Below are 56,709 nucleotides of genomic sequence, written 5' to 3' on the forward strand. Positions count from 1 at the left end.
CCTGACCAGAAGACCAGACACCCGGCGGCCCACAGCCACCGGGCACCCAGCCCTGCCCAAACACCACCTGACCTGCACCTATTTACGCGTCAGAGCGGCTCGAACTGACCCCGACGGCAACACTGTTGAACTCACGAGCAGCGGATTCAGTCCCTTTCGCCAAAGCCCTGAATCCACACTTCAGATGAGACATTTCCACAGGTCACAGACCTGCACAGTGGGGCGGGTGGGACTCGAACCCACGGCCGACGGATTATGAGTCCGCTGCTCTAACCGGCTGAGCTACCGCCCCACGGCGGCGTGTCGCGTACAAGTGTGCGCGCCGTCTGCCGCAGCATAGCCGCTCATACGATCTCCTGCTTCGGATGGTCGGCTTCTGCGGTCGTTCCCGACCTTGAGGACATCGTCGCAGGCCCAGCGGTTCCCGCGGACATGAAAAAGGACCCCGCAAGGGGCCCTCGTTCAGCATGCTCCCCCGACTGGACTCGAACCAGTAACCTGCCGGTTAACAGCCGGCTGCTCTGCCAATTGAGCTACGGAGGACCGAGCTCCCCCGACTGGACTCGAACCAGTAACCTGCCGGTTAACAGCCGGCTGCTCTGCCAATTGAGCTACGGAGGAATGCCTCGTTGCATCGAACGTACCTACCTGGGTATTCGCCAGGGGGCGCTCGCTCGCTGCGACACATACATTAGCGCAAGCAGGGGGGTGCTCCGCCAATCGGTACTCCTCCACGAGACTCCCCATGAGGGAAGGGTGGCCGTCATGCGCTACAAGCTCACGTTCGTCGTCGGGCTCGCTCTGGGTTACGTGCTCGGGACCAGGGCCGGACGCGAGCGCTACGAGCAGCTGAAGAAGTCCGCCCGCCAGGTCGCCCAGAACCCCGCGGTCCGCAACACCGCGGAGACCGCCGCCCAGCAGAGCCGCGAGATCGCCGGCAAGGCCTTCCACTCGGTCAGCGCAAAGGTCGGCGACCGTATGCCCGACTCGGTGGCGTCCCGGGTCCGCTCCCTGCGCGAGCGCAGCCAGGCCGACGGAGCCGACGACTGGGGCACCAGCAACACGTAGCGTCCACTTCTCGACGCGGCCGGCCCCAACCCCCCAGGGGCGCGGGGCCGTATCGATTTGCGGCTCCGCCGCACGGGCGCGACCAGCCCCCACGCACCCGCACCCGACACCCGGCCCTCCCCCGAACGGCTCCCGTCGGCCAAACCACAGCGGAGCGTGCGGCAGAATTTCGGGCATGGGGATAGTCGCCGGGTTGGACAGCTCACCCGATTTCACTCGCATCGTGGTCTGCGACGCGGACACCGGTGCGGTGCTCCGCCAGGGATACGCACCGCACCCGGTCGAGACGCCGGACGGCGCGGCGCGCCCCAGTGACGTCGACCCGCAGGCCTGGCTGCTCTCCCTCGGCGAGGCGGCCGGCGGCGGGCTCCTGGAGGGCGTGCAGGCCATCGGCGTGTCCGCGCAGCAGAACGCGGTGGTCCCGCTGGACGCCCAGGGCAACACCGTCCGCCCGGCCATGGTCGGCGGCGACAAGCGCGCCCAGGTCGCGGCGGCCGATCTCATCGACGCGCTCGGTGGGCGCGAGGCCTGGGCGCAGGCGGTGGGGACCGTCCCACAGGCCGGGCATCCGGTCACCAAGCTGCGCTGGCTGGCGAGGACCGAGCCGGAGAACGCCCGGCGGACCGCCGTACTGCTGCAGGCCCATGACTGGCTGGTGTGGCAGTTGCTGGGGCGGCCGGTCAGGAGGACCACCGATCGTGGGGGCGCCTCCGGGACCGGGTACTGGTCGGCGGCCACCGGCGGGTACCGGCCGGACCTGGTCGAACTCGCCCTGGGGCATCAGGTGATGCTGCCCGAGGTGATCGGGCCGTCCGACGCGGCCGGTACGACCCCGGAGGGGCTGCTGATCTCCGCGGGGACCGGCGAGACGATGGCCGCCGCCTTCGGGCTGGGGATCGGGTTCGGGGACGCCGTGGTGTCGTTGGGCGCCTCGGGGTCGGTCATGGCCGTGCACCCGGAGGCGCTCTCCGACAGCTCCGGCATGATCACCTCGCTGGCCGACGCGACCGGCATGCATCTGCCGGTCGTCACCACGCTCAACGCCGTACGGACCCTGCGCGGCACCTCCGAGCTGCTCGGGCTGCCCGATCTGGAGAGCCTGTCCGACCTGGCGATGAAGTCGACGCCCGGCTCGCACGGGCTGGTCATGCTGCCCTACCTGGAGGGCGAGCGGACGCCGAACCTGCCGCACACCGCCGGGACGCTGGCCGGGCTGCGGCGGGAGTCGATGAAGGCCGAGCATCTCGCGCGGGCCTCCTTCGAGGGGATGCTGTGCGGGCTCGCCGACGCGCTGGACGTGCTGCGCGGGCGCGGGGTGGAGGTACGGCGGGTCTTCCTGCTCGGCGGGGCCGCCGAGCTGCCGGCCGTACAGGCGGCGGCGCCGATGCTGTTCGGCGCGCAGGTCGTCGTACCGCAGCCGGCGGACTACGCGGCGATCGGGGCGGCCCGGCAGGCGGCCTGGGCGCTGGGTGTGTCGCAGGGCACACTGGACCCGCGCAACCCGCCGATGTGGCAGGGTCCGGCGGCGCAGGTGCTGGAGCCCGGGGACGAGCTGGCGGTCGGACAGGCGGTGCGGCAGCAGTACGTGTCGGTGCGGGAGCAGACCCATCCGGGGGCGTTCCGGTCGTAATGCCGCGAAGCACATCTGCGCTGCCGGGTTAATTCGGTTGAGGTAACGCGGGTGGAGTGTCGGACGATAGGGGCCTAGGGCAAGCGATCCCGCCCGTTCGGGCAAGCGACCCCGCCCCCACCGCCGACTCCGAGAGACGTAGCGTGCTCATACGACTTCTGCGGACCTATCTCAGGCCCTACAGGAAACCCATCTCCATCCTGGTGCTGCTGCAGTTCCTGCAGACCTGCGCCACTCTCTACCTGCCCACGCTCAACGCACACATCATCGACAACGGCGTCGTGAAGGGTGACACGGATTACATCCTGTCCTTCGGCGCCCTGATGATCGGCATCTCGCTCGCTCAGGTGGTGTGCAACATCGGTGCCGTGTACTACGGCGCCAAGACCGCGTCGGCGCTCGGCCGCGATGTGCGTGCCGCCGTCTTCGACCGGGTGCAGTCCTTCTCCTCGCGTGAGGTCGGTCACTTCGGGGCGCCCTCGCTCATCACCCGTACGACGAACGACGTACAGCAGGTCCAGATGCTGGTCCTGATGGCGTTCACCCTGATGGCGTCGGCGCCCATCATGTGTGTCGGCGGGATCGTGCTCGCCCTCGGCCTGGACGTTCCGCTGTCCGGGGTGCTGGTCGCCGTCGTACCGGTGCTGGGTATCTCGGTGACCCTGATCGTGCGCCGGCTGCGGCCGCTGTTCCGGGCCATGCAGGTGCGGCTGGACACGGTGAACCGGGTGCTGCGCGAGCAGATCACCGGCAACCGGGTGATCCGCGCCTTCGTTCGCGACGAGTACGAGCAGGGCCGGTTCGGGAAGGCCAACGGCGACCTGACCGAGATGCAGCTCGCCACCGGCAACATGCTGGCGCTGATGTTCCCGATCGTCATGACGACGGTGAACGTGTCGTCGATCGCCGTGGTCTGGTTCGGCGCCCATCGCATCAACAGCGGCCAGATGGCGATCGGTGACCTGACCGCGTTCCTCGCCTACCTGATGCAGATCGTGATGTCCGTGATGATGGCCACCTTCATGTTCATGATGGTGCCGCGCGCGGAGGTCTGCGCCGAGCGCATCGAGGAGGTCCTGGACACCGAGTCCAGCGTCGTCCCGCCGCTCGCCCCGGTCACCGAGCTGCGCCGGCACGGCCATCTGGAGATCCGCGGCGTGGGCTTCTGCTATCCGGGTGCCGAGGAGCCGGTCCTCAAGGCCGTCGACCTGGTCGCCCGGCCCGGCGAGGTGACCGCCGTGATCGGCTCCACCGGCAGCGGCAAGTCCACCCTGCTCGGTCTTGTGTCCCGGCTCTTCGACGCCACGGACGGCCAGGTCCTCGTGGACGGTGAGAGCGTCTCGGAGCTCGACCCGAAGCTGCTCGCGAAGACGGTCGGCCTGGTCCCGCAGAAGCCGTACCTGTTCGCGGGCACCGTGGCCACCAACCTGCGCTACGGCAACCCGGACGCCACCGACGAGGAGCTCTGGCACGCGCTGGAGGTGGCGCAGGCCAAGGGCTTCGTCGAGAAGCTGGAGGGCGGGCTGAACGCGCCCATCGCGCAGGGCGGTACGAATGTCTCGGGCGGCCAGCGGCAGCGGCTCGCCATCGCCCGTACGCTCGTGCAGCGCCCGGAGATCTACCTCTTCGACGACTCCTTCTCCGCCCTCGACTACGCGACCGACGCGGCCCTGCGCGCCGCGCTCGGCCGGGAGACCGCCGAGGCGACCGTCGTCATCGTCGCCCAGCGGGTGGCGACCATCAGGGACGCCGACCGGATCGTCGTCCTCGACGAGGGACGGGTCGTCGGCACCGGCCGCCACCGTGAACTCATGGCCGACAACGAGACCTACCGGGAGATCGTGCTCTCCCAGCTGACGGAAGCGGAGGCTGCCTGATGGCCGGGCCCATGGGACGCATGATGGCCGGGGGCGGCCCCGACACGCGCTCGATGGACTTCAAGAACTCGGGCAAACGACTGGTCGCCCGGTTCAAACCCGAACGCGTCACGATCTACGTGCTGCTGGTCTGCGTGGTCGCGAGCGTCACCCTCAACGTGATCGGCCCCAAGATCCTCGGCAAGGCCACCGACCTGGTCTTCGCCGGTGTCATCGGCAAGCAGATGCCGGCCGGCGCCACCAAGGACCAGGTGCTGGCGGGCATGCGCGAGCGGGGCCGGGGCACCGTCGCCGACATGCTCAAGAGCACCGACTTCACCCCGGGCAAGGGCATCGACTTCGGTCAGGTCGGCAACGTCCTGCTCATCGCGCTCTGTACGTACCTGGTCGCCGGCCTGCTGATGGCGGTGGCGACCCGGCTCGTCAACCGGTCCGTCAACCGCACGATGTACCGGATGCGCGAGGAGGTCCAGGCGAAGCTGTCCCGGCTCCCCCTGTCCTACTTCGACAAGCGCCAGCGCGGCGAGGTCCTCTCCCGCGCCACCAACGACATCGACAACATCGGCCAGACGCTCCAGCAGTCGATGGGCCAGCTCATCAACTCGGTGCTGACCATCATCGGTGTGCTCGCGGTGATGTTCTGGGTGTCCTGGCTGCTGGCTCTGGTAGCGCTGGCGACGGTGCCGCTGTCCTTCGTGGTCGCCACCCGCATCGGCAAGCGCTCCCAGCCGCACTTCGTGCAGCAGTGGCGTTCCACCGGCAAGCTGAACGCCCACGTCGAGGAGATGTACACCGGGCACACCCTGGTGAAGGTGTTCGGCCGCCAGGACGAGTCGGCGCAGCAGTTCGCCGAGCAGAACGACGCACTGTACGAGGCCGGGTTCAAGGCGCAGTTCAACAGCGGTGTGATGCAGCCGCTGATGATGTTCGTGTCGAACCTGAACTACGTGCTGGTGGCGGTCGTCGGCGGTCTCCGGGTCGCGTCGGGCGCGCTCTCCATCGGTGACGTCCAGGCGTTCATCCAGTACTCCCGGCAGTTCTCGATGCCGCTGACCCAGGTCGCCTCCATGGCCAACCTGGTGCAGTCGGGTGTCGCGTCGGCCGAGCGGATCTTCGAACTCCTCGACGCGGAGGAGCAGGAGGCCGACCCGGTGCCGGGCGAGCGCCCCGCCGAACTGCGCGGCCGGGTGGACCTGGAGCACGTCTCCTTCCGCTACGACCCCGAGAAGCCGCTCATCGAGGACCTGTCCCTGACGGTCGAACCCGGTCACACGGTCGCGATCGTCGGCCCGACCGGCGCCGGCAAGACCACGCTGGTGAACCTGCTGATGCGGTTCTACGAGGTCTCCGGCGGCCGGATCACCCTGGACGGCGTCGACGTCACCCACATGTCCCGGGACGAACTCCGCGCCGGGATCGGCATGGTGCTCCAGGACACCTGGCTGTTCGGCGGCACCATCGCGGAGAACATCGCGTACGGCGCCTCCCGCGAGGTCACGCGGGGCGAGATCGAGGAGGCGGCGCGGGCGGCCCACGCGGACCGGTTCGTCCGCACCCTGCCCGAGGGCTACGACACCGTGATCGACGACGAGGGCACGGGCGTCAGCGCCGGTGAGAAGCAGCTCATCACCATCGCGCGGGCGTTCCTGTCCGACCCGACGATCCTGGTCCTCGACGAGGCGACGTCCTCGGTCGACACCCGCACCGAGGTCCTGATCCAGAAGGCGATGGCCAAACTGGCGGACGGCCGCACGTCGTTCGTCATCGCCCACCGCCTGTCGACGATCCGGGACGCGGACACGATCCTGGTGATGGAGAACGGTTCGATCGTCGAACAGGGCGCACACGCGGACCTGCTGGCGGCCGACGGCGCGTACGCCCGGCTGTACAAGGCGCAGTTCGCGCAGGCGGTGGCCGAGGTGGACTGAGGTGGCCGGGCGCGGGTGGGTGAACTTCTCACCCACCCGCGCTGAAGCGCCCCTTCAGGGGTGCTGGGGGTACCCCCGGCCGAAGGCTGGGGGAGGAACTGCGCGGCCGGCCCCCACGCACCCGCACCCGGCGTCAGTCCAGATAGCCCCTCAGCTGGTCCGCAAAAGCATGGTCCCGGAGCTTGTTGAGCGTCTTCGACTCGATCTGCCGGATCCGCTCCCGCGTGACGCCGAAGATCCGCCCGATCTCCTCCAGGGTCCGAGGACGCCCGTCGGCCAGCCCGTACCGCAGCTGTACGACCTTCCGCTCCCGCTCCCCCAGCGTCGACAGCACCGCCTCCAGGTGCTCCCGCAGGAGCAGGAACGCGGCCGACTCCACCGGGCTCGCCGCATCCCCGTCCTCGATCAGGTCACCGAGGGCGACATCGTCCTCCTCGCCGACCGGCGCATGCAGCGACACCGGTTCCTGGGCGAGGCGGAGTACCTCGCCCACCCTCTCCGGCGCCAGATCCAGGTGCGCGGCCACCTCGTCCGGTGTCGGCTCGTAGCCCCGCTCCTGGAGCATCCGGCGCTGCACCCGCACCACCCGGTTGATGAGCTCCACCACGTGCACCGGGACGCGGATCGTGCGGGCCTGGTCGGCCAGCGCACGCGACATCGCCTGGCGGATCCACCAGGTCGCGTACGTCGAGAACTTGTAGCCGCGGGCGTAGTCGAACTTCTCGACGGCGCGGATCAGGCCGAGGTTGCCCTCCTGGACCAGGTCGAGCATGGTCAGGCCCCGGCCGACGTACCGCTTCGCCACCGACACCACCAGCCGCAGGTTCGCCTCGATGAGGCGGCGTTTGGCCATGCGGCCCATCACGACCAGCCGGTCGAGGTCGAGGGCGAGTTCGCCGTCCAGGCCGGGGTCGGCGACCAGCTTCTCCTCGGCGAACAGGCCGGCCTCGACCCGGCGGGCGAGTTCGACCTCCTCGGCGGCGGTGAGCAGCGGGATACGGCCGATCTCGCGCAGGTACTGGCGGAACAGGTCCGAGGAAGGGCCGCCGGTGTCGGCGCGGGCGGCGGCGCGCGGTTCGGCGGGCTCCGGCTCCGGCTCCGCCGCGTCGGCCGTGAGCTCCTCCGGCGGCGGGCCCTCCGGCTCGGCCGAGGGCTCCCGCTCCGTCTCCGTCTCGGGGTGCAGCGCCACCCGGCTCTGCGGTGGCACACCGGCGTAGACGTCGGTCTCGGCTTCCGGCTCGTCCGTGAGCGTGCTGCTGTCTGTCTGGGTCAGGGTCTGGGTCTGCACGGGGGCGACCTCCAGGATGATCGCTGCCAGGGGGTGCGGCAGCGGTACTTCGGGAGCGGAGACGACGGCCTCGCCGCTGTCCGTCCCGTACGCGATGAGTGGAACGGCGGGGGTGTGGGACCCGTCCGGGACGGGCCGGCCGCGCTCCGAGGACTCAGGCACCGCAACCCAGTGTGGGGTAAGACACATCGCCGCCACGAGGGGCGTGCGGTGACTTTTTGCGTCCGGCTCGTGACCGCCTGCTCAGAGAGCGGCGGCGCCGTGTGCCCGCAGGGCCTGGTCGTACTGCTGGAGCACCCACAACTCGTTCTGTACGGCCGCGAGTTGTGCCGGGTCGGCGTTGCTGCCCAGCCGGGTGAGGGTGATCTGGATCTCGTGGATACGGCGTTCCACGGCCCGGCGGCGGACGGTCACGAGTTGCTCGCCCGCGTAGTTCTCGTCGACGGTGCGCCGCATGATCGCCTCGACGGCGAGTTCCGTGACCATGGCGCGGACGGTGTCGTCGGGTGCCGTATCGCGGACCCGGACCAGGTACTCCTGCGAGTCCTGGACGCCGTACTCGGCGCCGCCCGCCTCCATGATGGCCAGGCGTACGGCCGCGTAGGGCTCGGCGGTGAACTCGTCGATGCCGTAGGCGTCGAAGGCCGGGGAGACCAGCTCCGGGCGCTGCAGGGCGAGTTTCAGCAGCTCGCGCTCGGTGGCGAAGACGGCGTTGCGCAGGTTGAGGGCGGGGCCGGAGACGGCCGGGCGCGAGGCGCCGTTGTCGTACGACGGCTGCTGCGGGCCGCGTCCCGGGGCGGAGTTCCTGCCGCCGCCGGCGCCGCCCTTCTCGCGGGCCCAACGGGCCAGCTGGGCCACCCGCTTGACCACGAACTGGGTGTCGAGGATGCCGAGCATGCCGGCGAGCTGGACGGCGACCTCGTGCTGGGCGCCGCTGTTCTTGATCCGGGCGACGATCGGCGCGGCCTCGTCCAGGGCGGCCGCGCGGCCCGCCGGGGTGTCCAGGTCGTAGCGGGCGACCATCTGACGGAGCGCGAACTCGAAGAGCGGGGTGCGGGGTTCGGCCAGGTCGGCGACCGCCTCGTCGCCCTTGGCGAGGCGCAGCTCGCAGGGGTCCATGCCGTCGGGGGCGATGGCGATGTAAGTCTCTGCGGCGAACTTCTGGTCGTCCTCGAAGGCGCGCAGGGCCGCCTTCTGGCCGGCCGCGTCGCCGTCGAAGGTGAAGATCACGCGGGCCGAGCCGTTGTCCATCAGCAGCCGGCGGAGGATCTTGATGTGCTCGCCGCCGAAGGCCGTACCGCAGGTGGCGATGGCCGTCGTCACGCCGGCCAGATGGCAGGCCATGACGTCGGTGTAGCCCTCGACCACGACCGCGCGGCTGGACTTCGCGATGTGCTGCTTGGCGAGGTCGATGCCGTACAGGACCTGGGACTTCTTGTAGATCGCGGTCTCGGGCGTGTTGAGGTACTTGGGCCCGTTGTCGGCCTCGTACAGCTTGCGGGCGCCGAAGCCGACGACCTCGCCGCCGATGTCCCGGATCGGCCACATGAGGCGGCCCCGGAACCGGTCGATGGGCCCGCGCCGGCCCTCCTGCGACAGCCCCGACAGCAGCAGCTCCTTGTCGGTGAAGCCCTGGCCGCGCAGATAGCGGGTGAGGTGGTCCCAGCCCTGGGGGCTGTAGCCGACGCCGAAGTGGACGGCGGCGGCCTGGTCGAAGCCGCGCTCGGCGAGGAAGAGGCGGCCGGTCTCGGCCTCGGGGCTGGTGGCGAGCTGCTCCGCGTACCAGACGGCGGCGGTCTTGTGCGCCTCGACCAGCCGGATCCGCTCGCCGCGCTGGTGGGCCGGGTTGTACCCGCCCTCCTCGTAGCGCAGGGTGATGCCGGCCAGGCCGGCCAGTCGCTCCACCGCCTCCGAGAAGGAGAGGTGGTCCACCTTCATCACGAAGGTGAGGGTGTCGCCGCCCTCCTGGCAGCCGAAGCAGTGGAAGAGCCCCTTGCTCGGGCTGACCTGGAAGGACGGCGACTTCTCGTCGTGGAACGGGCACAGTCCCTTGAGGTTCCCGCCGCCCGCGTTGCGCAGCTGGAGGTACTCGGACACGACGGCGTCGATCGGGACCGCGTCCCGTACCGCCTTCACATCCTCGTCATTGATCCGTCCAGCCACGGGTGAATTCTACGGGGGCGGACCGACAGTCCCGTCGTCCGGAGAGAGCCCTGGGCCGTCAGGGCAGCAGGCTGTCGAGGGGGGTCTTCGGGTCTGCGAGGGCCTCGGTGTTCACCGGTTCCGCGCTGCGGACGAGCTTCTGGATGTCCTCTGTGACATCCCACACGTTCACGTTCATCCCGGCCAGCACCCTGCCCTCCTTCAGCCAGAAGGCGATGAACTCGCGCTTGCCCGCGTCGCCCCGGATGACCACCTCGTCGTACGACCCGGGCGGCGCCCAGCCGCTGTACTCCACGCCCAGGTCGTACTGGTCGGTGAAGAAGTAGGGCATGCGGTCGTACGTCACGTCCTGGCCGAGCATCGAGCGGGCCGCCGCCGGACCGCCGTTCAGCGCGTTGGCCCAGTGCTCCACCCGGAGCCGGGTGTCGAACAGGGCGTGCGGGAAGGAGGCCACGTCACCGGCGACGAAGATGTCCGGGTCGGACGTCCGCAGCCGTTCGTCGGCGACGACGCCTCCGCCGTACGCCCGGTCGGCGATCTCCAGCCCGGCCGCCTCCGCGAGGCCGATGCGCGGCGCCGCGCCGATCGCCGCGAGGACGTCGTGCGCCGGGTGCTCCTCGCCGTCGTCGGTGCGGGCGGCGAGGACCATGCCGTCCTGGCCGACGATCTCGGTGAGCTGCACCCCGAAGTGGAAGCGGACCCCGTGCTCCCGGTGCAGCTGGGCGAAGACGTTGCCCAGCTCGGGCCCGAGCACGCCGTGCAGCGGGGTCGGCCCGTGGTCGATGACGGTGACCTCGGCGCCGTACGTCCGCGCCGCGGCCGCGACCTCCAGGCCGATCCAGCCGGCGCCCGCGATGACGAGGTGCCCGTTGTCCCGGCCGAGGGCGGCGAGAACCCCCTTGAGGCGCTCGGCGTGGGCGAGGCGGCGCAGATGGTGGACGCCGGCCAGGTCGGTGCCGGGGATGTCGAGGCGGCGGGGTTCGGCACCGGTGGCGAGCAGCAGCTTGTCGTAGTGGACGAGCGTGCCGTCGTCACCGAACCGGACGGTCTTCGCGGCCCGGTCGATCCGGTCGACGGTCTGCCCGAGGTGCAGTTCGACGTCGTTCTGCGCGTACCAGGCGGGCTCGTGCACGAAGACGGTGTCGCGTTCCTCCTTGCCGAGCAGGTAGCCCTTGGAGAGCGGCGGCCGCTCGTAGGGGTGGTCGCGTTCGTCGCAGATCAGTATCACCCGGCCGCTGAAACCCTCGGCCCGGAGCGTCTCGGCCGCCTTCGCGCCGGCGAGTCCGCCACCGACGATGACGAATGTCTGGTCCGCGTCGACCACTTGAAGCCTCCTCGTAAGGGTGCTGCCACATATGCCGCCCACATGCGCCGCACTGTGAGCCTCCCGCACGCAGCGTGATGCGGGAAGAGGGAGTGACCTCCACTGGCACGATCATGACCCGATCAGGCCACGGAGGGTCACCATTTGTTCACATACGCCCCGTCAGCCTCGCATGCAATGACCGCGCGGAGGCGTCGGTGAGCGAGGCGATCTGATCGACGATCACGCGCTTACGGGCCCGGTCGTCGCCCGCCGCGTCGAACAGGGCCCGGAACTGCGGGTCGAGCCCGTCCGGCGCCCGGGCGGTGAGCGCGTGCGCGAGTTCGGCCACGACGACGCGCTGATCGGCCCGGAGTCTCTCCTGCTCGGCGCGCTGCATGACATACCGGTGGGCGATCGCCTTGAGCACCGCACACTCCGTCCGGGCCTCGCGCGGTACGACGAGTTCGGCGCCGTAGCGGGTGAGCCGGCCGCCGCCGTACGCCTCGCGGGTCGCGCCCTCCGCGGCCAGGCAGAAGCGGCCGATGAGCTGGCTGGTGGCGTCCTTGAGGCGGGCCTGGGCGACCGCGGTGCCGTCGTAGGAGTCCGGCCACCACTCCTCGCCCTGGAGCCGGTCGAGGGCGGCGGCGAGTTCGGCGGGGTCGGTGCCGGCGGGCACGTACCGGCCGATGGCCACGGCGAACACCTCCTGCCGTTCGGCCTCCGCGTACAGGCAGTTGGGGTCGATATGACCGGCGTGCAGGCCGTCCTCTACGTCGTGCACGGAGTAGGCGACGTCGTCGGACCAGTCCATGACCTGGGCCTCGAAGCAGGTGCGGGTGCCGGGGGCCTCCTTGCGGACCCAGTCGAAGACCGGCCGGTCGTCCTCGTACACACCGAACTTGGGGGACGCCGGGTCGGTGGGGTGCGCGCCGCGCTGCCACGGGTACTTGGTGGCGGCGTCGAGGGCGGCGCGGGTGAGGTTGAGGCCGACGGAGCCCTCCGGGGTGAACCGCTTGGGCTCGATACGGCTGAGGAGCCTCAGTGACTGGGCGTTGCCCTCGAAACCGCCGCAGTCGTCGGCGAACTCGTTGAGCGCCTGTTCGCCGTTGTGGCCGAAGGGCGGGTGACCGAGGTCGTGCGAGAGGCAGGCGGCCTCCACCAGGTCCGGGTCGCAGCCGAGGGCCGCGCCCAGCTCACGGCCGACCTGGGCGCATTCGAGGGAGTGGGTGAGACGGGTGCGGGGGCTGGCGTCCCAGAGCTGGGTGGCGGTGCCGGGGGTGACGACCTGGGTCTTGCCGGCGAGCCTGCGGAGCGCCGCGCTGTGCAGGATGCGGGCGCGGTCGCGTTGGAAGGCGGTGCGGCCGGGGCGTTTGTCGGGTTCGGGGGCCCAGCGGTCGGCTGACGCCGGGTCGTAGGCCGAAGGTGCGGGTGCGGGGACTGCCATGGTTCGACAGTACGGGGCGGTAGTGACAAATGGGTGTTTGGTGCGCCTGCTGATCTGCCGGGTTGGGTTGTCGGGCGGGTGCGGGTGCGTTGTGGCTTGTCGCGCCCACGCGGCGGAGCCGCACATTGCTGCAGCCCCGCGCCCCCGAAGGGGCGCGTTGCCGTGCCGTGTCTGCCCGGTGAGCCGCTTCTAGGCGGCTGCGCCGAGGGTCTGTGCGACGGACCGGCGGGCCGCGATGCGGGCGGGCACGGCGGTGAGGGCGGCTGTGACCAGCACGGTCGCGAGTGCGGCGCCGAACAGCCACCACGCCGGGGGGTACACCGTGTTCGCGGCGCTGAAGGGCCAGCAGAAGGCGATGCCCAGGGGGATGCCGACGACGGCGCCGGGCACGGCGGGCAGGAGTTGTGCGGCGGACAGCCCGGCCGTGACCTGTCCGGGGGTGGCGCCGAGTGCGCGTGCGACGGCCATGGTGTGCCGGGCCTCCCATGCCGTGGTCCACGTGGTCGTGAGGGTGTTCACGGCGGCGAGGACTACCAGCGCGGCGGCGACGGCGACGATCATGTGCCGGCTCTGCGCGTCCTTCAGGCTGCCCAGGTGGGGCGAGTCGATCCCGTAGCTCACCCGGCGCTGAACGAAGATCACCAGGAGTGCTGTGATCGTGATGACGGTGGCCGTGACGCTGCACGCCTGCAGGAACGCGCGGCCGGGCCGGCGGGCGATCAGGCGCAACCCGAGCAGGACCGGGACCGGCAGCACCGCGGCCAGTGGGGTCAGCCGGGCCCGCTGATCGGGGCGGCGTGGTGTGTCCGACAGGGCGGCGACGGTCTCGGTGCGCATGGCCCGCAGGGTCGGGCCGAGGGTGGTCAGGAGGGCCACGGCCAGGGCGACGACGGTGGTGACGGTGATGACGCCGCCGCTCGGCCCGGCGGAAGTGGTCAGCAGGCTTGCTGTGGGGTTGACGACGACGGGCTGGGTGAACCGCGCGGCCAGCAGACCGAGTGCGTCGGCGATCAGGGCCAGGGTCACGTATTCGGTGAGCAGGACGGCGGCGATGAGCCCGGGCGTGGCGCCGACCGCCTTGAGGAGTCCCACGCGGCGGGTCTGCCGGGCGGCGCGACCCGCGGCAAGGGTGGCCACGCCGGCGATCGCGAGGAAGCTCAGCAGCCAGCTGCCGACGACCAGGATGGGCTGGCTGCCCTCGATGATCGTGGCGTCCTGACCGATCATGAACTGCCAGCTCTGGAAGGTCGCGTGGACCGAGGGGCCGCGGTGCGCGTTCACGAACGCCTGGGTCGCGTCCGGGTCGCGCAGCTTCAGGTAGAGGAGAGAGGCCACCGGCAGATCCTCGGCGGCCAGCGCCCGGGTGTCCCGTTGGCTCATCCAGACCAGACCGCTGTAGTCGCTCGGCCCGCCCTCGGGACCGGTCAGCTGAGCGAACGGATAGACGGTCGTGGCAGCGCTCACGGCTGTCCCGACGACCGGCACCGAGCGGCCGGCGACGGTGACGCGGTCGCCGACCTGGACGCCCAGCGCGGCGGCGAAGCCGCGTTCGACCACGACGCCTCCGGGGCGTACCCAGGTACCGGAGGTCACCAGCGGGCGGTCCACCGGGCCCGGTTTCGCGGCGGCGGCCGTCACCACCACGTACGAGGTGGAGCCCTTCGCCGTGAGCTTCGAGTAGTAGTGGAGGTAGGGACCGCTGTGGGCGGCGACCGCGGGGTCGCCGGTCAGCGAGGCCTGGGTCGCGGTCGTGGCTGAGGAGTCGTCGGGGGAGACCGCCACCACGTCCGGCCCTGCCGTGACGGCGCGGGTGTGGCGGTAGAGCGTCTCGGTCGCACCGCCCAGCGCCCCGCCCAGGGCCAGCATGCCGGTGGCCACCGTGAGGGAGAGGAGAAGCATCGCGGCCTGGCCGGGATGGCGGCGTACGTCGGACCGGACGAGGCGGAGGACGAGCAGGATGCGGCCCATGACGGTCAGCCCTCCCACTCGAGGATGCCGTCCATCGGCTGTCCACGGTCAGCCGTCCGGGAGTCGTCGACGAGTCTGCCGTCGCGCATCGACACGAGCCGGTCCGCGGTGGCCGCGACCCGCTCGTCGTGCGTGACGATCACCAGCGTCTGCCCCGCCGCACGCAGGTCGTCGAAGAGCCGCAGCACGTCGAGGGTGGCCGCGGTGTCCAGGTTCCCGGTCGGCTCGTCGGCCAGCAGCACCAGCGGCTCGTTGGCCAGGGCGCGGGCGATGGCCGCCCGCTGGCGCTGCCCGCCCGACAGCTGCCAGGGCAGATGCCGGGCACGGTCGGCCAGCCCGACCTGCTCCAGCAACTGGTCCGCGCGACGCCGGGCCGCGCGCAGCGAGCCTCCGGCCAGCAGCACGGGCAGTTCCACGTTCTCCGCCGCCGACAGTTCCTCGACCAGGTGAAAGGCCTGGAAGACGAAGCCCACCGACCGGCGCCGCAGTTGGGCCAGGGCCCGTTCGCCGAGGGTGTCGATGCGCCGGCCGTCCAGCCACACCTCTCCGTCGGTGGGCCGCTCCAGGCCGCCCAGCAGGTGCAGCAATGTGGACTTACCGCATCCGCTGGGCCCCATGACGGCCAGCAGCTGTCCGGCCCGTACGTCCAGGTCGACACCGTCCACCGCGTGCACCAGGCTCTCCCCCTGGCCATGGGTCCTCGACAGGTCGCGGGCCCGCAGCACCGCGTCCAACTGGTTCATGCACCCTCGCTTTTGCTCTCGGCGTTCTCGGTCTTCGCCCAAAAGTGCTCGCAGGCCTGCAACCAGCGCAGGTCGGCCTGCAATCGCAGAGCGACGCCCTCCAGCAGCACACCGGCCGTCGAGCCGTCCGGCTCGGCCAGCAGCGCGCGTTGCGTCTGCCGCAGGCGTCCCATCAACTCGCGGCGATGCAGGTCCACCAACTCCACCGGATCGGCCAGCCGGGCCGCTCGCGCCACCGCGAGCTTCAGGTGCAGCTCGGTCAGGTCCTGCTTCGGCCAGTGCACCTCGGTCAGCCAGGCGGCCACCCGCTGCTGTCCCGCCGGGGTCAGCGCGTACACCTTCCGGTCCTGCGGCCCTTCCGCCGGTTCACGGACGACCAGTCCCGCCCGCTCCAGCCGGGCCAACGTCACATAGATCTGGCCCGCGTTCATCGACTCACCGAGCGGACCGAGTGCCCGCCGCAGCCACTCGCGCAGGTGGTAGCCGTGCGATGGCTCCTTCGCAAGCATCGCCAGCACCACGTCCTGCATACGTCCCCCTAACGGCTGGCCCATAGATAGCGGTTAGCCGTCAGAGGAGTCAACCGAGGCCCGGAGCAACGGCACGCCGGCGCCCCGGGACGGACACCCCAGGGCCTGCCCGACAACGCCCAGGACCGTAGCGACGACGCCTGTCGGGGGCGGTGCGGGACACGGTCCAGGACGCGCCGTCGGTGGCGGATGCTGCCGCCGGGCACGAGGATGGCGCTCTGGGCGGCGCGGCGACCCTCGGCGGTCAGCCCGATCCCCGCGCGGCGACCATCGGCCCCGTACCGGGTGCGTTCGACGAAGCCGCGTTTTCCCGTGCGGGTGACCAGCACCACCACACCCGCGCCCGGGGCGCACTCATCGACGGCTTCGACGGCTACAACCGCGCCTACCCCAAAGCCGTGAAGAACGCCCCGGCCTTCGTCTACCGGGAGTGGAACTGACAAGGCCGCCGGGATCATCAGTCACGGCGGCTGGGTCGCCGGAGCCCGGGCCGCCGAGGCGCTGCGGCTCGCGCCGAACTCCAGGTGGCCACGGTCCGCGCCCGGCCCACCATCTCGACACGCCCCTCGTTCCACACCGCGGCGCCTTCGTCCCCCAGGAGGGCCTCGACACCGCAGTGGGCGGCATGCTCGACCAGGTGATCGCCTGGTCCGGCGCGTCGCAACTGCCGGACACGGCCTAGGCGACTGCCGGCAGCTCGGCTCCCAGTGCTTGCTCGTAGCGGTGCAGGATCAGAGCCGCCATCGCGTCGTGGGCTCCGAGCGGTGCCGCCGCCATCCATGGGGCGTGGGCCGCGCACTCCGTCGCGAAGCGGCCGGGGGCCGTGAAGTAGGAGGCGATGGCGATGCGGTGGCGGCCCCTTGCCCTCAGGGCGGTGAGCGCCTCCTCGACCGTCGGGGTCGCCGCCGACGCGTAGGCCGGGACGACCGGGACGCCCAGGCGTTCCGAGAGGAGCTGGGCCGTGTGGTGGGTGTCGAGCCTGGACTCGGGGTCGCGGGAGCCCGCCGCCGCCAGGACCACGGCACTGGCGGGCCGGTGGCGCCAGCCCGCCTCCAGCAGGCGGGCGTGCAGGGTGTCGACCAGGAGGGGGTGCGGGCCCAGCGGGGCGGCGACGCGGGTCCGGGCCGGGGAGGCCGCCGCCATCTCCGGGATGTCCTGCTTGACGTGGTAGCCGCGGCTCAGCAGCAGCGGGACCAGTACGGCGGGGGTGTCCCCGAGGGCGGCGAGGGTGTCCGGGAGCAGCGGCTCGTTCAGCTCGATGTGACCGAGGTGCACGGGCAGACCGGGGCGCAGCTCGCGCACCCGGTCCATGAGCGCCCGCACGGTGCTGAGCGCCCGCGGGTCGCGGCTGCCGTGGGCCACGAGGACCAGGGCGGGCGGGCCGGGGCGCGGGGAAAGGTCGGTCACCGTCATGCGAGGATCCTCGCCGGACGAGATTGCACACCCGTTGCCTGACCGTCACGACTGTTTTCCGGCGCTTCACGTCACGAACCCGCACGGTGTGAGCGAACCGGAACATCCCGCGCTGCGTCCTCCAAGGTCGAAGCCCACAGGGGGGAACCACCGTATGAAGATCCGCCGACCGCGTCTGCCGCGCACCCTCACGGGCCGACGGCGCCTGATACAGGGCGTGATGGCCGGATGCGTACTGGCGCTGCTGCCGGTCACCTGGCTGTATGTGTCGACGGCCGGCCGGCTGCACACGGTGGCGGACGTGCCACGCACCGGCGTGGCGGTGGTCTTCGGCGCTGGCCTGTGGGACGGCGAGCCGTCGCCGTACCTCGCGCACCGCCTGGACGCGGCGGCGAAGCTGTACCGGGCGGGCCGGATCAAGGTCGTCCTGGTCACCGGCGACAACAGCAGGAAGGACTACGACGAGCCGGACGCCATGCGCACGTACCTCACGAAGCACGGGGTGCCGGCCGGGCGCATCGTCAGCGACTACGCCGGCTTCGACACCTGGGACTCCTGCGTCCGGGCGAAGAAGATCTTCGGCGTGGACAGGGCCGTACTGATCAGCCAGGGGTTCCACATCCGGCGGGCGGTGGCGTTGTGCGAGGCGGCGGGGGTGACGTCGTACGGGGTCGGGGTCGACGACAAGCACGACGTGACGTGGTACTACGGCGGGACACGCGAGGTCTTCGCGGCGGGGAAGGCGGCCCTGGACGTCGCCTTCGAGCCGGACCCCCAGTTCCTGGGGAAGAAGGAATCAGGGGTTGCGAACGCCCTGGCTGCAGCGCGCCGTTAGGGCGCGGGGAATCGCGGTACGACCGAGCGGCCCATGACCTGCTTGCCCTTGGCGTCCGGCTTCGGACTGCCATCCAGCTCGAACTCCGGGACACGGCCGGTACCGATGCCACTGAAGCCCTCGTGCACGTGCTTCCTGCGCCAGGCCGGCTCGTCAGACCCCGAGGTGAAGCGGGCGTTCCTGGCTGCGGCGAAGTCCCTCAGGGCCTGCTGCTGCACGTCCGCGTTCCCAGCTGCCGGCCACTCGTTCTGAGCGCGGGCTTCGGTGAGCCGGCGGCACTGCTCCGCAAAGCCGGGCGCGGACCTACGGCCGGGCCGCGAATGCGCGTGCTGCTCCATCGCCAGGTTCCACACGTACCGGGCGTGCGTGCAGTGCAGGAGCAGCTGCTCCGCCTGCCCGGACGTCGGGTACAGCCGGAAACGTGACATGCCATGAACCCAGCCACCCCGTTCCCCTCCCGCGTGTGTCTTCGATCAACACCACCCGTGAGAGTGACCGACACGCCATCCCCCTGCAAGGAACCCCCGGCCACAGGGCCCTCACCCCGCCGCCACCGACCGCCCGAGGCCACCCTCAGGTCCTTGGCCGGAGACGACGAACCGCCCTGACGGCAACTCGCCCATCCCCACTCCATTCCGCGGGAGCACGTATGTGCCCCGGCTCTGAAGGACCGAGCACCCTGCGCGGAAGACAGGTGACGTCCTCTGCCGCAGAGACCCCGTCAGACCCGGCCGTATCGGTCCTCACGATGGCTGGGACACGGCAGGGAGGTCGCCGTCCCGGCCGTGTAACACGGGTTCGTCACGTGCCGTAACACGCCGGAAGCACGCTGGCCGCATGGAGACCGCCTCGACGCCCACCCATTGCCCGTACTGCGCCCTGCAGTGCGGGATGGCCCTGTCGCCCCTGCCATCGGGGGGCGTCGAGGTCTCCGAGCGCACGGACTTCCCGGTGAACCGGGGAGCGCTGTGCGGCAAGGGACGTACGGCACCCGAGGTGCTGTCGGCGGCGGTGCGGCTGACCTCGCCGTTGGTGCGCGAGGGCGGCACGCTGGTACCGGCCTCCTGGGAGGAGGCCCTGGACCGGGTCGCCGCCGGGATGGCGTCGGTGCGCACGGCGTACGGCCCCGACGCGCTCGGCGTGTTCGGCGGCGGCGGGCTCACGAACGAGAAGGCGTACGCACTCGGCAAGTTCGCGCGGGTGGTGCTGGGCACCTCGCAGATCGACTACAACGGCCGCTTCTGCATGTCGTCGGCCGCGGCCGCCGGCACGAAGGCCTTCGGGCTGGACCGGGGGCTGCCCTTCCCGCTGGAGGACATCCCGAGGACCGGGTGTGTGATCCTGGTCGGCTCCAACCTCGCCGAGACCATGCCGCCGGCGCTCCACTACTTCGCCGAACTGCGGGAGAACGGCGGCACGTTGATCGTCGTCGATCCGCGCCGGACGAAGACCGCCGAACAGGCCGACCTGCATCTCGCGCCGCGTCCGGGCACCGATCTCGCCCTCGCGCTCGGCCTGTTGCACCTGGTGGTGGCCGAGGGCCGGACCGACGAGGCGTACATCGCCGAGCGCACGGCCGGCTGGGAGGAGGCGCGGGCGGCGGCGATGGCGCACTGGCCGGAGTACGTGGAACGGATCACGGGGGTGTCCGTTCCCGAACTCCGTGAGGCGGTACGGCTGTTCTGTGAGCCCGAGGCGGCGATGGTGCTCACCGCGCGCGGGCCCGAGCAGCAGTCCAAGGGGACCGACACGGTCGGCGCGTGGATCAACCTGTGCCTGGCGACCGGGCGGGCGGGCCGTCCGCTGTCCGGCTACGGCTGCCTCACCGGGCAGGGCAACGGACAGGGTGGCCGCGAACACGGCCAGAAGGCCGACCAGTTGCCCGGCTACCGCAAGCTCACCGACCCCGAGGCGCGCCGGCATGTGGCCGGGGTGTGGGGGGTGGACCCGGACAGCCTGCCGGGGCCGGGGCGGAGCGCCTACGAGTTGCTGGACGCGCTGGGGACGGACATCAGGTCGCTGTTGCTGATGGGGTCGAACCCGGTGGTGTCGGCGCCGCGGGCCGGGCATGTGGAGGAGCGGGTCAGGTCGCTCGACTTCCTGGTGGTGTGTGACGTCGTACTGTCCGAGACCGCCGCCCTCGCCGACGTCGTCCTCCCGGTCACCCAGTGGGCCGAGGAGACCGGCACCACCACCAGCCTGGAGGGCCGCGTCCTGCTGCGCCGCCGGGCGGTCGCCCCGCCCGCCGGGATCCGCAGCGACCTGGAGGTCCTGCACGGGCTCGCCGCCCGCCTCGGTGTGGAGAAGGGCTTCCCTACCGACCCCGAGGAGGTCTTCGAGGAGCTCCGCCGGGCCAGCGCGGGCGGGCCGGCCGACTACTCCGGCATCAGCTACCGGCGCCTGATGGAGGAGCAGGGGGTGTTCTGGCCCTGCCCGGCGGACGAGCCGGAGACCGGCGCCGTACACCCCGGCTCGCCCCGCCTGTTCCTCGACCGCTTCGCCACCGAGGACGGCCGGGCCCGCTTCGCCCCCGTCACGCATCGCGCCCTCGCCGAGGAACCGGACGACGAGTACCCCCTCCTCCTGACCACCGGCCGGGTGGTCGCCCAGTACCAGTCGGGCGCCCAGACCCGCCGGGTCGCCGAACTGAACGCGGCCGCGCCCGGCCCGTTCGTCGAACTGCACCCTCGGCTCGCGGCGCGCCTCGGGGCGGCCGACGGCGACCCGGTCGCCGTCGTCTCCCGCCGCGGCCGTGCCGTCGCCCCGGCCCGGGTCACCGCCTCGATCCGCCCGGACACCGTCTTCATGCCGTTCCACTGGCCGGGCGAGGGACGCGCCAACACCCTCACCAACCCCGCCCTGGACCCGACCTCGCGCATGCCGGAGTTCAAGGCGTGCGCGGTACGGGTGGAGGCGGTACGGCCGTAGGGCCTGTCCGGCTCAGCGGGCCAGCCAGTCGCCGCCGGTGATGCGCCGGCCGTCCGCGCGCAGTTTCCCGGCGACCACGGGCCCGGCGACGTACACCCAGGCCCGGACGGCGGCACCGTCCCGCAGCCGTACGACGTCCCGCTCGACACGCACGTACAGGCTCGCCGGGTCGCCCGGCACGCACTCCTCCAGCTCGTCGAGTTCCAGGAGCAGCCGGTCGTACGACTCCGGTCGCGCGGTGACCAGTTCGCCGCGCACCTCTCCCCCGGGCGCCTCGACGGCGTAGGGATAGCCGGGTCCGTCGTAGAGCACCGCGCCGGCGAGCAGGCCGGGTTCCTCCGCCTCCGTCCGGCCCCGCAGGAACGCGTCGTGGTTGATCTCACCGGGGCGGAGCGTGCCGTAGACGAAGAACGGGAGGTGGTGGGGGTTCCGGGTGGTCACAGAAAGGATTCTCCTCCCACTCCACCCCCACACACATCTCCATGGAGGCGCTATGGACATGACATGTCAGGGGCCCTTAAATCTCTGGAAGTCATCAGCGCCACCCCCACGCCTTCGAGGCATCTCTCCGAGGAGACTGATGAGCCGGACCCGGAACACCCGCGTTTCCCGTCTCGCCACGGCCGGTGTCGCCGCCACCACCGCGACCCTGCTGACCGCCGCACTCTCCCCCGCCGCCCACGCCGACGCCAGACCGACCCGGGCCACCGCGATCGCCAACGCGGCACAGGCGCTTCTCCAGCACGCCGCCGGGCTGGGACTCACGTCCGCCGAAGGCACCTCGGTCCGTGACGTGATCGTCGACAAGAGCGGCACCCAGCACGTCCGCTACGACCGCACGTACCGCCAGCTCCCGGTGCTGGGCGGTGACTTCGTGGTCCACCTCAAGTCGGACGGCGCGTACCGCAGTGCCGACCGGGCGACCCGGAGCACGATATCCCTCGCCTCGATCGTGCCGAGGATATCCGCCCCGAAGGCCGCCGACCTCGCGGTGAACGCGCTGCGCGCGGTGAACCTCGGCGACGCGCTGAAGCAGGTGCAGGCCAAGCCGCAGCTGGTCGTCGACGCGCTGCACGGCACCCCGAAGCTGGCCTGGCGCACCAACGCCGTCGGCAAGGACTCGCTCGGCAACCCGGTCGCCCGCACGGTGCTGACGGACGCCCGCAGCGGCGCCCAGATCGACGCCTGGGACAGCATCGAGACGGCGACCGGCGACGGCAAGTCGCTGTACAGCGGCACGGTCCCGCTGGAGACGACGCAGTCCGGATCGACGTACAACCTCACCGACGCCACCCGTGGCAACACGTTCACCGGGGACGCGGCCAACAAGACCGACCTGTGCATCTTCGGCATCTGCATCAGCCGGGCGCCGAACACGGTGTTCACGGACGCCGACAACCACTGGGGCACGGGGGCGACTTCGGACCGCTCCTCGGCGGCCGTCGACGCGCAGTACGGCACCAACGAGACCTGGGACTACTACAAGAACGTCCACGGCCGCAACGGCATCGCGGGCGACGGCAAGGGCTCGTACAACCGCGTCCACTACGGCAACAGCTACAACAACGCCTTCTGGGACGACAGTTGCTTCTGCATGACGTACGGCGACGGTGACGGGACGACCTTCGGCCCGCTGGTGGCGCTGGACGTGGCGGGCCACGAGATGACGCACGGGGTCACCTCCAAGACGGCGGCGCTGACCTACACGGGCGAGTCCGGTGGCCTGAACGAGGCCACCTCCGACATCCTCGGCACGCTGGTGGAGTGGTACGCGAACAACCCCTCCGACCCGGGCGATTACCTGATCGGCGAGAAGATCGTCCGCTCGGGCTTCGGCAAGACGGCGCTCCGCTACATGGACCAGCCGTCGAAGGACGGGAATTCGGCGGACTACTGGAGTTCGTCGGTCGGGAACCTGGACGTGCACTACTCCTCCGGCGTCGCGAACCACTTCGCGTACCTCCTCGCGGAGGGCAGCGGCGCGAAGACCATCAACGGCGTGAGCTACAACTCGCCGACGTACAACGGCTCGACGGTCACGGGTATCGGCCGCGACAAGCTCGGCGCGATCTGGTACCGCGCGCTGACGGTCTACATGACGTCCTCGACGAACTACGCGGGCGCGCGGACGGCGACCCTCAACGCGGCGAAGGACCTGTACGGCGCGGGGAGCACCGAGTACAACGCGGTGGCCGCGGCGTGGAGCGCGGTGAACGTGAACTGAGCGGCGGCTCGGACACATGAGGGCGGCCGCCCCGGGCGAACGGACCGGGGCGGCCGTCGCCCGATTCGGGAAAATCCCAGAATTCGGGAATACCGGAATGAGTCCCGACTGGAATCCGAGTGGAATCCGAGTGGATTCCTGAGCGGAAACCATGGCGAAGTTGTGCAGTTTCCGTGACGGCGCACGGAATTCCCGAACTCCCCGGACCCGCCCGCCACTTGCGGCATTTACTCGTGTGCACTAACTAGATAATTCATGAACTTGTTCAGCCGCCCCCACGCGTCCCGCCGCACCCCCACCGCCGCGCCGCGCCCCACGGTCGCCCCGGCTGCCACCCCCACCTCCGCCCCTGTTCTCCTGGACCCCGCCCTCGCCGCCCTCACCGGTGAGTGGATCATCGACCCGGCCCACAGCAGAATCGGTTTCTCGGTCCGGCACGCGATGGTGACGACGGTCCGCGGCTCCTTCGCCGAGTACCAGAGCCGTCTCTACTTCGACGGCCGTGACCCGTCCCGCTCCCGGGCGGAGATCGTCCTGTCCACGGGCAGCGTCGACACGGGTGTGGAGCAGCGGGACGCCCACCTGGTCGGCCGCGACTTCCTGGACGCCGCGACCTACCCGCGGATGCGCTTCCAGAGCTCGGCGGTACGCCTGAAATCCCCCGACGTCTACGTCATGACCGGCGACCTCACCATCAAGAACACGACCCGTCCGGTCGACCTCGAACTCACCTACATAGGGAAGGTCACGGACCCCTTCGGCTACGAACGGGTCGGCTTCGACGGCACCACCACCATCAACCGCATGGACTGGGGCCTGTCCTACAACTCCCGGCTGGCGGAGGGCGGCGCGATGGTCAGCGAGACGGTCCGACTGCAGTTCGACATCGCGGCGATCCGTGCGACTCCGAACGGGAGTTGACCGGGTCACAGACCGCCGCACTCCAGTTCCCCGCGGAGCCGGGCGAGCGCCCGGTGCAGGGTGCTCCTGACCGTCCCCGCCGGCACGCCGAGGGCGGCGGCCGCCTCCTCGGCGGTCAGCCGCGCCCAGTGCCGCAACGCGACGACACTGCGCCGCCTCTGCGAGAGGACCCGCATACCGTCGGCCGGCCGGGCGCGGTCGGCGAACCGCCCGGCGAAGTCCGCGACCGCCGCGCCGGGCAGCTGCCCGACCGGCACGACCCGCGCCTCGCCGGCCGCCTTTCGCGTGCATCGCCCGGTGGGGCCCTGCCGGCACCCACCCCCGCCGGGCACCGGCAGACCGGCCGTCCCGGCCGCCGTGTCCATGAGGGGGCACCCATTCGTGTGTTCTTCATACTTTCCCTTGCTCGGCCCCCTTGACCTGCCAGAACGCCCCCGCAACACCCCCGGCGGACCCCCTCCGTGACACCCGTTCATCCCACACCTGACGGAATCTCAGGAAGCGGGCCCGGCCGGTTGGCTTTTACCTCGGTAGAGCAAGGAAGTGGGACGAGCTCGACGAGGGAGCACCATGCGACGCACCGTCCGTCTGCTGACCGGGACCGCGCTCGCCGCGGCCGCGGCCGGTCTCGCCGCCGCGCCGGCGTACGGCGGCGGCACCAGCGGCCTGGACGTCTACCCGTCGACCGCGGCGCCGGGTGGACAGGTCTCGGTGAACACGGCGGCGTGCGGCGAGAAGGGGTCGGCGGTCGGCGACGCGGGCTCGGTCGGCGCCGGCACGTTCACGCTGGCGCCCAGTGCCCACGAGGGCGAGGCGATCGGTCAGTTCCGGGTGCCGGCCGGCGCGCAGCCGGGGACGTACGAGATCGTCGCGACGTGCGCCGAGGGGAACCTGCGGGTGACCGGTGACCTGACGGTCGCGATGACGCCGGCCGCCGGGTCGCAGGCGCAGCAGCTGCAGCCCCACGGCAGTGTGAAGACGGGGGTCGGCGGTGCCCTTGGCACCGACCCCGTGCAGACCACGGCGGGCGTAGCGGCTCTGGCCGTCGCCGCCGCGGGCGGTACCTGGCTCCTGCATCGCCGGGCGAGAGGCGACGGGATCTGACGGACACCCTCCGCTGTCCGTCCGCCGGTACCGCACACCCCGCCCTCTCCGGGTCCGACGCCCCTCGCGGCCCGGAGGGGGTAGGGGGTCAGGTTCGTCAGTGGGTCTCACTCGCTCCAGCACCTGTCCCCCTTGTTAGAAGCTCTCATCGTCAGAAGCTCTGACTTCCGAAAGAGGCGTTCGCATGCGCAAGATCGGGGACACCGCGATAACCGCCCTGACCGTCGTGGCCCTCGGCTCGGGCGTGTGGCTCCTCGGCCCCGGTTCCGGACCGCACACCGCGCCGCCCCAGCCGTCCGCCGCCGAGGGCCGCCCCGACCCCGGCGAGGAACGCCTCGAAGCCCCCGCGCTGCCGCCCTCCCCGCCCACCCGGATCCGGATCCCCGCCATCCACGTGAACGCCCCTCTGATGGGCCTCGCCCTCACCCCCTCGGGCAGCCTCGACGTCCCGCCCGCCGGCGACAAGAACCTCGCCGGCTGGTACGAGGCGGGCACCACCCCCGGCGAGACCGGCACCGCGATCGTCGCGGGCCACGTCGACAACACCGAGGGCCCCGCCGTCTTCTACGACCTCGGCGCCCTCAATCGCGGCGCGGCCATCGAGGTGGACCTGCAGAACCGGACCGTCGCCGTCTTCACCGTGGACGCCGTGGAGGTCTACCAGGCCCGCGACTTCCCCGACGAGAAGGTGTACGGAGCCGCGAAACGCCCCGAGCTCAGGGTCATCACCTGCGGCGGCGGCTACTCCCGGACCACCGGCTACCAGGGCAACGTGGTCGTCTTCGCCCACCTGACCGGAAGCCGCTGACCGACCGCGGACCGGAGCCTGCCCACCCCCCTACCCCGCGTTTCGCCCACCTCACAGCCCCTGTCACCCCGCCTCCGGACCCCTCACACCCACCCCCCGTCCCCGAAGAGGGCAGCGTTCCTCGCGGGAAACAGTCGTGATGCGGTCGGGTAACGTCGGCCCCGCACGCTCCTGGGTATGACCTCGAATACGCGTGTGGTGGTGATCGGCGCCGGCCTCGCGGGCGTCCGTCTCGCCCGGCGGCTCGGTGAGCTCGGCGGGTCCGGCACGTCCGTGACGCTCGTCGGCGACGAGGAGCACCGCCCGTACAACAGGGTGCTGCTCGCCGAGGTGCTGGCCGGCCGCTACGCCCCCGAGGTGATCGCCCTTCCGGCACCCGCCGGCATCGTCCGTGCCCGGGTCACCGGGATCGACCGGGCCGCACGGACCGTCGGCTGCGCGGACGGCACGCTGATCGCATACGACACGCTGGTCCTGGCCACCGGCTCCAACCCGGTGCTCCCGCCGCTGCGCGGGCTGTTCACCCCGGACCACGTCCTCCCCGAGGGCGTGCACGCGTTCCGCACGATGGACGACTGCCTGGGCCTGTCCAAGGCGGTACAGCCCGGGGCGCGGGCGGTGGTCGTCGGCGGCGGGCTGCTCGGCGTGTCCGCGGCCCGCGCGCTCGCCGTGCGCGGCGCGAAGGTCGTCCTCGCCCAGCAGGCGGAACGGCTCATGGAGCGCCAGCTCGACCCGGCCGCCTCCAAGCTCGTGCTGCGCCATCTGAAGGACCTGGGCGTCGAGGTCCACACCGAGTGCCGGGTACGGGACGTGCGCTGCGTCGGCGGCGCGGTCCGCTCGGTCGAACTCGCCGACGGGTACGTCCTCGACGCCGATCTCGTCGTCGTCGCCTGCGGGGTCCGCCCCCGCGTCGGTCTGGCGCTGGCCGCCGGTCTCGCCGTCCACAAGGGCGTCCTCGTGGACGACGAACTGCGCACCTCCGACCCGCACATCCACGCGATCGGCGACTGCGTCCAGCACGAGGGGACGGTGTACGGCCTGGCCGCGCCCGCCCTCGAACAGGCCGAGGCGCTGGCCGGGTTGCTCACCAAAGACGGCGACTCCCGCTACACCGGCACCCGTTCCCTCACCCGGCTCACCCTCGCCGGATCCGGCTCCCCTTCCGAGGCATTCGACCTCGCCGCGTTCGGCGAGACCGAAGCCCGCCCCGGTGACGACGTCGTGCAGCTCGCCGACGCCACCCGGGGCACGTACCGCAAGGTCGTCGTCCGTGACGACCGGCTGGTCGGCGGGGTCCTGGTCGGCGAACTCGGCACCGTCGGCGCGCTCGCCCGCGCCTGGGAGGGAGCAGAGCCGCTGCCCTCCGACGGCGGGCCGCTGCTCCACCTGCTCACCAACGATGGAGGCTCCTGATGACCACCGCCCCGGGGGCCACCCCCACGATCGTGCTCGTCGGCCACGGCATGGTCGGCCAGCGCTTCCTCGAAGCACTCGCCGAGCGCGGCCTGACCGCCACGCACCGCGTGGTCGTGCTGTGCGAGGAGCCGCGTCCCGCGTACGACCGCGTCGCCCTCACCTCGTACTTCTCGGGCCGGACCGCCGAGGAACTCTCCATGACCGACATGGAGTTCATCGACGACCACGGTATCGAGCTGTACGTCGGCGACCCGGCGGTGACGGTCGACCGCGAGGCGAGGAAGGTCACGGCCAGGTCGGGCGCGGTGTTCGCGTACGACACGCTCGTGCTGGCCACCGGCTCGTTCCCGTTCGTGCCGCCGGTCCCCAACAAGGACGCGACCGGCTGTTTCGTCTACCGCACCATCGAGGACCTGCTCGCGATCGAGGAGTACGCGAAGTCGAAGGCGACGACGGGTGCCGTGGTCGGCGGTGGACTGCTCGGCCTGGAGGCCGCCGGTGCGCTGAAGGGCCTCGGACTCACCTCCCACATCGTGGAGTTCGCGCCGCGGCTGATGCCGGTGCAGGTCGACGAGGGCGGCGGCGCCGCGCTCCTGCGCACCATCGAGGAGATGGGCCTGACCGTCCACACGGGCGTCGGCACCCAGGAGATCGTCGTCGACGGCGAGGGTGCCGTCACCGGCATGAAGCTGTCCGACGGTTCCGAACTCGCCACGGACCTGGTGGTGTTCAGCGCCGGTGTCCGGCCCCGTGACCAACTCGCCCGCGACTGCGGCCTGTCCGTCGGCGAGCGCGGCGGCATCACCGTCGACGAGCAGTGCCGTACGGTGACCGACCCCCAGGTGTTCGCGATCGGCGAGTGCGCGCTGGCGGCGGACGGCCGGGTGTACGGCCTGGTGGCACCGGGTTACGAGCAGGCCGAGACGGCGGCGGCCACCATCGCCGCCGACGAGGCCGAGCAGTTGACGTTCACCGGCGCCGACCTGTCCACCAAGCTGAAGCTGCTCGGCGTGGACGTGGCCTCCTTCGGCGACGCTCACGGCACCACCGAGGACTGCCTGGACGTCGTCTACTCCGACTCCCGCTCGGGCCTGTACAAGAAGCTGGTCATCGGCCGCGACGGCACGCTGCTCGGCGGCATCCTGGTCGGCGACGCGGACGCGTACGGCACGCTGCGCGCCCTGACCGGCTCGGTCCCGCCGATCTCCCCCGAGTCGCTGGTCCTGCCGGCCGGCGCGAGCGGCGGCGCCCAGCTCGGCCCCTCCGCCCTCCCGGACGAGGCGGTCATCTGCTCCTGCCACAACGTGAGCAAGGGCGCGATCCGCGGCGCGGTGACGGAGCACTCCTGCACCACCGTGCCGGAGGTCAAGAAGTGCACCAAGGCCGGTACCGGCTGCGGCAGTTGCGTCAAGGTCATCGGGCAGCTGGTCACGGCCGAGCTGGAGGCGTCCGGCGTCGAGGTCGACAAGGGCCTGTGCGGCTGCTTCTCGCAGACCCGCGAGGAGCTGTACGAGATCGTCCTCGCGCTGCGCATCAACACGTACCGGGACCTGCTCGACCGGTACGGCCGCGACGGCGCCAGGGGCGGTGACGGCTGCGAGGTCTGCAAGCCGGCGGTGGCCTCGGTCATCGCCTCCCTCGCGCCGACGATCGGTGTGAGCGGTTACGTCCTGGACGGCGAGCAGGCGGCCCTGCAGGACAGCAACGACCACTTCCTCGCCAACCTCCAGAAGAACGGCTCGTACTCGGTCGTCCCGCGCATCCCCGGCGGTGAGATCACCCCCGAGGGCCTGATCGTGATCGGCGAGATCGCCCGGGACTTCGGCCTCTACACGAAGATCACCGGCGGCCAGCGGATCGACATGTTCGGTGCCCGCGTCGAGCAGCTCCCGCTGATCTGGATGCGGTTGGTGGACGCCGGCTTCGAGTCCGGCCACGCGTACGGAAAGTCCCTGCGGACCGTCAAGTCCTGCGTGGGCTCCACCTGGTGCCGGTACGGCGTCCAGGACTCGGTCCGGATGGCGATCGACCTGGAGCTGCGCTACCGGGGGCTCAGGTCGCCCCACAAGCTCAAGTCGGCGGTCTCCGGCTGCGCCCGCGAGTGCGCCGAGGCCCAGTCGAAGGACTTCGGCGTGATCGCCACCTCCAACGGCTGGAACCTGTACGTCGGCGGCAACGGCGGCGCCACCCCGCGCCACGCGGACCTGCTCGCCCAGGACCTCACCGACGCGGAACTGGTCCGCCTGATCGACCGCTTCCTGATGTTCTACATCCGCACCGCGGACCGCCTGGAGCGCACCTCGACCTGGCTGGAGCGGATCCCCGGCGGCCTCGACCACGTCCGTGACGTCGTCGTCGAGGACTCCCTCGGCATCTGCGAGGAGCTGGAGTCCCTGATGGCGGCGCATGTGGCGAACTACGCCGACGAGTGGGCGTCGACCGTCAACGACCCGGAGAAGCTCGCCCGGTTCGTGTCCTTCGTCAACGCCCCCGACACTCCCGACCCGGTCGTCGGCTTCGTGCCCGAGCGCGACCAGATGAAGCCCGACCTGCCGCTGCTGTCCATCGGCATGCGTCCCACCGAAAACTCGGCAGACGTTCTGGAAGGAAGCGCCCAGCGATGACCCTGGCACCCGAGACCACCGACCTGAAGGTCCAACTGCAGCTGGAGGAGAGCTGGTTCACGGTCTGCGACCTGAGCCGGCTGACCCCCGGCCGGGGCGTGGCCGCGCTCCTGCCGGACGGCCGCCAGGTCGCCCTCTTCCGCGACCGCACGGACCGCCTCTACGCCATCGACAACCGCGACCCCTTCGGCGGCGCGGCGGTCCTCTCCCGCGGGCTGACCGGCACCCACCAGGGCCGCCCGTTCGTCGCCTCGCCACTGCTGAAGCAGCGCTTCGACCTGGTGACCGGCGAGTGCCTGGACGACGAGACGGTGCGGGTGGCGGCGTACGAGGTGCGGGCGGCCTAGCCCAGGGCGTCCTGCAGGCCTCCCGCAGGTCTCCGTCAGGCGTCCTTCAGGCGCCCTTCAGTACGGCGTCGTAGGACACCCCGCTGAGCCGCTCCGACTCGTCCCAGAGCCGTTGCGCCATCGCGTCGTTCCGGGTCCAGGGCGCCCGCCAGGAGGGCGCCGGGGAGCCCCGCCACATGGCGATCGAGGGCCCGGTGAAGGAGTCGGGCCGTACGCCGGGAGCGGTGGCCGCGTACAGGGTGGGCAGGGCCCCGGCGTCGGCGGACTGCGCGAACACCAGGTTCCCGGCCGCCATCATCCGCTCGGCCGCGCGCCGCCCCTCGGCGCGCGGCCCGGCGGTCTGCAGGTTGGTGGCGGCGTACCCCGGATGAGCGGCGGCGACGACGAGTCCGTACCCATGGGCGTCGACGCGCCGGGCGAGTTCGTGGACGAAGAGCAGGTTGGCGGTCTTGGACCGTGCGTAGGCAACCCAACGACGGTACCGCCGGGCACTGTTGAGATCCCCCATGTCGATGTTGGCGAGGGCGTGCATCATGCTGGAGACGCTGATGACACGGGCACCGGCGGTACGCACCAGGGCGGGCATGAGCAGCCCGGTGAGGGCGAAGTGCCCGAGGTGGTTGACTCCGAACTGCGTCTCGAACCCGTCCACGGTGGTGCCGTAGGGAGGCGCCATCACACCGGCGTTGTCGACGAGGAGATCGAGCCGCTCGTACGCGTACGAGTCCGCGAAGTCCCGTACGGAGGCGAGGTCCCCGAGATCGAGCCGTCCGAACTCGACGCGCGCTCCGGGTGCTTCGGCGGCCATCCGGTCCCTCGCCGCCTGCCCCCGCTCGGCGCTCCGGCAGGCGAGCACCACCCGGGCCCCCTTCCGGGCCAGCTCCCGCGCGGTGACGTACCCGAGCCCGCTGTTGGCTCCGGTGACGACGGCGACGCGCCCGGTGAGGTCGGGGATGTCGTCGCTGTTCCAGCCGCTGCTCATGGGGGCGCCCTCCACAGGTGGGGTCCGTGTGCGGCCAGCCTACGAGGGGCGGGCCCGGGAGGCGCCCCGGACGCGGCCGTACGCCGTACCGGCCCGCCGGCGCGTAGGGTGCCGGGGTGATCGGCATTCCGGAAGAGCTGGCGCGCGGCACGATCGGCCGCGAGGGGGACCGGGGGGCGGCCTGGATCGCCGAACTCCCTTCGATCGTCCAGGAGTTGCTGGACGAGTGGGACTGCGCACCCGACGGCGAGGTGACGCACGGGGGCGTGGGAGTGATCGTCCCGGTGCGGCAGCGGTCGTCCCGCCGCCCCTGCGTCCTGAAGGTGTCCTTCCCGCATCCCGGCAACGTCCACGAACCGGACGCGTTCGAGGCGTGGGCGGGCCGGGGGGCGGTTCTCCTCCACCGGCGGGACGACGCCCGTTTCGCCCTGCTCCTGGAACGGGCCCACATGGCGACGCTGGCGTCGCTCCAGCCGGACGACGAGACGGTGGTGGCGATCGCGGGCCGCCTGAACCACCGCCTGGCCGTCCCGGCACCGCCGGGGCTGCCGCGGCTCCGGGACCAGGCCGATGCCTGGGCCGCGGAGTTACGGAAGGACGCGGCGGAGCTGTCCCACCCGCTGCCGCCCCGCGCGGTGGACGCCGCCGTCGCCACGGCCCGCGAACTGGGCCGGTCCCAGCCGGACACCCTCGTCCACGGCGACCTGCACGCACGGAACATCCTGCGGGCGGACCGGGAGCCGTGGCTGGCGGTCGACCCGAAGGGGCACGTGGGAGACCCGGCGTACGACGGCGGTACGTTGCTGAAGTCCCGCGCCCTGACGCTCATGAGGGCCGATGACCTGGCGCGGACGACCCACCGCCTGCTGGACATCTTCGCGGAGACGGCGCAACTGGACCGCGAACGCGTCCGGCGCTGGGCCCAGTTCCACGTCGCACGGGCGTCGTTCTGGGGCCGCCGGCACGGTTTCCGCGTCGCACGCGGCGGCCCCCAGCTGGACCGCATCACGGAATTCGCCGACGAGCTGGCGGAGTTGCTGGTCGCGTGAGGCCACACTGTGCACAATTCGCACATGGCCCACCTCCACGACATCGTCTTCGACTCCGCCCACCCGGCGTCAGCGGCACGCTTCTGGGCGGCGACGCTGGACGAGTACTCCGTGGCCCCGTACGACGAGGCGGAACTGCTCCGCCTTCGCTCCCTGGGCTTCACCGGCCCCGAGGACGACCCGACGGTCCTGGTCGAACCGGTGTCGGGCCGGGGCCCACGCCTGTGGTTCCAACTGGTCCCGGAAGAGAAGCGGGTGAAGAACCGCGTACACCTGGACATCCGGACAGCCGACCTGGAGACGGAGACCGCACGGCTGACGGGACTCGGGGCGTCGGTGATCGCCCGCCACGACGACCACACGGTACTCACGGACCCCGAGGGCAACGAGTTCTGCCTGTTCCTCATCACGTCGTAGGCGTACGTCTTCGGCTTACTACCGTCTTCCGCCGAACTCCCAGTCGTGGACCTCTGTCTCCGCGTACCGGACCGGGGCGAGAACGGCCCGGGCCGCTTCGGGATCCGCGGCCCGGACCAGGGCGGCCGTACCCAGCCAGACGGTGGCGTCATCGGACAGCAGCGGCCCGAAAGCGATCAGCTCGTCGTGGCCGGTGCCGGGCGGCAGGCCGAGTTCGACGCCGGCGCCCCTCACCGGACCGTGGCCGAGCACGAGATACCGGTCACCGCCGACCCGTCCCCCGGGGAACTCCCACATGGTGCGCCCCAGCATGTTGCGCCACCGGCGCAACAGCACGTCCCGGTACACACCGGCCTGGTGGTTGGGCTCGTCGAAGGCGAACGCGCGGGCGGCGAACGGATCGGGCAGATCCACGACGTGCACACTCCCGGTGGGCGTCTCACCGTCGGCGGCGAAGGTGGGCCCGCGAGCGATCAGCTCGTCCGCGTACCGGTCCATGTAGGACCAGTGCTCCTCCACCGACTCCGCCCGCAGGGCGACGGATCCGGCCCGATCACGGTGATAACAGAAGAACTCCATGACCCCGGACCCTTGCGCAAGGCGGGAGGGCAACTCAACACGGTTTTCCTGACCCCGCATCGTTCCGCGACGGCCGAACGCCGCCGGCCCTACGGCCGCAACGTCACCCCGACCGCCATCGTCAGCTTCTCGACGAACTCCGCCCGGTCCGCGACCCGGTGCTTCCAGCCCTCGCCGGCCGCCTGCAGGACCTCCGCGATCTGCCGGGCAGTGACGCCCGCGGTGGCCGAGCGGCCGGAGTCGGTGATCGCCTCCGCGAGCGTGTCGAGGAAGGCGCCCCGGTAGCCGTCGTACATGTCGTGCAGCTGGGCGGTCCCGTGTTCCAGCAGTTCGTCGACGCCCTCGTTGAGGTGCGTGCCGACGTACCGGCCCAGGTTCGCGTCGAGCGCGGCCACCAGGCGGGCGTCGAGGCCCGCGTCCGGTGCGGCCAGGGCCGTACGGACGTCGTCCAGGGCCCGGTCCAGTTCCTGCCGCATGGTCTCGCGGAACAGCTCCTCCTTGCCCGCGAAGAGGAAGTACAGGCCGGGGCGGGAGATGTCCGCGGCCCTGGCCACCGCGTCCATCGACGTCTTGCGATAGCCGAACGTGGCGAAAACGGTCAGCGCCGCCGCGAGCACCTGTTCGCGGCGCTGGGCGTCCCCTCGGGTCACGGTCATACACACACCATACCGACTGGGCGTGCTATACATTTTTTGTAGATTCTGTTTAGTGCAGTGAGAGTGCGAGCGGGGGCCGCACCACGCGAGAGAGCATCATGAGCAAGACCGTTCTGGTCACAGGCGCTTCCACCGGCACGGGCGAGGCGCTCACCCTCGAGTACGCCGCGCGCGGCTGGAACGTCGCGACCGACACAGCGACCGGCGCCGCCCGGACCACGGCGGGCTCCACCCCGCAGACCCCCACCGGCTCCCCCCGCGCCGACCTGTACAAGGAACTCGACGACCTCGGCCTGCTCTGACAGCTCACCGACCTTCTCGGCGTCGAACACCCGCTCCAGCACCGTGCGGGCCGCGGGAAACGGTCCGGCGGAGATCCTGTACGGCTTCCGCAGTGGCCTTAAAAATCGAACACATGCTTGAATCCGGTCATGCGACCGTTTCCCGCGGACCTGGCCCAGGCGCAACAGGAGTGGAGTGCCACCTACCGGCAGCTCGCCGAGCAGCCCGGCCGGACCGAGCTGCGCCGACGTCTGTACCGGCTGTCGGCTCAGCTGTTCTTCCATCCCTACTGGCAACGACGGCGCCCGAGCCCAGCGGCATGGTGGGACCTGCGCGACCTCGGACGACCGGGCGGGGACACGAGCGGGCGGCTGGGCCGATGACGGGCTGGAGTGCGGGGCCACATGTCCCGGATGATCCTGAAGGCATGTCCGGACCGATACGCGTGACCATCCATCCGCCGTCACCCACCGGCGGCCGGCGGGTACGCGTCGACGGCGAGATCCTCGGCCTGGCCCACAACGTGGCCGACGTCGCCGAGTTCCTCCGCCGGGCCGGACTGGAGATCGACCCGGCGGAGGTGGCGGACGCACCGTGGATCGACTGGCGCGGCGTGGGACCCGAACGCTGGGGCCCGCAGACCGGCAGCTGACCTCACAGGGCACTTTCAGGGCACGTAGCGCGCCCTCGGCCGCCTTCCGCATCCGGAGAAAGATGGTATCGGTGGCGATAGTGGCTCTCCCGATACTGTTGCCCCCCGGGAGGCTTGCGGTGCGTGGCTTCAGCGGAAGCCAACGCCAGTAAACGCCGTTTTAGCCTGGCCAGAGACGTAGCTTGGCAGCCCCCACAGCTGACGCACCAAGGGGCGGCACCCCCGCACAGGGTGCCGCCCCTCTCTTGCGTGCCGGGGCCGCCGTCCATCGGTCTTGAGGGTCGGGGACGGACGGCGGACCCGGGGTTCGCGGCGGGAGGCCGAGCTCGTCGCCGGCCTCCCGTCGGTAGACGTCAGCGGTGGTCGCTGCCCGCCGACTGCGTCGCCGCGCGGCCCGCCTCCAGGCGGGCCACCGGGATGCGGAACGGGGAGCAGGAGACGTAGTCCAGGCCCACCTCGTGGAAGAAGTGGACGGACTCCGGGTCGCCGCCGTGCTCGCCGCAGACGCCCAGCTTCAGGTCCGGGCGGGTCGCCCGGCCCGCCTTCGCCGCCAGCTCGACCAGGGAGCCCACGCCGTCCTTGTCGATCGTCTCGAAGGGCGACACGCCGAAGATGCCCTTCTCCAGGTACGCGGTGAAGAAGGAGGCCTCCACGTCGTCGCGGCTGAAGCCCCAGACCGTCTGGGTGAGGTCGTTCGTGCCGAAGGAGAAGAACTCCGCCGCCTCGGCGATCTGGCCCGCCGTCAGGGCGGCCCGCGGGAGTTCGATCATCGTGCCGATCGACAGCTTCAGGTTCACACCCGTCGCCGCCTCCACCTCCGCGATGACCTGGTCGGCCTCCTCGCGGACGATCTCCAGCTCCTGGACCGTGCCGACCAGGGGGATCATGATCTCGGCGCGCGGGTCGCCCTTGGCGTTCTTGCGTTCGGCGGCGGCTTCCGCGATCGCACGGACCTGCATGGTGAACAGGCCGGGGATGACCAGGCCCAGGCGTACGCCGCGCAGGCCCAGCATCGGGTTCTGCTCGTGCAGGCGATGCACCGCCTGGAGGAGGCGGAGGTCGTTCTCGTGGGACTCCTGGCGGGACTCGGCCAGGGCCACGCGGACGGAGAGTTCCGTGATGTCGGGGAGGAACTCGTGCAGCGGCGGGTCGAGGAGACGGACCGTCACCGGGAGGCCGTCCATCGCCGAGAAGAGCTCGACGAAGTCCTTCTTCTGGAGCGGGAGCAGGGCGCTCAGGCTCTCCTCGCGCTCCTCCTCCGTGTCCGCCAGGATCAGGCGTTCCACCAGTTCGCGGCGGTCGCCGAGGAACATGTGCTCGGTGCGGCACAGGCCGATGCCCTGGGCGCCGAAGCGGCGGGCCCGCAGCGCGTCCTCGGCGTTGTCGGCGTTGGCGCGCACGCGCAGCCGGCGCTTGCGGTCCGCGAACGCCATGATGCGGTGGACCGCCTCGACGAGTTCGTCGGCGTCCTGGGCGCCCGCGTGCATCCGGCCTTCGAAGTACTCGACGACGGGAGACGGTACGACCGGGACCTCGCCCAGGTAGACCTTGCCCGAGGAGCCGTCGATGGAGATGACGTCGCCCTCCTCGACCACATGGCCGCCCGGGACCGTCATCCGGCGGCGCTTGGTGTCGACCTCCAGCTCCTCCGCGCCGCACACACACGTCTTGCCCATGCCGCGGGCGACCACGGCCGCGTGGGAGGTCTTGCCGCCGCGGGAGGTGAGGATGCCTTCGGCGGCGATCATGCCGTCCAGGTCGTCGGGGTTGGTCTCGCGGCGGACCAGGATGACCTTCTCGCCCGAGCGGGACCACTTCACGGCGGTGTACGAGTCGAAGACCGCCTTGCCGACCGCCGCGCCCGGCGACGCCGCGATGCCCCGGCCGACCTGCTGGGTCTTCGCCTGCTCGTCGAAGCGGGGGAACATCAGCTGGGCGAGCTGGGCGCCCGTGACGCGCTGGAGAGCCTCGGTCTCGTCGATCAGGCCCTGGTCGACCAACTGGGTCGCGATACGGAAGGCGGCACCCGCGGTGCGCTTGCCGACGCGGGTCTGGAGCATCCAAAGCTGACCGCGCTCGATCGTGAACTCGATGTCGCAGAGGTCCTTGTAGTGGTTCTCCAGCGTCTCCATGATCTGCATCAACTGGTCGTACGACTTCTTGTCGATCTGCTCCAGCTCCGCGAGCGGGACCGTGTTGCGGATGCCCGCGACCACGTCCTCGCCCTGGGCGTTCTGGAGGTAGTCGCCGTAGACGCCCTGGTGGCCGGAGGCGGGGTCGCGGGTGAAGGCGACGCCCGTGCCGGAGTCCGGGCCGAGGTTGCCGAAGACCATCGAACAGATGTTGACGGCCGTACCGAGGTCGCCGGGGATGCGCTCCTGGCGGCGGTAGAGCTTGGCGCGGTCGGTGTTCCAGGACTCGAAGACCGCGCGGATCGCGAGGTCCATCTGCTCGCGCGGGTCCTGCGGGAAGTCCCGGCCGGCCTCCGTCTTGACGATCTTCTTGAACCTGGTGACCAGCTTCTTGAGGTCGGCCGCCTCCAGGTCCGTGTCGACGGTGACCTTCTTGGCGTCCTTCGCCGCGTCCAGGGCCTCCTCGAAGAGCTCGCCGTCGACGCCCAGGACCGTCTTGCCGAACATCTGGATGAGGCGGCGGTAGGAGTCCCACGCGAAGCGGTCGTCGCCGGCCTGCTTGGCCAGGCCCTGCACGGACTTGTCGGAGAGGCCGATGTTCAGGACCGTGTCCATCATGCCGGGCATGGAGAACTTGGCGCCGGAGCGGACCGAGACCAGGAGCGGGTTGTCGGCCTGGCCGAGCTTCTTGCCCATCCGCGCTTCGAGAGCGTCGAGGTGCGCACTCACCTCGTCACGCAGTGCCGTCGGCTCCTCGCCGCTGTCGAGGTAGACCTTGCAGGCTTCGGTCGTGATGGTGAAGCCCGGGGGAACGGGGAGCCCCAGGTTGGTCATCTCGGCGAGGTTCGCACCCTTGCCACCCAGGAGGTCCTTGAGGTCCTTGTTTCCCTCGGTGAAGTCGTAGACGAGCTTCGCTACGTGGGGTTCTTTGTTTTCCGACACGGGTCTCGACTCCCTCGAGGACGCGGTGGCTGCCCTGACGGCGAGGAACATACCCAGATCGAAGGCGCCTGGGTACGTCTACTTGCGTGTCATGCGCCCGTAACCAGTCGTCCGCCAGTGGATCGAAAGTCAAAGCTTGGCAAGCGGAGACCCGATTATGTTTTCACTTCTTGAACGCAAGTTCGCTCAGCGCCACACTATTTCGCTCAGATGAGCGAGAGGACTGCACGTCTGATTTCGATCGATGAACGATCAAGGGGTGGCACCCAGTGCCACCCCTTGGAGAAGTGCAGTCGCCCATGATCCGCTCATCTGAGCGCAACCCTTATCAAGGGTGGCGAGAATCACGCTGCCACAGACCGCCCGAGCTCACCATGCGGACAGCGAAACGGACCGGAAAACGGAACCGCAACGCTGGGGTCACATGCCCAGCGCCAGCAGCCGTTCCTCCACCGCCTCCGGCGCGTACAGGTGCTCCACGACCAGCGCCCCGGCCCCGATCAGCCCCGCCCGCTCCCCCAGCCGCGAGGTGACCACGTCCAGATGAGCGGTGGAGCGGGGCAGCGCCCGCTGGTAGAGCAGTTCGCGTACACCGGTGAGGAACGGGGTGCCCGCCAGATCGCCCGCGATCATCAGCACACCCGGGTTGAGGAGGGTCACGACTGTCGCCAGGACGTCTCCGACCAGACGGCCGGCCTCCCGCGCCAGCGCGGCCGCCTCCGGGTGGCCCGAGGCGAGCAGGTCCCGCACATCCGATCCGGACGCCGCCGGCACCCCGGCCTCCGCCAGCCTCCGGGCCACGGCGCCACCGCTCGCGACGGCGGCGAGGCAGCCGTACGAACCGCAGCGGCACTGCGCCTCCGCGCCCACCCGGATATGGCCGATGTCCCCGGCGCCGCCGTCGATGCCCCGGTAGATCGAGCCGTCGACCACGACCCCGGCCCCGATGCCGGTCGAGACCTTGACCAGGACGAACGCCGAGCAGTCGGGATGGCCGGTGCGCTGCTCCCCGTACGCCATCAGGTTCGCGTCGTTGTCGACCAGGACCGGGACCGGCGGTGCGCCCGTGTGTTCCGTGAACGCCCCGGCCATCCGGCCTCTTATGTCGTAGCCGTCCCAGCCCGGCATGATCGGGGGCTGGACGACCCGGCCGGTCTCGGTGTCGACGGGGCCCGGTACCGCGAGACCTATCCCGCACACCTCCGCCGCCCGGTGCCCGGCCTTCTCCAGCAGCTCGGCGAACCAGCGGCCGAGTTCGCCCAGTACGGCGTCCGGGCCGTCCTGGATGACCAGCGTGCCGGAGTGTTCGGCGAGGATCTCGCCGGTCAGGGACAGTACGGCGGCCCGGGCATGGCGGGTCTCCAGGTCGGCGGCGAGCACCACCGCGTGGGAGTCGTCGAACTCGAGGGTGATGGAGGGGCGTCCGCCGAGCGGGGAGTCGACCGGGCCGCCGGCGCCCTCGCGCAGCCAGCCCGCGCGGAACAGACGGTCCAGGCGGTGGCCGACGGTCGCACGGGAGAGTCCGGTGGTCTGCTGGAGCGCGCCGCGCGTCACGGCCCGTCCGCTGCGCACCAGTTCGAGCAGTTCACCGGCGCTCGCCTGGCCGCCGCCCCTACCCGTCCTGCCGGCCCTGCCGGTGCTCCCCGGACGTCCGGTCATGCGCACCCCCTTGTGTTTCTCAAGCTTGCATTACATATTGAGTTTTGCGTGTTAAATAGACGTAACCCTACGGTAGCCACTGCCAAACCTGGCCGGCCGGACGTCTTCGGGGAGCCCCGAGTGGATCGCACTGCCCAGCTCACAGCCCATGCGCTCGACCGCGAGATTGCATACGATCCGCTGTCCGCCCCTACCGCCGGACAGCGGTCCGTGCACGTCAGGGCCGCCCGGGTACTCACCGACAACTGGACCGGCACCTCGACCGTGCCCTCCCGGAGTCTGTATCCGCACCAGTGGTCGTGGGACTCGGCGTTCATCGCGATCGGGCTCAGGCATCTGTCGCCGCTGCGCGCGCAGACGGAGCTGGAGACGCTGCTGGCCGCCCAGTGGGCCGACGGGCGGATCCCGCACATCGTGTTCAACCCCTCCGTGCCCCTCGACGCGTACTTCCCGAGCCCCGACTTCTGGCGCTCCTCGACCGCGGGGCGCGCTGCGGGCGCCCCGCGCACCGTACAGACCTCCGGGATCGTGCAGCCACCGGTGCACGCACTGGCGGCCTGGCTGGTGCACCGCGCCGACCCGGGGCTCTCACGGGCGCGCGGCTTCCTGGCGAACGTCTACCCGCGCCTGGCAGCCTGGCACCGCTATCTGCTGCACCGGCGCGACCTGGGCGGCGGCGGTCTGGCCTCCGTCGTGCACCCCTGGGAGCAGGGGATGGACAACAGCCCCTGCTGGGACGCCCCCCTCGCCCGGGTCACCCCGGCCCCGGCGCGCTCCTTCCGGCGTGCCGACCTCGACCACGGCGCCGCCGAGGACCGGCCGACGGATCTGGACTACGGGCGGTACGTGCGGCTGGCGACGGACTACCGGGACGCCGAATACGCGGACCGTACAAGGGAGTTCGCGGTCGAGGACCCCGCCTTCAACGCGCTGCTCATCGCCTCCGAGCACGCCCTCGCCCGGATCGCGCGGGAGCTGGGGGCGACCGGCACGGCCCGGCACGCACGGGCGGAGCGGCTGACGGCGGCGCTGGTGGACCGGCTGTGGGATCCGGAGAAGGAGATCTTCCTCTGCCGGGACCTGCGAGGCGGCGGGCCGATCCCCGAGCGCAGCGTCTCCGGGCTGGTCCCGCTGATCCTGCCCGAGCTGCCGCCCGAGATCGCCGCCGCGCTCGTGCGCACACTGGGCGGCCCGCACTTCGGCACCGGCACCCGTCTCGTCCCCAGTTACGACCTGCTCGGCGAGGCCTTCGACCCGCACCGCTACTGGCGCGGGCCCGCCTGGTTCAACACCGGCTGGCTGCTGGAGCGCGGGCTGCGCGAGCACGGCGAGCGGGACCGGGCCGACGCGCTGCGCGAGGCGCTCGTACGGACGGCCGACGCGAGCGGGTTCGCCGAGTACGTCGACCCGTACACGGGCGAGGCGTGCGGAGCGGCCGGATTCAGCTGGACGGCGGCGCTGGCGCTCGACCTGCACCACCAGCGGCAGGCACCGCACGACGAACCGCACAGCGAACCGCACAACGAACGCCAAAACCTGGGCAAGAGCTGACAAAACCACGTGTCCCCATGGACACCGGCACGTTCGAACTGAAGACAAAGGAGGGGACCGGGGATGACGGACCGGCATCATCTGCTCGTGCACGGCGCGACGTTCGCCGCCGTTGACGACCGCGGCGACATCAGCGGCGTCCGGGGCGGCGGTTCCCCGGACGGGTTATTCGTACGGGACGCCCGGCATCTCAGCCGCTGGCAGCTGACGGTCGACGGGGCGCTGCCGGAGGTGCTCACCCCGGTCACCGACGGGGACGGCGCGCGCTGCGTGCTGGTCCCGCGCGGCGGCCGCCAGGAACCGCCCGCGCACACGCTCTTCCGTGAACAGGCCGTCGGCGACGGCTCGTTCGTGGAGTCCCTGCGGGTCACCAGCAACCGTCCGGTGCCGACCACGATCCGCCTCGCGATCACCGCCGACGCCGACTTCACCGACCAGTTCGAACTCCGCGCCGACCACCGCACCTACGTGAAGTCCGGCGCCGTACGCTCCCGACAGGTCCTCGACGACGGGCTGGAGTTCGGCTACCGCCGGGGCGAGTGGCGGTCCTGTACGACGATCACCGCCGAGCCCGCTCCGGACGGCGTCGAGGAGACCGGGACCGGCGCGCGGCGGCTGGTGTGGACGCTGGAGCTGGCACCGCACGGCACGACCGAGCTGGTCCTCCGGGTGATCGGGCGCCCGCACGGCGACCGGCGGGCCCTGCGCGTGCCCCGCGACCCGGCCGCGCTCAACGAGCAACTCCTGGCCATAGAAGGCGAGTTCGTGGAGGGTGTCGCCTTCCCGACCGGCTGGCCGGAGCTGGCGGCGGCCTGCGCCCGCGGCCTCGCCGACCTCGCCTCGCTCCAGGTGCCGGCCACCGGCCCGGACGGCGAGAAACTCAAGGTCCCCGCCGCGGGCGCCCCTTGGTTCCTCACCCTGCTCGGCCGCGACGCCCTGCTCACCTCTCTCTTCGCCCTCCCCTACCGCCCCCAGCTGGCCGCCGCCACCCTCCCGGCGCTCGCCGCCACCCAGGCGACCGAGGCCGGCGCGAACGCCGTGGCCCAGCCGGGGAAGATCGTCCACGAGGTGCGGCACGGGGAGCTGGCGCACTTCGGGCAGGTGCCGTACGGGCGTTACTACGGCTCGGTCGACGCGACGCCGTTGTTCCTGATCCTGTTCGGCGCGTATGTGGAACAGACCGGGGACCTGGAGACGGCCCGGCGGCTCGAACGCAACGCCCGTGCGGCTGTGGGGTGGATGCTCGATCACGGCGGCCTGACCTCGACCGGATATCTGGTGTACCGCGCGGACAAGGGCGGACTCGCCAACCAGAACTGGAAGGACTCCCCCGGCGCGATCTGCTCCGCCGACGGCAGCCGGCCGATGGGGACCGTGATGGCGGCGGGGGCGCAGGGGTACGCGTACGACGCGTTGCGGCGGACGGCGTGGGTGGCGCGGACGGTGTGGGCCGACGAGACGTACGCGGCGCTCCTCGAACAGGCCGCCGGTGATCTGCGCGACCGCTTCCAACAGGACTTCTGGATGCGGGAGTCGGCGTTCCCCGCGCTGGCCCTGGACGGGGAGGGGCGGCAGGTCGACGCGCTCGCCTCGGACGCGGGGCACCTGTTGTGGTCCGGGTTGCTGGACAAGGAGTACGGGGAGGAGGTGGGCCGACGACTGCTGGAGCCGGACTTCTTCTCGGGGTGGGGGGTGCGGACGCTGGCCGCGGGGCAGGCCGCGTACCACCCGTTGTCGTATCACCGGGGGTCGGTGTGGCCGCATGACAACGCGCTGATCGCGTTGGGGCTGGCGCGGTACGGGCTGCATGACGAGGCCCGGGCCGTGGCGCACGGGCTGGTGGACGCGGCGACCGCCGGCGGGCACCGGCTGCCGGAGGTGCTGGCCGGGTACGGGAGGGACACGCATCCGGAGCCGGTGCCCTATCCGCATGCGTGTGTGCGGGAGTCGCGGTCGGCGGCGGCTCCCCTGGCACTGCTGACCGCTGTCGGGGGTGCGTAGGGTTGCGTGAACACCGCCGGGCGTTGTGTTTGCCCGGTGTTTGCCGAAAAGCCTGAACCGGGGCCATGTGCGAGCCGTACCGGAAGTCGACGGGTCCAGGCCTCCCCAGCGTTGACCCGCCGGTTCCGTTTACGGGTCTCGCACGGAAGGACCTCCGGGTTGCCTCAGCACACGAGCACACGCCAGTCATCCAGTACGGCCGGGGAGACCGAGGCTGAGGTCGCAAAGACCACGGAAGCCGAGAAGGCGGAAGAGGCCGAGGGTACGGCGGCCGAGGCCCAGGTCGAGGCCGCCCAGGTCGAAGGCGCGAAGGCCGCACCCGAGGAAACGGTCACTCCCGAAGACGAACCCGAAGACGAACCCGGAGACATACCCGAAGAGGCCTCCGTGGCCGAAAAGGTCACGGCCCCGGAAACCGGACCCGGTGAAGTCGCCGTACCCGATGAGGCCACCGCCGCCGAAGCGGTGGCCGAAGCGACTCCGGAAGCCCCTGCCGAAGCCGCTGTCGAAGCGGCCGTCGGCGACGAAGCCGCCGTACCGGAGGCGGAGGCCGCCCCCGAACCCGCCGGTTCCGGGTCCGCCCCGGCCCGGCGCCCCCGCATATGGCAGCGCTGGCGCAGCGAACACCCCTCCGCCGCGCGTGCCTTCTCCCTCGCCCTCACCCTCCTCTCCGCTCTCCTCGTATACGCCTGTCTGGTGATGCCGAACACGATCGGCGGGCTGAAGCCGGCGATGTTCGTGCGGATTCCGGCCGAGGCGATCATCGGGGCGGTCGTGCTGCTGAGCCTGCCGCGCCGGCCCCGGCTGGTGCTGGCGGCGCTGGGCGGCGCGGTGGTGGGGGCACTGGCCATCGTGGACGTCTTCAACATCGGGTTCCTGGAGTATCTCGGTCGGCCCTTCAACATCATCCTGGACTGGTCGCTGCTCCCCGACGCCCGCGGCTATCTGCAGGACACCCTCGGCACGACCACCGAGCTGGCGATCACGGCCGGTGCGGTGCTGCTGGTCTTCGTGCTGATCGGGCTCGTCGCGCTGGCCGCCGTGCGCCTCGCCGACCAACTGGCGCGCAACCGCGGCCGGGCGACCCGGGGCACGTTGATCGTCGGCACGGTATGGATCACCTGCAACGCACTCGGGCTGTCGCTCACCGGCGCGCCGCTCGCCACGCAGAAGGCGACCGCCATGCTGAAGACGCAGGTGCGGACCGTCCAGGCGACCCTGAAGGACGAGGCGGAGTTCCAGAAGGTCGCCAAGGTCGACGCCTTCGGGAACACCCCGGGCTCGCAGCTGGTGCCGGCCCTGCGCGGCAAGGACATGATCTTCACGTTCATCGAGAGCTACGGCCGCAGCGCGATCGAGGACCCGATCGAGGCGCCCGGTGTCGACAAGACGCTGGACGCGCAGACGGCGATGCTGAAGAAGGCCGGTTACGCCGCGAAGAGCGGCTGGCTGACGTCGGCGACGTACGGCGGCAGCAGCTGGCTCGGCCACTCCACGACCATGTCGGGGCTGTGGGTCAGCAACCAGCAGCGCTACCGGACCGTCATGGCCAGCGACCACCTCAGCCTGACCAAGGCGTTCAAGAAGACCGGTGACTTCGACACGGTCGGTGTGATGCCGGGTATCCAGAAGGGCTGGCCGGAGCAGAGCTTCTACGGCCTCGACAAGGTCTACAACGCCTTCCAGCTCGGCTACAAGGGACCGAAGTTCAGCTGGTCGACGATGCCCGACCAGTACGCGCTGGAGCAGTTCCAGGAGCGGGTGCACAGCAAGAAGCCGACCGACGGCAAGTCGCGGATGTCGTTCCTGATCCTGACCTCCAGCCACCAGCCGTGGGCGCCGATCCCGAAGATGGTGCCGTGGGACCAGCTGGGCGACGGATCGATCTTCGACGCGATCCAGAAGGCCGGCAACAAGGCGTCCGACGTCATCGCCGACACCACCAAGTCCCGCCAGGAGTACGGCAAGTCGGTCCAGTACACGGTGACCGCGCTCACCCAGTGGCTGCAGCGCTACGGCAACGACAACACGGTCCTGGTCTTCCTCGGCGACCACCAGCCGATCGCCCGGGTCAGCGGCAACCACGCCAGCCGTGATGTGCCGATCTCGATCGTCGCCAAGGACCCGAAGGTGCTGGACGCGATCGACTCCTGGAACTGGACCGACGGTCTGCGCCCGGCGCACAACGCCCCGGTGTGGAAGATGAGCGCGTTCCGCGACAAGTTCCTGGCGGCGTACGGCTCCACCCCGGACCCGAAGACGAACTGAGCCACCGGCCCGCGGTTCGTTCACCGCGGGCCGGTGGGGGCTGGTCGCGCAGTTCCCCGCGCCCCTTCGGGGCGCGACCGAACCGCGGCCTGCTCAGCCCCCGGAAGTGTCCAGTTCCGCGTCCTCGCCGATCCCGGCGCAGTCGTACGGGTCCTTCAGCCAGCCGTCCGGCAGCACCACCCGGTTGTTGCCGGACGTACGGCCGCGGGGCCCGTCGGCTCCCGTGGGCCAGGGCTGGTCGAGGTCCAGTTCGTCGAGGCCCGCGCGGAGTTCTTCCAACGACGACGTGATGGCGAGGCGCTTGCGCATCTCGCTGCCGACGGCGAAGCCCTTCAAGTACCAGGCGACATGCTTGCGGAAGTCGACGACTCCCTTGGACTCGTCGCCGATCCACTCGCCGAGCAGGGTGGCGTGCCGGACCATGATGTCGGCGACCTCGCGGAGGGTGGGCTTCAGGACATCCTGCTGCCGCCCCTCGAAGGCCGCGACCAGGTCCGCGAACAGCCACGGCCGCCCCAGGCACCCGCGCCCGACCACGACTCCGTCGCAGCCCGTCTCCCGGACCATCCTGAGCGCGTCCTCGGCGGACCAGATGTCGCCGTTGCCGAGGACCGGGATCTCCGGGACGTGCTCCTTGAGGCGGGCGATGGCCTCCCAGTCGGCGGTGCCGCCGTAGTGCTGGGCGGCGGTGCGGCCGTGCAGGGCGATCGAGGTGACGCCCTCCTCGACGGCGATCCGGCCGGCGTCGAGATAGGTCATGTGGTCGTCGTCGATGCCCTTGCGCATCTTCATGGTGACCGGGAGGTCCCCGGCGCCGGAGACGGCCTCGCGGAGGATCGCGCGGAGCAGGTTGCGCTTGTACGGCAGCGCGGAGCCGCCGCCCTTCCTCGTCACCTTGGGGACCGGGCAGCCGAAGTTCAGGTCGATGTGGTCGGCCAGGTCCTCCTCCGCGATCATGCGGACGGCCTTGCCGACGGTGGCCGGGTCGACGCCGTACAGCTGGATCGAGCGCGGCTTCTCGGTCGCGTCGAAGTGGATCAGCTGCATGGTCTTCTCGTTGCGCTCGACCAGCGCCCGGGTCGTGATCATCTCGCTGACGAACAGGCCCTTGCCGCCGCTGAACTCCCGGCACAGGGTCCGGAAGGGCGCGTTGGTGATCCCGGCCATGGGGGCCAGGACGACCGGCGGCCGAACGGTGTGGGGGCCGATCTGGAGGGGCGACGTGGGCTCGGGCATTCCCCCATTGTCGCGTACGGCGCGCGATGCTCGTCCGGCCCTGTGGACAACCGCCCGCGGACACGCCCCGCCACGATCATGCAACACTCATTAGTTAGACGCACTATCGAAATGGGCGTACGATGAGACACATGCCCGAGCTGAGTCCCCGCCGCCGCATGCTCGTGCTCGCGATCTGCTGTATGAGCCTGCTGATCGTGAGTCTCGACACGACCGCCCTCAACGTCGGCCTGCCGTCCATGCAGCGCGAACTGCACGCGACCACGGCGGGCCTCCAGTGGACCATCGACGCGTACACGCTGGTCCTGGCCTCGCTGCTGATGCTCGCGGGGTCGACCGGCGACCGGGTCGGCCGCAAGAAGGTCTTCATGACCGGACTGGTGGTCTTCTCGATCGGCTCGCTGCTGTGCTCGCTCGCGCCGAACCTGGAGTCGCTGATCGCGTTCCGCATGGTCCAGGCGGTGGGTGGCTCGATGCTCAACCCGGTGGCCATGTCGATCATCACCAACACCTTCACCGAACCGCGCGAGCGGGCCCGGGCGATCGGGGTGTGGGGTGCGGTGGTCGGCATATCCATGGCCGCCGGTCCGCTGGTCGGCGGCCTGCTGGTGGAGTCGGTCGGCTGGCGCGCGATCTTCTGGGTCAACATCCCGGTGGGTCTCGCGGCGGTCCTGCTGACGCTGCGCTTCGTGCCGGAGTCCCGGGCGCCCAAGGCCCGCCGCCCCGACCCGCTCGGGCAGGTGCTGGTCATCGCCCTGTTCGGCTCCCTGACCTACGCGATCATCGAGGCGCCGACGGCGGGGACGGGCACGGTGCTGCCGTTCGCCGCGGTGGCCCTCGTCGCCCTGACCGGACTGCTCTGGTACGAGCCGAGGCGCGACGAACCCCTCATCGACCTGCGCTTCTTCCGCTCGGCGCCGTTCAGCGGGGCCACCGTGATCGCGATCAGCGCGTTCGCGTCGCTCGGCGGCTTCCTGTTCCTGTCCACGCTGTACCTGCAGAACGTGCGCGGCCTCGACGCCCTGCACGCGGGTCTGTGGATGCTGCCGATGGCGGTCCCGATGTTCCTCTGCGCCCCGCTGTCGGGCCGGCTGGTCGCGAGCCGCGGCCCCCGGCTGCCGCTGGTGATCGCCGGGGTGGCGATGACGGCGAGCGCGGTGCTGTTCGCGGCGTTCGAGGCGGAGACGTCGAACGCCACCCTCGTCCCGGGCTATGTCCTGTTCGGCATCGGCTTCGGCTTCGTGAACGCCCCGATCACCAACACCGCGGTCTCCGGGATGCCGAGGTCCCAGGCGGGTGTCGCGGCCGCGGTCGCCTCGACCAGCAGGCAGTTGGGCCAGACCCTGGGCGTGGCGGTCATCGGCGCGGTCCTCGCCTCGGGGATCGGCTCGTCGTCGTACCGCCAGTCCTTCGTGACGGCCGCCCGACCCGGCTGGTGGGTCCTCGCGGGCTGCGGCCTCGCGGTCCTGGTCCTGGGCGCCCTGACGAACGGCCGCTGGGCCCGCACGACGGCCGAGCGCGCGGCGCAGCGCCTGGAGTCGGCGGAGATCCGGCAGGTGGTGGGGGCCGGGGAGCGGGTCTAGGCGGTACCCCGCACCGGCCGGGCGTCACAGCCCCTCAAGGGTGACCTGCATGAAACGGTCGGGCTCGGAGCGTTCCTCCGCCGTGGTGAACTGCCGCCCGAAGAGACCGGTCGCGTCGCAGAACAGGCGCAGTCTCAGGCTGTTCCCCACGATCTGGGTCAGCAGGTCGACCAGGATCACCGTCTGATGTGCGAAGGCGTACCGCTGTTCCTCGTCGAACGTGTCGAACTGTTCCAGGGCCGCGGCCGCGGCGACCGGCAGTTCGGCCTTGGTGAAGTATCCGGCGAGGGCGGCTCCGCCCCAGACGAAGAGCGGGTTGTCGAGCAGGGAGTCGGGTCTGAGCCGCGAGTCGCCCTCGCCGAGCCGGCCGAGGGATTCCAGGGCCCGCTCGGCCCACTGCCGCCTGCCGCGGGGTTCGCGGGGGTTGCTCACGATCTCTTCCAGGAGGTAGGAGAACGGCGGGCTCTGCAGGACGAAGCGCAGCCTGCGGGTCATGTCCTCGGTCCGGCCGCGGATCCCCTCGAAATCCGCCGCGTCCGCCTCCAGCAGTGATTCCAGGAAGGACCTGAAGACATCGCGGTAGCCCGTCACGACGTGCGGGAGCCGCGGGTCTCCGAGCAGGCTCCGGAGTTTCCGGTTCAACCGGTCCATGTCGTACAGGGGGCGGGGCGCGAGCGAGTTCGGTATTTCACGGAAGTAGCAGGCCTCGCGGAACATCTCCCGTCCGAACTTCCACACCATCTCCTGGCCGTCCGGGTGGTCCACGAAGATGGCGACGCCGGATCCGCCCACACGGCACCCGTTGAGCCGGTACCCGCCCGCTATCTCGTAGTGCAGTTGTGCGTCCAGCCATTCCTCGTCGATCATTCCGGGTCCTCCGCCGCGGCGTCGACGATCCAGTCGTAGGTGCGGACGGTGGTGCCGAGCAGTTCCCTGTTGTACTCGCGGAGCGCCGTGGCCCGGCCCTGGTCGAGGAGCGCACGCCGGCCCGACACGACGAAGCCGCTGAATCCCACGTCGATCCGTGGCAGGGCGCGCCGGGCGGCTCGGAGGTTCCGGGCGATCCACCTTCTCGCGTCGCGGAGTTCGGCGACGCGTCTCTCCACCCCGGCGGCCGGTCCGGTGCCCGTCATCGCCGGGCTGCCCGGCGGCTCGAACTGCACGAGGAACCAGGTCGTTTCGCCGGTCGTGTACTGCGTGCGCGAGGCGCAGAGGTCGACGGAGGCAGGCCCCAGGTGAACCGACCACCGTTCCGTCCCGGGCTGGGAGTGGAGCGTTCTGTGCATGAGATCGGGGTGGAAGGCGAGGAACTCCCGGACGGCCTCGCCGTCGGCGTCGCCGCCCAGGAGGTTGCCCAGGAGGCGGAGCGGGCTGAGCGCGGTGTGGGTGTCCGCCACGGCGTCCAGGATCTGGGTCGTCACGGTCGGGATGCCGTCGTCCGTGTTCGCCGCGAGGCGGTCGGCGAGCAGGGGGGCGTGCCGGGCCAGGACGGTGCCGTCGATACGGTGCCAGACAGGAATGATCGACTTTGCGCCGGTCGCGTCCTCGATCGCGGAGAGACCGTTGAGCTCCTTGCGCGGAAAGCTCTTGGCGAGGAAGGCGGGACTCAGGATCACCACACCGAAGCGGCTGTTCGCCAGGCCCTCGTTGATCTTGTCGTTCAGGCTGTCGCCCACGCGGATCTCCTGCCGGTCCAGCCAGACCCGCAGCCCCGCACGGCGCAGCGCGACGGACAGCGGCAGGGCGACCTCGTCCTTGTCCTCGCTCGCGTAACTGATGAAGACGTCCCACGGCGGCATGTCGGCCTCCAGAACCACCCGTTGCCGGGGCAGGGCGCCCATGATGCGCCCGGGCAAGAGGACTTGGATATCCCCGCGATCGACCCGGTTCACCCGTTCCGGCATGTGCTGCCGACGGCCTAGTTGGCCTGGGTCGCCCGCCGGTGGCGTGCCTGGATCGCCTGCCGGACCGCCCCCAGGGCCAGGGCCTGCAGCAGGGCCGACACCGCGATCGTGGTGATGAAGAGCCATTTCGGCAGGTCCGTGCCCCAGGCGGTCCTGCCGAGCGTCGAGACGAGCAGGAAGGCGGGGAAGGTGACCAGGGGCGGCCAGAGCCAGGCGTAGTCGGGGTCGGGGTCCTCCGCCCACACCGAGTCGAAGGTGGCCTTGGCCATGACGAGGACGACCAGTGCGAGGTAGGCCGCCGAGACACGGTTGCCGACCATCAGGCGGACTACGGTGCGGGCAGGGCCGGTTGTCATCGGTCGTCCCCCTGGGGCCGGTCGTCGGTCGTGCTTCCTGCCAGCATGGTGGTTCGAACGGCCGTGCTCTGTCCTGAGTACCCGTACTCAACCGTGTCCGACGGGGGCCGTCAGCGCGTCCAGTTCCGCCAGCCGTTCCCGTGACTCCTCGTTCACCGGCACGTAGGTGACCATCCGGGCCCCGGACTCCGGGTTCAGCCACAGGTCGGTGTGGTCCATGGTGAGCAGACCGACGTACGGGTTGAGGAACTGCTTGGTCTTGGCGACGGGCACGCCCATCACCTCGTACCGCTCCCAGATGTCGCGGAACTCGGGGGACTCCGCCGTCAGCCGTTTGACCAGCATCTTCCAGGCCGGCTCGCCGAGATGGCCGGCCATGGCCGCGCGGAGTTTGGCGGCCATGAAGCGCCGGGTCTCCTCCAGGTCGACGATGGACCGGCGCCACTCGGGGTGGGTGTAGACGAGGATCAGGGAGTTGCGGTCCTCCGGCGGCACCGCGTCCAGATCGCCCATCAGCCGGCCGTAGGTGCGGTTGTGGGCGAGGATGTCGTAGCGGCTGTTCTGGATGCAGGCCGGGACGGGTTCCAGGGCGCGGAGCATCTCGGACAGGGCCGGGGTGATGGTCGGGCACCTCGCGGCCGGGGTCGGGTCGACGGCGGCGGCCAGCTGGAAGAGGTGGGCGCGTTCGCTCACGTCGAGCCGGAGGGTGCGGGCGAGGGCGTCCAGGACCTGGACGGAGACCTGGATGTCCCGGGCCTGTTCGAGCCAGGTGTACCAGGTGACACCGACCGCGGAGAGCTGCGCCACCTCCTCGCGGCGCAGGCCGGGGGTACGGCGGCGGATGCCGCGCGGCAGGCCCACCTGCTCGGGGGTGATCCGCTCACGCCGGCTGCGCAGGAACGCGGCCAGTTCATGGCGGCGGACGGCCGCGCCCCTGGCCGTGTGAGGGGCCGCCGTCGCACCGGTCGTGGTCGTCATGCCTCCAGACTGCCGCCTGGCGGATCCTGTTGCCAGGTACTTCTTCTACCAGGACAAGAAGACTCTGGTACCAGGCTGAGCGGCCCAGCAGGCTCGGTGTCATGACCGAAACCGTCACCGCTCAGACCGTACGGTCCCCGGCCGCGCCACCGGCGCTCGGCGGGCCCGGCCTGTTCACCGTGCTGCTGGCCGCGGCCCTGCCCCTCATCGACTTCTTCATCGTCAACGTCGCCCTGCCCACCATCGGGACGGATCTGCACGCGGGCGAGGCGGTCCTGGAACTCGTCGTCGCCGGGTACGGCGTCGCCTACGCCGTGCTGCTGGTGCTCGGCGGCCGGCTCGGCGACCTGTTCGGGCGCCGCCGGCTCTTCCTCGGCGGCATGGCCGCGTTCGGGCTGACCTCGCTGGCCTGCGGACTCGCGCCCGGCGCCTGGTCGCTGGTGGCCGCCCGGGTCGCCCAGGGCGCCGCGTCCGCCGCGATGCTCCCGCAGGTCCTCGCCACCATCCAGGCCGCCACCACCGGCGGCCGCCGCGCGAAGGCCATGAGCCTGTACGGCGCCACCGCCGGCCTCTCCATGGTGGCCGGGCAGATTCTCGGCGGGGTGCTGGTCGCCGCCGACATCTGGGGCACCGGCTGGCGCTCCGTGTTCCTCGTCAACGTGCCGGTCGTGGCCGTCGGGCTGGTGCTCGCCGCCCGGTTCGTGCCGGAGACGAGGTCGCAGCGGCCCGAGCCCGTCGACGGGCCGGGCACCGTGCTGCTCGCCCTCTCCCTGCTCACCCTGCTCGCCCCGCTCACCGAGGGCCGGGCGGCGGGCTGGCCGCTGTGGACCTGGCTGTCGCTGGCCGCCTTCCCGGGCGTGGCCGCCGCCTTCTACGCCGTGGAGCGGCGCGCCGACCGGGCGGGGCGGACACCGCTGGTCCCGCCGAGCCTGTTCGAACTCGCCTCGCTGCGCCGGGGTCTGGTGCTGATGCTGCCGTTCTCCGTCGGCTTCAGCGGGTTCATGTTCGTCATCGCCGTGGCCCTGCAGAGCGGGGAGCACCTCGGCCCCGTCGCGGCCGGGACGGCGCTCGCGCCGATGGCCGTCGTCTTCCTGTTCGTCTCGCTCGCCGGGCCGCGCCTGATCGCCCGGTACGGCAGCCGGGTGGTGTCCGCCGGGTCGGTGATCCAGGGGATCGGCATCGTCCTCATCGTCCTCGCCGCCCGGCGGGACTGGCCGCACCTGGACTTCGCCGGACTGCTGCCCGGGGTCGCGGTCGCCGGTGCCGGACAGGCCCTCCAACTCCCCAACGTGCTGCGCCTGGTGATGTCGGAGGTACCGCCCGCGCGGGCCGGCGTGGGCAGCGGCGTGATGGTCACCACCCAGCAGTCCGCGCTGGCCCTGGGCGTGGCCACCCTGGGCACCCTGTTCCTCTCCCTGATCCCGCACCAGGGCGTGCGGGACGCCCTGGTCACCACCCTGCTGGTGCAGCTGGGCCTGGTGGTGCTGACGGGGCTGCTCAGCCTGCGGCTGCCCCGGACGGTGGGGTGACCGGGCGACGGCGAGCCGGCCTCGCCATCGCGGACCGCGCGCCGAGCGGCCCTCAGCTCGCGGGACCGCCCAGTTCGAACCAGACGATCTTGCCGGTGCCCAGCCGGGTCGTGCCCCAGCGCCGGGCCAGCCTGTTCACCAGGTACAGGCCGCGCCCGTGCTCCTCGCTGGGCAGGGCCCGGCGCAGCCGCGGCAGTTGCGGCACGTCGTCGCCGACCTCGCAGCGCAGCACGTCCGTGCGCAGCAGCCGCAGGCTGATCGGCCGGGAGGCGTGCCGTACCGCGTTGGTGACGATCTCGCTGACCAACAGCTCGGCGGTGTCGGTGAGTTCCTCCAGGCCCCAGCCGGCCAGGGCCTGCCGGGTGAGCCGGCGGGCCCGGCCCGGGGCGCTCGCCTCCGGGTCCAGGGTCCAGTACGCCACGTCGCTGGGCGCGATGCCGTCGAAGCGGGCGGCGAGCAGCGCGATGTCGTCGTCCCGGTCGCCCGGGCCGAGCATGTCGAGCACCTCGTCGCACAGCGCCTCCAGCGGCGGCGGCCGGTCCGGGCCGGTCAACTGGGCGGTGGCGGCGAGCTTCTCCCGCAGCTGCTCGATGCCGGTCCACACGTCCCGCAGCCGGGACTCGACCAGGCCGTCGGTGTAGAGGAGCAGGGTCGCGCCCGCGGGCGCGTCCAGTTCGACCGCCTCGAAGTCGATGCCGCCGACGCCGATCGGGGCGCCCGGCGGCACCGTGAGGACCTCGGTCTTGCCGCCCGGGTGGAGCAGGATGGGCGGCGGATGACCGGCGTTGGCGACGGTGATGCGGTGCGAGACCGGGTCGTAGACGACGTAGAGGCAGGTCGCCATGCGGTCGGTGCCGAGGCGCTGGGCCTGTTCGTCGAGGTGGTGCAGGACCTCCTGCGGGGGCAGGTCGAGGCCGGCCAGGGTCACCGCGGTGGTGCGCAGCTGGCCCATGACGGCGGCCGAGGTCATGGAGTGCCCCATGACGTCGCCGACGACGAGGGCGACCCGGCTGCCGGGCAGCGGGATGGCGTCGTACCAGTCGCCGCCGACGCGCGCGGTCTCGGCGGCGGGCAGGTAGCGGAACGCCAGCCGGACACCGGGCGGCTTGGGCAGGGTCTGCGGCAGCATCGCGCGCTGCAGCCGGTCGGCGATGAAGGCCTCGCGGCTGTACAGCACGGCCTTGTCGACGCCGAGCGCGGTGTGGGTGGCGAGCTGGGCGGCGACCAGGAGGTCGGCGGGCTCGAACGCCGGGCGCTCGGGGCGGCGCAGGAAGAGCACCGCGCCGGTGACCCGGCGGCGGCCGCGCAGCGGGGCGAGGATCGCGTGCGACCCAGCCCAGCCGTTCAACGCGCTGTCCTCGCCGACGAGTTCGCCGAGCGCGGCCCGGGTCGCCCGGTCGTCGGCGAACACCGGCCGGACCCCGCGCAGCACTTCGGCGAGCGCACCGCCCGGCACGACCTGGCTCCAGTCGGCCGCGTCGAGATCGTCCTGCTCGTCGTCCACCGTCTCGGCCGGCCAGACCAGGCCCTCTGCGGCGGGGCCCTTGATCCGGTCGGTGCGGCGCAGCCGCAACGCGTCGGGGCCGGTGGGGCGTTCGTCGCCGACCGGTAGCGGGTCGCGCAGGTAGACGAGGGCCGCGTCGGAGTACGTCGGTACGGCGGAGCGGCACAGGCCGCGCACGATCTCGTCGGTCTCGAACCCCCGGGCGATCTGCCGGGTGGCGGCGCCGACGTAGCGGAGGCGGTCCTCGTCCGGGGCCTTGGGCGTGGCGGCGGGTCCGGCCTGCGGGGTCGCGGTGTCCTCGCTCACGCCGAGCGCGGCCTGTGTCGACAGCGCGTCGGCCAGGGCGATGTCGTCCTCCACGAAGTCCTCCCGGTCCGGTCTCCGCAGGAACACCGCCACGCCGACAACGGTGTCGGGCGCGCGCAGCGGAGCGAGCAGGACACGGTTTCCCTGCGGGAGCCGGGGTGCCGCCCCCAGGAGCTCGCGAAGGGCCTCCTCGACGTCGTCCGAACCCCGGCCGCGTGTTCTGCCGCACCGCAGGAAGCCGGCCAGCACGCTGTCGGGCAGCACGGAGGCCGCGGACGCGGGAACTCCTCCCATGACGGCGCCGAGTTCGTCCGGCACTCCGTCCAACCGCAGCCCGAGCGGCTCGGACCGGTCCTGCCGACGGTCCGCGAGGTACACGAACACCGCGTCCGACAGGTCCGGCACCGCCGTCAGGCACAACTCCCTGACGACCTGGGCCGTGCCCTCGGCACGAGCGATCCGACGGCCGGAGACGGCCAGAAAACGTTGAGGATCCGGCAGCATCGCCTCTCCGTGCCGGTGGCCGTTTCACAAGGTCGCTTTCATCTTGAGCCTTGGTCAATGCCGTGTCCAGGGTTTCCGCCGGTAGACCAAATCCGGCTCCCGGTCCGGAGGTTGGCACCCGCCCCCGGAACGGCCCGCTGATCTGCCGGAGCCGTACCCCGGGACACGGCTTGGCCAACTCGCCGTGAAGAAATCCCCGTTGATGTTGGTCTTGCTGCACACTCCTCCCGTCGAGACGTGCCGAACGGCAGATCGGGCACTGACTCCGGAGGCGTTATGTCGCAGACCGACTCGAGCAAGGTCAGCCGCTGGGACCAGCACGGCCGGGAACACACGGTGCGGGTGCAGCGCACCGGCATCCAGCGCACGATCAGGTGTGACACCTGCGGCTGGAAGCAGGGCGCGCAGTTCCTGCCCTGGCTGAAGGCGGAGGAGCACCTGGCCGAGGCGCACCAGGCCACGGTGGACCCGGCGGGGGCCCAGCCGTCCCGGTGACTCACGGCTCACCGACGGCGTCCCGATGACTTTCCGCCCGCGTGGGAGTCGTACACACGACCGCACCCCACCGGAGGGACGACCGATGACCGTGACCCCGCTCCATGCCGCCCTGCGCCGCCGTGTCGAGGACGGCACGGTCCCCGGAGCCGTCGGGCTCGTCGCCCGGGGCGACGACGTCGAGGTCGTGACCGTCGGCGACATGGACGCCGGGGGCTCCGCCCCGATGGCCCGGGACTCGGTCTTCCGGATCGCGTCGATCACCAAGCCGATCACCGCGGCGGCCGTGCTGCTGCTGGTGGACGAGGGCCGGATCGGGCTCGGCGACCCGGTGGCCGAGTGGCTCCCGGAGCTCGCCAAACCCATGGTGGTGCGGACCCCCGCGAGCCCCGTCGACGACGTGGTGCCGGCAGACCGCCCGGTCACCGTCGAGGACGTGCTGAGCTTCCGCACCGGCTGGGGCCTGCCCGACGACTTCTCGCTGCCCGCCGCACAGGCCCTGCTCACGGTGCAGCGGCACGACCTCCCCTTCCGGGACTGGCCGAACCCGGACACCTGGCTGTCCCGGCTCGCCGAGGT

47 protein-coding genes, 3 tRNA genes and 1 pseudogene (1 of these 51 only partly in view) are annotated in these 56,709 nt (G+C 71.3%); 26 read left to right on the top strand and 25 right to left on the bottom strand.

Annotated features, from left to right (window positions below):
• Positions 1 to 218 precede the first annotated feature (218 nt).
• The 3 genes from ACIRR9_RS46455 to ACIRR9_RS46465 form a co-directional block, all read right to left on the bottom strand.
• Positions 219 to 292 (bottom strand) — tRNA-Ile (locus ACIRR9_RS46455).
• Positions 293 to 470: 178 nt separating this feature from the next.
• Positions 471 to 543 (bottom strand) — tRNA-Asn (locus ACIRR9_RS46460).
• A gap of 5 nt (positions 544 to 548) precedes the next feature.
• Positions 549 to 621: transfer RNA gene (locus tag ACIRR9_RS46465), tRNA-Asn, on the bottom strand.
• A gap of 144 nt (positions 622 to 765) precedes the next feature.
• On the opposite strand from ACIRR9_RS46465, the gene ACIRR9_RS46470 reads away from it, so the two are divergent.
• The 4 genes from ACIRR9_RS46470 to ACIRR9_RS46485 all read left to right on the top strand — a co-directional run bounded on the left by ACIRR9_RS46470 (position 766) and on the right by ACIRR9_RS46485 (position 6,503).
• A complete protein-coding gene (locus tag ACIRR9_RS46470; RefSeq protein ID WP_123977158.1) occupies positions 766 to 1,068 on the top strand; it encodes a YtxH domain-containing protein in 303 nt (100 codons plus the stop codon).
• Between the two features lie 175 nt (positions 1,069 to 1,243).
• Entirely contained in the window at positions 1,244 to 2,698 is a 1,455-nt protein-coding gene (locus tag ACIRR9_RS46475) for an FGGY-family carbohydrate kinase (RefSeq protein ID WP_403765207.1), read from the top strand.
• Positions 2,699 to 2,841: 143 nt separating this feature from the next.
• On the top strand, positions 2,842 to 4,575 hold the full coding sequence (locus tag ACIRR9_RS46480; protein ID WP_384568735.1) for an ABC transporter ATP-binding protein: 1,734 nt from the start codon (positions 2,842 to 2,844) through the stop codon (positions 4,573 to 4,575).
• Complete coding sequence (locus tag ACIRR9_RS46485; RefSeq protein ID WP_403765209.1) at positions 4,575 to 6,503, top strand: ABC transporter ATP-binding protein; 1,929 nt, start codon at positions 4,575 to 4,577, stop codon at positions 6,501 to 6,503. The genes ACIRR9_RS46480 and ACIRR9_RS46485 overlap by 1 nt, the downstream gene beginning before the upstream one ends.
• A gap of 133 nt (positions 6,504 to 6,636) precedes the next feature.
• On the opposite strand, the gene ACIRR9_RS46490 is transcribed toward ACIRR9_RS46485, so the two are convergent.
• From ACIRR9_RS46490 to ACIRR9_RS46520, 7 genes are all read right to left on the bottom strand, one after another.
• Positions 6,637 to 7,953 (bottom strand): RNA polymerase sigma factor, encoded by a 1,317-nt coding sequence (locus ACIRR9_RS46490; protein ID WP_403765211.1) that lies wholly within the window; start codon positions 7,951 to 7,953, stop codon positions 6,637 to 6,639.
• A gap of 81 nt (positions 7,954 to 8,034) precedes the next feature.
• Positions 8,035 to 9,954, bottom strand: a complete 1,920-nt coding sequence (gene dnaG / locus ACIRR9_RS46495) for a DNA primase (RefSeq protein ID WP_403765213.1) — start codon at positions 9,952 to 9,954, stop codon at positions 8,035 to 8,037.
• A gap of 58 nt (positions 9,955 to 10,012) precedes the next feature.
• The gene (locus tag ACIRR9_RS46500; protein WP_403765215.1) at positions 10,013 to 11,278 is read right to left on the bottom strand and encodes an NAD(P)/FAD-dependent oxidoreductase; all 1,266 of its coding nucleotides are present in this window, start codon (positions 11,276 to 11,278) and stop codon (positions 10,013 to 10,015) included.
• Positions 11,279 to 11,426: 148 nt separating this feature from the next.
• Complete coding sequence (locus ACIRR9_RS46505; protein WP_403765217.1) at positions 11,427 to 12,704, bottom strand: deoxyguanosinetriphosphate triphosphohydrolase; 1,278 nt, start codon at positions 12,702 to 12,704, stop codon at positions 11,427 to 11,429.
• Positions 12,705 to 12,893: 189 nt separating this feature from the next.
• Complete coding sequence (locus ACIRR9_RS46510; protein ID WP_403765219.1) at positions 12,894 to 14,672, bottom strand: FtsX-like permease family protein; 1,779 nt, start codon at positions 14,670 to 14,672, stop codon at positions 12,894 to 12,896.
• 5 nt (positions 14,673 to 14,677) lie between these two features.
• Positions 14,678 to 15,415 (bottom strand): ABC transporter ATP-binding protein, encoded by a 738-nt coding sequence (locus ACIRR9_RS46515; protein ID WP_403765221.1) that lies wholly within the window; start codon positions 15,413 to 15,415, stop codon positions 14,678 to 14,680.
• Positions 15,412 to 15,945 (bottom strand): PadR family transcriptional regulator, encoded by a 534-nt coding sequence (locus tag ACIRR9_RS46520; protein WP_403765223.1) that lies wholly within the window; start codon positions 15,943 to 15,945, stop codon positions 15,412 to 15,414. Before ACIRR9_RS46520 ends, ACIRR9_RS46515 begins: the two co-directional genes overlap by 4 nt.
• Before the next feature lie 182 nt (positions 15,946 to 16,127).
• On the opposite strand from ACIRR9_RS46520, the gene ACIRR9_RS46525 reads away from it, so the two are divergent.
• Positions 16,128 to 16,385: a hypothetical protein gene (locus ACIRR9_RS46525; RefSeq protein WP_403765225.1), complete on the top strand. Its 258-nt coding sequence runs from the start codon at positions 16,128 to 16,130 to the stop codon at positions 16,383 to 16,385.
• Between the two features lie 238 nt (positions 16,386 to 16,623).
• Here the strand turns inward: ACIRR9_RS46525 and ACIRR9_RS46530 are convergent, their stop codons facing one another.
• On the bottom strand, positions 16,624 to 17,358 hold the full coding sequence (locus ACIRR9_RS46530; RefSeq protein ID WP_403765227.1) for a sirohydrochlorin chelatase: 735 nt from the start codon (positions 17,356 to 17,358) through the stop codon (positions 16,624 to 16,626).
• A 154-nt stretch (positions 17,359 to 17,512) separates the two neighbouring features.
• Here ACIRR9_RS46530 and ACIRR9_RS46535 point away from each other — a divergent pair, with 154 nt between their 5' ends.
• Positions 17,513 to 18,193, top strand: coding sequence for a vancomycin high temperature exclusion protein (locus ACIRR9_RS46535; protein ID WP_403765229.1), 681 nt, complete (start codon positions 17,513 to 17,515; stop codon positions 18,191 to 18,193).
• Here the strand turns inward: ACIRR9_RS46535 and ACIRR9_RS46540 are convergent.
• Positions 18,190 to 18,621 carry a helix-turn-helix domain-containing protein gene (locus tag ACIRR9_RS46540; protein WP_403765231.1) on the bottom strand — a complete coding sequence of 144 codons (432 nt, stop codon included), beginning with the start codon at positions 18,619 to 18,621 and terminating at the stop codon, positions 18,190 to 18,192. The genes ACIRR9_RS46535 and ACIRR9_RS46540 overlap by 4 nt on opposite strands.
• A 409-nt stretch (positions 18,622 to 19,030) precedes the next feature.
• Between ACIRR9_RS46540 and ACIRR9_RS46545 the strand changes: the two genes are divergently transcribed.
• Positions 19,031 to 21,121, top strand: coding sequence for a molybdopterin oxidoreductase family protein (locus ACIRR9_RS46545; RefSeq protein ID WP_403765233.1), 2,091 nt, complete (start codon positions 19,031 to 19,033; stop codon positions 21,119 to 21,121).
• A 12-nt stretch (positions 21,122 to 21,133) separates the two neighbouring features.
• On the opposite strand, the gene ACIRR9_RS46550 is transcribed toward ACIRR9_RS46545, so the two are convergent.
• The gene (locus tag ACIRR9_RS46550) at positions 21,134 to 21,562 is read right to left on the bottom strand and encodes a gamma-glutamylcyclotransferase family protein (RefSeq protein ID WP_384568709.1); all 429 of its coding nucleotides are present in this window, start codon (positions 21,560 to 21,562) and stop codon (positions 21,134 to 21,136) included.
• Positions 21,563 to 21,701: 139 nt separating this feature from the next.
• Between ACIRR9_RS46550 and ACIRR9_RS46555 the strand changes: the two genes are divergently transcribed.
• Positions 21,702 to 23,345, top strand: coding sequence for a M4 family metallopeptidase (locus tag ACIRR9_RS46555; protein ID WP_403765236.1), 1,644 nt, complete (start codon positions 21,702 to 21,704; stop codon positions 23,343 to 23,345).
• 255 nt (positions 23,346 to 23,600) lie between these two features.
• Entirely contained in the window at positions 23,601 to 24,266 is a 666-nt protein-coding gene (locus ACIRR9_RS46560; protein WP_403765238.1) for a YceI family protein, read from the top strand.
• A gap of 5 nt (positions 24,267 to 24,271) precedes the next feature.
• On the opposite strand, the pseudogene ACIRR9_RS46565 reads toward ACIRR9_RS46560, so the two are convergent.
• Positions 24,272 to 24,523, bottom strand: a pseudogene (locus tag ACIRR9_RS46565) (sigma factor-like helix-turn-helix DNA-binding protein); the annotation flags it as partial.
• 313 nt (positions 24,524 to 24,836) lie between these two features.
• Here ACIRR9_RS46565 and ACIRR9_RS46570 point away from each other — a divergent pair.
• The 5 genes from ACIRR9_RS46570 (at position 24,837) to nirD (ending at position 30,565) form a co-directional block, all read left to right on the top strand.
• Complete coding sequence (locus ACIRR9_RS46570; RefSeq protein ID WP_365351179.1) at positions 24,837 to 25,370, top strand: hypothetical protein; 534 nt, start codon at positions 24,837 to 24,839, stop codon at positions 25,368 to 25,370.
• A gap of 184 nt (positions 25,371 to 25,554) precedes the next feature.
• Positions 25,555 to 26,178 carry a class F sortase gene (locus tag ACIRR9_RS46575; RefSeq protein ID WP_403765240.1) on the top strand — a complete coding sequence of 208 codons (624 nt, stop codon included), beginning with the start codon at positions 25,555 to 25,557 and terminating at the stop codon, positions 26,176 to 26,178.
• Between the two features lie 177 nt (positions 26,179 to 26,355).
• The gene (locus tag ACIRR9_RS46580; protein ID WP_403765242.1) at positions 26,356 to 27,591 is read left to right on the top strand and encodes an NAD(P)/FAD-dependent oxidoreductase; all 1,236 of its coding nucleotides are present in this window, start codon (positions 26,356 to 26,358) and stop codon (positions 27,589 to 27,591) included.
• The gene (gene nirB, locus ACIRR9_RS46585) at positions 27,591 to 30,218 is read left to right on the top strand and encodes a nitrite reductase large subunit NirB (RefSeq protein ID WP_403765244.1); all 2,628 of its coding nucleotides are present in this window, start codon (positions 27,591 to 27,593) and stop codon (positions 30,216 to 30,218) included. The genes ACIRR9_RS46580 and nirB overlap by 1 nt, the downstream gene beginning before the upstream one ends.
• On the top strand, positions 30,215 to 30,565 hold the full coding sequence (gene nirD / locus ACIRR9_RS46590; protein WP_365351183.1) for a nitrite reductase small subunit NirD: 351 nt from the start codon (positions 30,215 to 30,217) through the stop codon (positions 30,563 to 30,565). Before nirB ends, nirD begins: the two co-directional genes overlap by 4 nt.
• 46 nt (positions 30,566 to 30,611) lie before the next feature.
• Here the strand turns inward: nirD and ACIRR9_RS46595 are convergent, their stop codons facing one another.
• Positions 30,612 to 31,547: an oxidoreductase gene (locus ACIRR9_RS46595; RefSeq protein ID WP_403765246.1), complete on the bottom strand. Its 936-nt coding sequence runs from the start codon at positions 31,545 to 31,547 to the stop codon at positions 30,612 to 30,614.
• 116 nt (positions 31,548 to 31,663) lie between these two features.
• Between ACIRR9_RS46595 and ACIRR9_RS46600 the strand changes: the two genes are divergently transcribed.
• Complete coding sequence (locus tag ACIRR9_RS46600) at positions 31,664 to 32,596, top strand: aminoglycoside phosphotransferase family protein (RefSeq protein WP_403765248.1); 933 nt, start codon at positions 31,664 to 31,666, stop codon at positions 32,594 to 32,596.
• A 24-nt stretch (positions 32,597 to 32,620) separates the two neighbouring features.
• Positions 32,621 to 33,013 carry a VOC family protein gene (locus tag ACIRR9_RS46605; RefSeq protein WP_403765250.1) on the top strand — a complete coding sequence of 131 codons (393 nt, stop codon included), beginning with the start codon at positions 32,621 to 32,623 and terminating at the stop codon, positions 33,011 to 33,013.
• Positions 33,014 to 33,031: 18 nt separating this feature from the next.
• Here the strand turns inward: ACIRR9_RS46605 and ACIRR9_RS46610 are convergent, their stop codons facing one another.
• Positions 33,032 to 33,592 (bottom strand): YciI family protein, encoded by a 561-nt coding sequence (locus ACIRR9_RS46610; RefSeq protein WP_403765252.1) that lies wholly within the window; start codon positions 33,590 to 33,592, stop codon positions 33,032 to 33,034.
• Positions 33,593 to 33,681: 89 nt separating this feature from the next.
• Positions 33,682 to 34,248, bottom strand: coding sequence for a TetR/AcrR family transcriptional regulator (locus tag ACIRR9_RS46615; RefSeq protein WP_403765254.1), 567 nt, complete (start codon positions 34,246 to 34,248; stop codon positions 33,682 to 33,684).
• 98 nt (positions 34,249 to 34,346) lie between these two features.
• Here ACIRR9_RS46615 and ACIRR9_RS46620 point away from each other — a divergent pair, with 98 nt between their 5' ends.
• From ACIRR9_RS46620 to ACIRR9_RS46630, 3 genes are all read left to right on the top strand, one after another.
• A complete protein-coding gene (locus ACIRR9_RS46620; RefSeq protein ID WP_403765256.1) occupies positions 34,347 to 34,550 on the top strand; it encodes a hypothetical protein in 204 nt (67 codons plus the stop codon).
• Positions 34,551 to 34,679: 129 nt separating this feature from the next.
• A complete protein-coding gene (locus ACIRR9_RS46625) occupies positions 34,680 to 34,913 on the top strand; it encodes a hypothetical protein (RefSeq protein WP_403765258.1) in 234 nt (77 codons plus the stop codon).
• Between the two features lie 44 nt (positions 34,914 to 34,957).
• The gene (locus ACIRR9_RS46630) at positions 34,958 to 35,182 is read left to right on the top strand and encodes a hypothetical protein (protein WP_185149357.1); all 225 of its coding nucleotides are present in this window, start codon (positions 34,958 to 34,960) and stop codon (positions 35,180 to 35,182) included.
• 353 nt (positions 35,183 to 35,535) lie between these two features.
• Here ACIRR9_RS46630 and ppdK read toward each other — a convergent pair whose 3' ends face one another.
• Together ppdK and ACIRR9_RS46640 are read right to left on the bottom strand one after the other, a co-directional pair.
• A complete protein-coding gene (ppdK, locus tag ACIRR9_RS46635) occupies positions 35,536 to 38,256 on the bottom strand; it encodes a pyruvate, phosphate dikinase (RefSeq protein ID WP_403765260.1) in 2,721 nt (906 codons plus the stop codon).
• A 420-nt stretch (positions 38,257 to 38,676) separates the two neighbouring features.
• On the bottom strand, positions 38,677 to 39,915 hold the full coding sequence (locus ACIRR9_RS46640; RefSeq protein ID WP_365351196.1) for an ROK family protein: 1,239 nt from the start codon (positions 39,913 to 39,915) through the stop codon (positions 38,677 to 38,679).
• Between the two features lie 120 nt (positions 39,916 to 40,035).
• Between ACIRR9_RS46640 and ACIRR9_RS46645 the strand changes: the two genes are divergently transcribed.
• The 3 genes from ACIRR9_RS46645 to ACIRR9_RS46655 all read left to right on the top strand — a co-directional run bounded on the left by ACIRR9_RS46645 (position 40,036) and on the right by ACIRR9_RS46655 (position 45,735).
• Positions 40,036 to 41,466, top strand: a complete 1,431-nt coding sequence (locus ACIRR9_RS46645) for an amylo-alpha-1,6-glucosidase (RefSeq protein WP_403765262.1) — start codon at positions 40,036 to 40,038, stop codon at positions 41,464 to 41,466.
• A 63-nt stretch (positions 41,467 to 41,529) separates the two neighbouring features.
• Entirely contained in the window at positions 41,530 to 43,467 is a 1,938-nt protein-coding gene (locus ACIRR9_RS46650; RefSeq protein WP_403765264.1) for a glycogen debranching N-terminal domain-containing protein, read from the top strand.
• Between the two features lie 159 nt (positions 43,468 to 43,626).
• Positions 43,627 to 45,735: a sulfatase-like hydrolase/transferase gene (locus ACIRR9_RS46655; protein WP_403765266.1), complete on the top strand. Its 2,109-nt coding sequence runs from the start codon at positions 43,627 to 43,629 to the stop codon at positions 45,733 to 45,735.
• A 93-nt stretch (positions 45,736 to 45,828) separates the two neighbouring features.
• Here ACIRR9_RS46655 and dusB read toward each other — a convergent pair whose 3' ends face one another.
• Positions 45,829 to 46,971 carry a tRNA dihydrouridine synthase DusB gene (gene dusB / locus ACIRR9_RS46660; RefSeq protein WP_403765268.1) on the bottom strand — a complete coding sequence of 381 codons (1,143 nt, stop codon included), beginning with the start codon at positions 46,969 to 46,971 and terminating at the stop codon, positions 45,829 to 45,831.
• 131 nt (positions 46,972 to 47,102) lie between these two features.
• Between dusB and ACIRR9_RS46665 the strand changes: the two genes are divergently transcribed.
• Positions 47,103 to 48,554 carry an MFS transporter gene (locus ACIRR9_RS46665; protein WP_365351200.1) on the top strand — a complete coding sequence of 484 codons (1,452 nt, stop codon included), beginning with the start codon at positions 47,103 to 47,105 and terminating at the stop codon, positions 48,552 to 48,554.
• 24 nt (positions 48,555 to 48,578) lie between these two features.
• On the opposite strand, the gene ACIRR9_RS46670 is transcribed toward ACIRR9_RS46665, so the two are convergent.
• From ACIRR9_RS46670 to ACIRR9_RS46685, 4 genes are all read right to left on the bottom strand, one after another.
• Complete coding sequence (locus ACIRR9_RS46670; RefSeq protein ID WP_403765270.1) at positions 48,579 to 49,421, bottom strand: hypothetical protein; 843 nt, start codon at positions 49,419 to 49,421, stop codon at positions 48,579 to 48,581.
• Entirely contained in the window at positions 49,418 to 50,410 is a 993-nt protein-coding gene (locus ACIRR9_RS46675) for a toll/interleukin-1 receptor domain-containing protein (protein WP_403765272.1), read from the bottom strand. The genes ACIRR9_RS46670 and ACIRR9_RS46675 overlap by 4 nt, the downstream gene beginning before the upstream one ends.
• A 62-nt stretch (positions 50,411 to 50,472) precedes the next feature.
• Positions 50,473 to 50,814 (bottom strand): SCO4225 family membrane protein, encoded by a 342-nt coding sequence (locus tag ACIRR9_RS46680; protein WP_403765274.1) that lies wholly within the window; start codon positions 50,812 to 50,814, stop codon positions 50,473 to 50,475.
• A gap of 87 nt (positions 50,815 to 50,901) precedes the next feature.
• The gene (locus ACIRR9_RS46685; RefSeq protein ID WP_403765276.1) at positions 50,902 to 51,792 is read right to left on the bottom strand and encodes a helix-turn-helix transcriptional regulator; all 891 of its coding nucleotides are present in this window, start codon (positions 51,790 to 51,792) and stop codon (positions 50,902 to 50,904) included.
• A gap of 101 nt (positions 51,793 to 51,893) precedes the next feature.
• Here ACIRR9_RS46685 and ACIRR9_RS46690 point away from each other — a divergent pair, with 101 nt between their 5' ends.
• Positions 51,894 to 53,321, top strand: coding sequence for an MFS transporter (locus ACIRR9_RS46690; RefSeq protein WP_403765278.1), 1,428 nt, complete (start codon positions 51,894 to 51,896; stop codon positions 53,319 to 53,321).
• 52 nt (positions 53,322 to 53,373) lie between these two features.
• On the opposite strand, the gene ACIRR9_RS46695 is transcribed toward ACIRR9_RS46690, so the two are convergent.
• A complete protein-coding gene (locus ACIRR9_RS46695) occupies positions 53,374 to 55,635 on the bottom strand; it encodes a SpoIIE family protein phosphatase (RefSeq protein ID WP_403765280.1) in 2,262 nt (753 codons plus the stop codon).
• Positions 55,636 to 55,911: 276 nt separating this feature from the next.
• On the opposite strand from ACIRR9_RS46695, the gene ACIRR9_RS46700 reads away from it, so the two are divergent.
• Complete coding sequence (locus ACIRR9_RS46700) at positions 55,912 to 56,130, top strand: hypothetical protein (protein WP_123977112.1); 219 nt, start codon at positions 55,912 to 55,914, stop codon at positions 56,128 to 56,130.
• 85 nt (positions 56,131 to 56,215) lie between these two features.
• Positions 56,216 to 56,709 carry the 5' portion of a serine hydrolase domain-containing protein gene (locus ACIRR9_RS46705; RefSeq protein ID WP_403765282.1) on the top strand. It continues 655 nt past the right edge of the window, so the window shows 494 of its 1,149 coding nt (coding positions 1-494); the start codon lies at positions 56,216 to 56,218; its stop codon lies off the right edge, out of view.

This window comes from Streptomyces sp. NPDC101234 (assembly GCF_044767525.1).
Lineage (GTDB): Bacteria > Actinomycetota > Actinomycetes > Streptomycetales > Streptomycetaceae > Streptomyces > Streptomyces sasae.

Bases quoted from the DNA above. Each gene is read 5' to 3' on its own strand.
- ACIRR9_RS46470 (WP_123977158.1), top strand. From the start codon at position 766: ATGCGCTACAAGCTCACGTTCGTCGTCGGGCTCGCTCTGGGTTACGTG.
- ACIRR9_RS46475 (WP_403765207.1), top strand. From the start codon at position 1,244: ATGGGGATAGTCGCCGGGTTGGACAGCTCACCCGATTTCACTCGCATC.
- ACIRR9_RS46485 (WP_403765209.1), top strand. From the start codon at position 4,575: ATGGCCGGGCCCATGGGACGCATGATGGCCGGGGGCGGCCCCGACACG.
- ACIRR9_RS46505 (WP_403765217.1), bottom strand. From the start codon at position 12,704: ATGGCAGTCCCCGCACCCGCACCTTCGGCCTACGACCCGGCGTCAGCC.
- ACIRR9_RS46510 (WP_403765219.1), bottom strand. From the start codon at position 14,672: ATGGGCCGCATCCTGCTCGTCCTCCGCCTCGTCCGGTCCGACGTACGC.
- ACIRR9_RS46515 (WP_403765221.1), bottom strand. From the start codon at position 15,415: ATGAACCAGTTGGACGCGGTGCTGCGGGCCCGCGACCTGTCGAGGACC.
- ACIRR9_RS46520 (WP_403765223.1), bottom strand. From the start codon at position 15,945: ATGCAGGACGTGGTGCTGGCGATGCTTGCGAAGGAGCCATCGCACGGC.
- ACIRR9_RS46530 (WP_403765227.1), bottom strand. From the start codon at position 17,358: ATGACGGTGACCGACCTTTCCCCGCGCCCCGGCCCGCCCGCCCTGGTC.
- ACIRR9_RS46535 (WP_403765229.1), top strand. From the start codon at position 17,513: ATGAAGATCCGCCGACCGCGTCTGCCGCGCACCCTCACGGGCCGACGG.
- ACIRR9_RS46540 (WP_403765231.1), bottom strand. From the start codon at position 18,621: ATGTCACGTTTCCGGCTGTACCCGACGTCCGGGCAGGCGGAGCAGCTG.
- ACIRR9_RS46545 (WP_403765233.1), top strand. From the start codon at position 19,031: ATGGAGACCGCCTCGACGCCCACCCATTGCCCGTACTGCGCCCTGCAG.
- ACIRR9_RS46555 (WP_403765236.1), top strand. From the start codon at position 21,702: ATGAGCCGGACCCGGAACACCCGCGTTTCCCGTCTCGCCACGGCCGGT.
- ACIRR9_RS46560 (WP_403765238.1), top strand. From the start codon at position 23,601: ATGAACTTGTTCAGCCGCCCCCACGCGTCCCGCCGCACCCCCACCGCC.
- ACIRR9_RS46570 (WP_365351179.1), top strand. From the start codon at position 24,837: ATGCGACGCACCGTCCGTCTGCTGACCGGGACCGCGCTCGCCGCGGCC.
- ACIRR9_RS46575 (WP_403765240.1), top strand. From the start codon at position 25,555: ATGCGCAAGATCGGGGACACCGCGATAACCGCCCTGACCGTCGTGGCC.
- ACIRR9_RS46580 (WP_403765242.1), top strand. From the start codon at position 26,356: ATGACCTCGAATACGCGTGTGGTGGTGATCGGCGCCGGCCTCGCGGGC.
- nirB (WP_403765244.1), top strand. From the start codon at position 27,591: ATGACCACCGCCCCGGGGGCCACCCCCACGATCGTGCTCGTCGGCCAC.
- nirD (WP_365351183.1), top strand. From the start codon at position 30,215: ATGACCCTGGCACCCGAGACCACCGACCTGAAGGTCCAACTGCAGCTG.
- ACIRR9_RS46595 (WP_403765246.1), bottom strand. From the start codon at position 31,547: ATGAGCAGCGGCTGGAACAGCGACGACATCCCCGACCTCACCGGGCGC.
- ACIRR9_RS46605 (WP_403765250.1), top strand. From the start codon at position 32,621: ATGGCCCACCTCCACGACATCGTCTTCGACTCCGCCCACCCGGCGTCA.
- ACIRR9_RS46610 (WP_403765252.1), bottom strand. From the start codon at position 33,592: ATGGAGTTCTTCTGTTATCACCGTGATCGGGCCGGATCCGTCGCCCTG.
- ACIRR9_RS46615 (WP_403765254.1), bottom strand. From the start codon at position 34,248: ATGACCGTGACCCGAGGGGACGCCCAGCGCCGCGAACAGGTGCTCGCG.
- ACIRR9_RS46620 (WP_403765256.1), top strand. From the start codon at position 34,347: ATGAGCAAGACCGTTCTGGTCACAGGCGCTTCCACCGGCACGGGCGAG.
- ACIRR9_RS46625 (WP_403765258.1), top strand. From the start codon at position 34,680: ATGCGACCGTTTCCCGCGGACCTGGCCCAGGCGCAACAGGAGTGGAGT.
- ACIRR9_RS46630 (WP_185149357.1), top strand. From the start codon at position 34,958: ATGTCCGGACCGATACGCGTGACCATCCATCCGCCGTCACCCACCGGC.
- ACIRR9_RS46640 (WP_365351196.1), bottom strand. From the start codon at position 39,915: ATGACCGGACGTCCGGGGAGCACCGGCAGGGCCGGCAGGACGGGTAGG.
- ACIRR9_RS46650 (WP_403765264.1), top strand. From the start codon at position 41,530: ATGACGGACCGGCATCATCTGCTCGTGCACGGCGCGACGTTCGCCGCC.
- dusB (WP_403765268.1), bottom strand. From the start codon at position 46,971: ATGCCCGAGCCCACGTCGCCCCTCCAGATCGGCCCCCACACCGTTCGG.
- ACIRR9_RS46665 (WP_365351200.1), top strand. From the start codon at position 47,103: ATGCCCGAGCTGAGTCCCCGCCGCCGCATGCTCGTGCTCGCGATCTGC.
- ACIRR9_RS46670 (WP_403765270.1), bottom strand. From the start codon at position 49,421: ATGATCGACGAGGAATGGCTGGACGCACAACTGCACTACGAGATAGCG.
- ACIRR9_RS46680 (WP_403765274.1), bottom strand. From the start codon at position 50,814: ATGACAACCGGCCCTGCCCGCACCGTAGTCCGCCTGATGGTCGGCAAC.
- ACIRR9_RS46685 (WP_403765276.1), bottom strand. From the start codon at position 51,792: ATGACGACCACGACCGGTGCGACGGCGGCCCCTCACACGGCCAGGGGC.
- ACIRR9_RS46690 (WP_403765278.1), top strand. From the start codon at position 51,894: ATGACCGAAACCGTCACCGCTCAGACCGTACGGTCCCCGGCCGCGCCA.
- ACIRR9_RS46695 (WP_403765280.1), bottom strand. From the start codon at position 55,635: ATGCTGCCGGATCCTCAACGTTTTCTGGCCGTCTCCGGCCGTCGGATC.
- ACIRR9_RS46700 (WP_123977112.1), top strand. From the start codon at position 55,912: ATGTCGCAGACCGACTCGAGCAAGGTCAGCCGCTGGGACCAGCACGGC.